Here is a 49,425-nt window from a genome sequence, read left to right on the forward strand (position 1 = left end):
TTAAAAATATGCACTGATTAACAGCAAAGCTGATTTGAAACAATAATTGATAATGTGATCTTTCCCATAATATGAATATTAATATTAAGGGGGATGGAGTATGGACAAACTCTTGGAGCGGTTTTTTGAATATACTGCTTTTGATACGCAATCAAAACTGAATGCAAAAACAGTACCTAGCAGCAGTGGCCAGCTAAAATTTGCCCGTGCGTTAGCTAAAGAACTTAGTGAATTAGGTTTTGAGAAGGTAACGCTCACTGACCAAGGTTGCTTGATGGCCGCTTTGCCATCCAATGTTGACTGGGATGTACCTTCTATTGGCTTTATTTCTCATCTCGATACAGCGCCTGATTATTCAGGTAAAAATGTTTGCCCGCAAATATTAGAAAATTACCGAGGTGGTGATATCGCTTTAGGTATTGGTGATGAAGTCCTGTCACCAGTCATGTTCCCCATTTTGCATGAAATGATTGGAAAAACACTGATCATGACTGATGGGAAAACCCTGTTAGGGGCGGATGATAAAGCCGGTATTGCAGAAATAATTACCGCATTAGTTCGTTTAAAAGAGAATCAAATTCCCCATGGGAAAATTTGCCTCGCATTTACGCCGGATGAAGAGATAGGGCGTGGTGCTCGGCATATCGATTTTAAAGAATTTGATGCACTTTGGGCATATACCGTTGATGGTGGTGGTGTCGGAGAGTTGGAGTATGAAAACTTTAATGCTGCCAATGTCTCGATTAAAATTGTTGGGAACAATACACATCCAGGAAAAGCCAAGGGGATTATGGTTAATGCGTTGGCTTTAGCTAGCCGTATTCATGGAATGCTACCCGAAAATGAAACGCCTGAAAATACAGATGGATATGAAGGTTTTTATCACTTAACATCCATTAAAGGTACTGTCGAAAAAGCAGAAATGAATTATATTCTGCGTGATTTTGACCTTAATGGTTTCGAAGCAAGAAAGAAAAATATTATTCGTATCGCAGAGAAGGTGGGTGAGGGGTTACACCCGAGTTGTTATATCGAGCTGACGCTAGACGATACTTATTACAATATGCATAAAGAAGTGATGAAGTTCCCCCATGTAGTTGAATTGGCAAAACAAGCGATGATTGATTGTGGTATTGAGCCTATTGTACAGCCTATTCGTGGTGGAACTGATGGCGCTCAACTTTCTTACCGTGGTTTACCTTGCCCAAATATTTTTACGGGTGGATATAACTTCCACAGTAAGCATGAATTTATTACCTATGAAGGAATGGAGCAGGCTGTTAGTGTCATCATGCGAATTGCAGAGCTCACTGCGATCCATGCACAAAAAAATCAGTAATGACTAATTTAACAAGTAGATAAAAATAAAAATGCCCCACTCAAAAAAATTGTTTGGGGCATTGATTTATCAGGCTAATGAACAATTAAAAATTTAATCGTCAAAATACCAATAGCCGTTATTAATTAGAGCGGTGATTAATGCAATGAAATTCACATCATCAATAGCTTCACCTAAAGTTTCACTATTCACTGAGTCAAAACGACATAAGCTATCTGCGGCTTCATAGCATTTGGTTTCTAAGCATTCACCATTGACAAAGAACTGATCGCCAACACGTAATGCTCTTAATCCATTGAGTTTATGCAATGTTTCTTGCTGGGATTTCAGCAAGTCATAAATCTCATTTTGCTCATAAGGTGGTTCAGGTGGTGCTATATCTAATTCATGGCGCGATTGAGAAATATATTCGCCTAACCATTTGCGGAATACATCAGGATCATTAATTAATGACTCCATCATTTCACGCAGTTTTATTTGCTCACCTTGCAATATTTCTGCTGGGTTATCTCTAAATGAAAGGTCAGGGTCGCTGTAGCGGTAACTGCCTAAATCATTTGAAATCAAATGGTCAGCAAAGCTACTGATAAGCTCGCGGGCATTTGGTGCGCGAAAACCGACTGAATAGTTAAGGGAAGGTTCAATCGCATAGCCTTCATGAGGGAATCCCGGTGGAATATAAAGAATATCGCCGGGTTCCATCTCTTCATCGATGATGGCATCGAAAGGATGGACTTGTAAAAGATCAGGATGAGGGCAATGTTGTTTCATCGGGATTTTTTCCCCAACACGCCAATGACGACGACCTTCACCTTGGATAATAAAGACATCATATTGATCAAGATGCGGTCCTACACCACCACCGGGAACGGAATAGGAGATCATCAAATCATCCATGCGCCAGTCGGAGAGCACTCTAAATGGCTTCATCAGCGCTGAACTTGGGTGATGCCAGTGGTCGACAGCTTGAACGAGGATAGACCAGTTTTCTTCGCCTAAGTGCTCATAACTTTCAAATGGACCATGACCTACTTGCCATAGGCCTTCTTTGTGGCTGACTAAACGGCTATCAACCTCATCTTCCATCGCAAGTCCCGCAAGTTCATCGGGAGAGATAGGATCAATAAAATTTGTAAAGCCCTGTTTAATGAGCAGAGGTCGTTTCTGCCAATGACTGTCCAGAAAGCTTTGCCAGTCGAGATTCAGTTTATAATCCATCTTATTGTCCCTAGTAAGAAAACACTTCTTAAATAGTATACCGGAAATAGGCCTTGGTGTAGGGTTTAAATGGCTTGCGTGTCACAGATTAGCTATCTTCAATCACTGCTTGGTGCTTAAATGTCACCATAACGCGAGCCCCGCCGAGTGGGCTATCGTTAATGCAGATTTCGCCATCATATTGGTCGATAATATCAACGGCAATTGATAGCCCTAAGCCTTGTCCGGGTCTTAAGGTATCTGCGCGTTGTCCACGGACGAAAATAACGCTACGTTTACTTTCGGGTACACCAGGGCCATCATCATCAACAATGAGTGTTAAACTATCTTGCCCTACGTGAGCGGTGACTTCGACAAACTCAAGGCAGTATTTACAAGCATTTTCCATCACATTTCCCATGACTTCCATAAAGTCATTCGGTTGACCTAGCCATGTGATTTCAGGAGAGATATCAACGGTGATTGAGACACCTTTATGCTGATAAACTTTATGTAGCGCACTCGATAAGCTATCAATAACAGAGGGCACTGATGAAATTTCGCGGAGCATCAAATTTTCATCCCCTTGCGTTGATGCTCGGTGCAAGTAATAGCCTACCTGCTGAGAAATTCGTCCGATTTGTTCAAGCATGATAGGTTCAGCTTGCTCAATATTCATTTGTTTGCCTGAGCGTAATAATCTGAGCGTAGATTGCAAAACCGCTAACGGTGTTTTCAAGCTATGAGTTAAGTCAGACAAAGTTGTACGGTATTTACTGTAGCGTTTACGCTCATTAGTGAGCAGAATATTAAGATTACGTACCAACCCCCTAAGTTCGGAGGGGGGATTTTCATCTAATGTGTCGCGTTCACCATTTTCAAGGCTACTTAATTGGGAAACTAACGATTTTATGGGGCGTAAACTCCAATATGCTGCCAGCCATAATAGTGGGATAACCAAAATAAGATTAGCCAGTAGCACATAGCCAAACCATTCCCAGACTAAACCCGTTTTTTGTAAATCTTGAGGAAGCGTATCGACCACAACGATAGTTAAAGGTGGAAGATTTTCACTTTTACTGTATTGATTAACAGAAACGGAGTGAGTGAGAGGTTCATCGTCATTACTCATATCATCGAGCTTGTTATTGTATTCAGGATTATCATCAAGGAGTTGACGAGTCTCTCTGATGTCAGTGTCTATCTCATATAATCCTTCTTTTTTAAGCCAATCAGCGCGAATTAATTGCTCAACATTGGGAACATCACGCTGTCGCCAAAGTGCTTTTCCATGGTTATCATAAATGATCACCAACGTGGGATTGTTTAAGGTAAAGTTAGGTGGAACACGAATATCAATTTTGTTATTTTGCCACTGCGCTAGGCTGTAAATTAAATTACTTTGGCTGCGCAGTAGCGTATAGGTTGTTTTATCGAAGCTAATAAGATACCCAAGTATAGCGACAATGCCATACGATAAGGTAAGAGCTAGGATCACCGCAGACGTCGCACATAAAAAACGCGCACGTAGCGAGAGCGGTTTAAACTTAGATTTACGCGGCCACATATTAGCCATTCACATCGAAGCGATAGCCTTGACCACGAACAGTGACAATGACATCATCACTATGAAATTGTTGAATTTTTTTACGCGGTCGCCCCATTAAAACATCAATAGTATGACTTTCTCTTAATTCAGCATCTGGGTAAAGTTGGCGCATTAAAGAATCTTTACTGACGACTTTGCCGTTATTACGTAACAGTGTTTCGATAATGGTATATTCAAAGGCGGTAAGCTTGATTGCTTCACCATGAACAGTGAATTCTTTGCGTGATAAATCGATAATAAAATCGCCAAGCTCAAGGATTTGTGAGGCGAGACCGCTGTTTCTACGCATTAATGCCTGCATCCGTGCGACGAGCTCTTCTAACTGAAAGGGTTTAGTTACGTAATCGTCAGCACCACTATTTAAAACTTGAACTTTCTCTTGCCAACTTTCACGGGCAGTCAACACTAAAATAGGAATATTGACATGTAGATTACGCCAGCGTTTTATCATTGATAAACCATCTTCATCAGGTAAACCAAGATCGACAACAGCAATATCAGGGCAGCTTTCATTGAGAAAGTAATCTGCTTCTTTTGCGTCTTCAGCAGAATCAACTTGATGACCGAGTTCTTTAAGTTGAACGGTTAGGTGGTGGCGAAGTAAAGCATTGTCTTCGACGATAAGAATACGCATCTGAAAACCTCATATTGAGAAGAAACAGCAAGCCGATAGGCTATATTAGCACTTGAAACGCTATGGTAAAAAGAGAAGCGTACAGCGGCAAGTGATTAAGTAAACATAAACCAAACAAATCGTAAAAATCATTAAGATAACAGCTTCATATTAGCCAGTTAAGTGATTAATCAATGTGATATTAAGATGGTTTAAACGATTTTGATTATATATAAACTCAATAAACGAGGAGTAAAGAATCGATAATAAATATTTATGGTGTAAAAAAGGCGACTATTAAGCCGCCTTAATCATGCAGAGAACTTATAATTATTTTAATTCATCAATAAAAGAGACGGCGTAACCGATGTAGTTAGCCGGCGTCATTTCTTTTAGACGCGTTTTTTCATGTTCAGGTAGTTCTAAATTATCGATAAACTGCTTCATGCCTTCGGCAGTAATACGTTTCCCACGAGTCAGTTCTTTAAGTTTTTCATACGGTTTTTCAATACCATAACGGCGCATTACGGTTTGAATTGGTTCTGCGAGAACTTCCCAATTTTTATCTAATTCATCCAGCAAGTGCTGTTCATTAACTTCGAGTTTATTCAACCCTTTCATGGTGGATTGATAAGCAATTAAAGCATAACCAAGGCCAACACCTAAGTTACGTAGAACTGTTGAGTCAGTGAGGTCACGCTGCCAGCGAGAAACGGGTAATTTACTGGCTAAATGGCCCAGCACGGCATTTGACAAACCTAAGTTGCCTTCAGAGTTTTCAAAGTCAATTGGGTTGACTTTATGTGGCATGGTTGAAGAACCAATTTCGCCCGCAATGGTTTTTTGTTTGAAATGGTTTAGAGCAACATAACCCCAAATATCACGGTCAAAATCCAGCACGATAGTATTAAAGCGCGCAACACAGTCAAACAGCTCTGCGATGTAATCATGCGGTTCTATTTGAGTGGTGAATGGGTTCCATTTAACGCCGAGGGAAGTAACAAATGTTTCACTAAACTCATGCCAATTAACTTCAGGGTAAGCCACCATGTGGGCATTATAATTACCAACGGCACCATTAATTTTACCTAAAATTTCCACTTGTTCTAGCTGGCGGTATTGGCGCTCTAAGCGATAAGCGACGTTTGCAAATTCTTTACCAATAGTGGACGGTGTTGCAGGCTGGCCATGAGTACGAGAGAGTAAAGGTAGATCACGGTATTCGTGTGCCATCGTTTTGATTTTATCGATAATTTGGCGCCACTGTGGTAGCAAAACATTTTCGCGTGCGGTCTTCAGCATTAATGCATGGGACAGATTATTGATATCTTCAGAAGTACATGCGAAGTGAATAAATTCAGAGACAGCATGCAGAGCAGGAATGCTTGCGACTTTTTCTTTTAAGAAATACTCAACAGCTTTAACATCATGGTTAGTTATGCGCTCAATTTCTTTAATGCGCATAGCGTCTTTTTCGCAGAAGTTCACAACTATTTCATCTAGGTAAGCGTTTGCGTCAGCATCAAATGGTGGAACTTCTTTGATTTGGGCTGTTGCTGCCAGTTTTTGCAGCCAGCGAACTTCAACTTGTACGCGAAATTTCAGTAAGCCAAACTCGCTAAAAATAGTGCGTAAAGCGCTGACTTTATCACCGTAACGGCCGTCAATCGGGGATACAGCGGTCAGTGAGGATAATTCCATTGGTTGCAACTCCAAATTTAAAGGTGAGACAAAATATCTTTCGCCTGATTAGACAGACGGCTTCGGGAAAACATTAATTGTATTCGACTACCGCCTACTTGCTGCCAAAGTACCGCACAACGGATACCGGCGAGCAGCGTAGCCCTAACTTTCGCTTGAACAAGGGTATTTTTTAGAATATCAGGGGAGCCGGTGACTTGAATTCGAGGACCAGCAGGGCTCACGACATCAACATAAATACCTGCTAAGGCATTAAACACACCGTCAGACATAGGTTCGAAATAGCTTGCTTGGCGTTCAAATTGTGCAATACGTTGACCTAATTGATCCATCGCATTTTGATCTTTATTCAAACGGCGCTCAAGGGCCATAATACTAAGCATATAGCGGGTCATTTCAGCGGATAATCCGCTATTACCGCCAGTTAACATGCCAAGCATTGCACTGAGACCGGTTTTTAAGTTCGCAGGGTCATTGCCGAAAACATCCAATGTAGAGGATGGATTCATATTGGTGACACTATTGACCATAGTTGCTAAGTCTTGCTCGCTACAAATACCTTCATGAGCCAGTTTTTGCACTATGCCACTAGCTTGGCAGATACCGGCCAAGGCGAGGGTAATGTCATAATAATTTTTAGCCACATCTACTCCTGAATACGGGCTTCAATAATTCCGCCGCCGAGGCAAACGTCATCGATATAAAATACCGCAGATTGTCCTGGGGTAACAGCAGCAATGGGATAATCAAAACGGACTTCAATTCTATCTTCACTTAATGGCGTGACAGTACAGGGGATATCTGCTTGGCGATAACGTGTTTTGACAACGCAGCGTAGTGACTGTGCCAGTGTTTTTCTATCAACCCAATGAAGTTGTTGTGCGATTAAGCCAACGGACATTAGGCGCGGGTGCTCATGGCCTTGCGCGACGATAAGAACGTTGTTTTCAACGTCTTTATCAACGACATACCAAGGATCCTCAGACCCTTCTTTTGTTCCGCCGATCCCTAAACCTTTACGTTGACCTAAAGTGTGATACATCAACCCTTCATGTTGGCCAATGGTTTCACCATCTACGGTTATAATTGGGCCTGGTTGAGCAGGTAAATAGCGGCCTAAGAAATCACGAAATTTACGTTCGCCAATAAAGCAAATACCCGTTGAGTCTTTTTTCTTTGCCGTAATTAAACCAATTTCTTCTGCAATACGGCGAACTTCTGGTTTCTCGAGCTCACCAACAGGGAAGAGGCTTTTGGATACTTGTTCATGACTCAGTGTATAAAGAAAATAGCTTTGGTCTTTATTGCCATCTAGACCGCGTAGAAGCTGGCTTTTTCCATTAACATCACGGCGTCGGACATAGTGGCCGGTGGCAATATAGTCTGCACCGAGATCTTCGGCTGCAAACTCTAAGAATGCTTTGAATTTAATTTCTTTGTTGCATAAGATATCAGGGTTTGGTGTGCGACCTGCTTTATATTCGGATAAAAAATGTTCGAAAACATTATCCCAATACTCAGCCGCGAAATTAATGGTATGAAGTTCGATACCTAACTTATCACAAACAGATTGTGCATCGGCAAGATCAGTCGCAGCAGAGCAATATTCCGCATCGTCATCTTCTTCCCAGTTCTTCATAAACAGACCAACAACCTGATAGCCTTGCTGCTTGAGCAGGTAAGCAGAAACGGATGAATCAACACCACCGGACATACCGACGATGACTTTTTTTAGGCTGTTAACTGACACGGTACTGTTATCTGACATGGAAATAGTCTCAATGCGGAAAAATCAAGCCCCATACTTTAGCATGTTGTACCCTTGTTACACCAGCGCTAGAGGGAATATTCTTGGCCTAGTTTTGCTCTATTTTCCCTGTCAACCATGTACTTCTGCGATAAACAGGGATAAAAGAAAGTTTAATGATCAAAAATGTGCCCATATGTGGAAAGCATATCCAGAGGATAGGTGATATTTTCTTGAAAACAAAGAATGCTTTGGGCAACAAGTGGGGAGCGTAAATTATTGCTCTCAAGAATATCTTGGGCGCTTACCCAGTGACAACATGTGATATCACTGTCTTGAGGCGATGTTTCACAAGGCGCAGGGAGCTCGAGTGAAAATAAAAATCGGATAAACGGCGTGTTATCGGGGGCTATCCATTGATGTATTTTGAGCAGTTTTTGAGGAGTAGCGTGGATCCCTGTTTCTTCAAAAAGTTCACGCTCTGCCGCTTGTAATAAACTTTCATTTGCCTCTAAATGCCCAGCTGGCTGGTTCCAAGTCGGTTTTCCGTTAACCCACTCTTCAACGACTAAAAATTTTTCTTGAGTATGCACTATTGTTGCGACGGTAATATTGGGTCTAAACAAAGCTTACCTCCATCCATTCACCAAGCGCTAAACTTCCTAAATTAAACTCACCTACTTGATATCGAACCAACCTTAGCGTAGGAAAACCGATATTGGCAGTCATTCGGCGAACTTGTCGATTTTTTCCTTCATATAACGTAATTTTAAGCCAACTAGTGGGTTTGTTTTTACGTTCTCTTATAGGAGGAGTTCTAGGCCACAACCAACTAGGCTCTGTGACTAATTCAATACCCGCTGGCAGAGTAGGTCCATCATTTAATGTTAATCCCTGACGAAATTTTAAAAGCGCTGCCTCATCAGGAATACCTTCCACTTGAGCATAGTATACTTTTCCCGTTTGTTTTTGTGGTTGAGTTAAACGGGCTTGTAATTTTCCATCGTTAGTTAAGATGAGCAGACCTTCGCTATCTCTATCCAATCGACCAGCAGCATAGACATCACTGATTGGAATATAATTTTTAAGCGTGTCACGACCTTGTTCGTCGGTAAATTGAGGGAGTACATCGTAAGGCTTATTAAATAAAATGATTTTGCTTTGCATTGGTGGTTTGCGAGTTGATCGTATCTTTGAGTGTGATGTAGCTAATCCAGCTTTGTGCTGAGGAGCGGCTAATTTAGTGTTTGGCTTTGCCATAATGACCTAGTGATTTAGCTAACAAGTAACTTGTTATTTATTAAAATTTATTTTATGCCCCCTAGTTTAGGTGATTTAAGGATTAAAACCTAGGGGGTGCAATAATAACAGCTCAGCAAAATAGCGTTATTATTGCAATAAATTTATGCTATTTCTAATTGGTTATCTAATTGATCAATAAATAGTTGAAAGGCTTGAAAACTGTTCTCAATAAGTTTTGCGGAGTATTGGTGTTCGTCATAACTGAAATCAAGTGTATCTATAAGATCGTACTCACTGCCCATCGCATGGCCCGATTCATGACTTAAATGCAAGTCACCACAAAATTTAAGATTAAAATTAGAACCTTGGACTAATTCTTTTAAAAATGAAAACATCACATTTCCGGTCGCTTCCATGACCTCAATTATGACGAGACGAAATTTAGCGGGCTGATTTGACAACATGGCTACCAAATCGTAAGTCAACTTTCGACTAGGGGCTAACTGTTCAGACCAAAGAAATTCAAGTGTATCACTGAGTGGCAGTACATGATTTAAGCCTAACTCACGTAAGTCATGGATAAACCATGGCCAGTGGTTTGCGTCTTCATGGGCATGAGTATTAACGGCATCTTCTAAAACACCATTGGGTTCAATAAAAGGAAGGGTAAATTTATTTAAATCGCCAAAACCCATAATAAAGAAAGACATATTAGGTAAAAAACAGAGTTTCTTATCGACAGATGATAGAGATGAATTCTCTTGAGAAAAAAAAGGATGCTGAGAAAAATTATATTTATGCTCATTAATTAAGGACGATATACTATTCATTAAATAACCTATAATAGAGTTAAGATTTAAACTCTAAGCGTAATATATAATTTATCGCGAATAATTATCAAAATAAAATAGAAGAGAGATATTTAATGTTAAAGTTTATAAGAGATATTATTTATCATAATATTTTTCATTAAAAAATTATTTTTAATAAAAACTACAGATGTGAATTTTAATTAAAAACATTAAAATCATTTAAAACAAAAAAATCATTTTTTCATTTAAAAATAAGCACATAAATGAGTGTTGATATATTAATTTTGTGAGCAAAACGTATTTTTAATGCCTCATGCTCTGTTAGTATGAAAGTTATACAATTATGAGATGCTTGTATTATAAATCATCAATATTATTACAAGGGAAGACCTCATTTTATCATTTATTAAGCAAGTATTGAAAATAATATTCATAGAATTAATTGTTTGATTTAAAAGTGATTGTACTTTTATTGTGTCGAAACTTATGGCGCGAATAGAGACGTTAAATGCGATCCCCATTGAAGCTTAGGCGAGTAATCATTGGCGTTCGACTCAGATTGAAGTAATATTGACAGGTCTCTTACAAAAAATTAACAAGCAAAATACGCAAGTGAAAGGAGAGGTTAATGGAAAGCAAAGTAGTAGTTCCGGCAGAAGGCGCTAAAATCACCATTGATGCTAAAGGCAAACTAAACGTTCCGAACAACCCGATTATTCCTTATATTGAAGGTGACGGCATTGGTGTCGATGTAACACCTGCAATGCTAAAGGTGGTTGATGCCGCAGTTAAGAAAGCTTATAACGGCGAACGCAAAATTTCTTGGATGGAAATCTACACTGGCGAAAAATCTACGCAGTTGTATGGTAAAGATGTTTGGTTACCGCAAGAAACTCTCGATTTAATCCGTGATTACCGTGTTTCAATCAAAGGTCCTTTGACCACTCCCGTTGGTGGTGGAATTCGTTCTCTGAACGTTGCACTTCGTCAGCAACTTGACCTCTACATCTGCTTACGCCCTGTACGCTACTACACAGGTACACCAAGCCCAGTTAAACAACCTGAACTCACAGACATGATTATCTTCCGTGAAAACTCTGAAGATATTTATGCCGGTATTGAGTGGAAAGCAGGTTCTGCTGAAGCGGATAAAGTGATTAAATTCCTTCAAGATGAAATGGGTGTAACAAAAATCCGTTTCCCACAAGATTGTGGTATTGGTATCAAGCCTTGTTCAGAAGAAGGGACAAAACGTCTAGTTCGTGCGGCAATTGAATACGCAATTGATAATGACCGTGATTCAGTGACTTTAGTTCATAAAGGTAACATTATGAAATTCACTGAAGGCGCATTTAAAGATTGGGGCTATCAATTAGCACAAGAAGAGTTTGGTGGCGAATTAATTGATGGCGGCCCTTGGGTTAAAATCAAAAACCCTAAAACGGGTAAAGATATCATTGTTAAAGATGTTATCGCTGATGCATTCCTACAGCAAATCCTTTTACGCCCAGCGGAATACGATGTTATTGCATGTATGAATCTAAACGGCGACTACATCTCTGATGCGTTGGCTGCACAAGTTGGTGGTATCGGTATTGCACCGGGAGCTAACATTGGTTCTGAGTGTGCTCTATTTGAAGCCACGCATGGTACTGCACCAAAATATGCAGGTCAGGACAAAGTGAATCCAGGTTCAATTATCCTATCCGCAGAAATGATGTTACGTCACATGGGTTGGGTTGAAGCAGCTGACTTAATTGTTAAAGGTATGGAAGGCGCAATCGCGGCTAAAACTGTAACTTACGATTTTGAACGCCAGCTAGAAGGCGCTAAACTACTGAAATGTAGCGAATTCGGCGATGCAATGATTAAGCACATGTAATTAGTTGCATTGTGATATTAAAAACGGGAGCCTAAAAACTCCCGCTTTATTTTGTCTAGAAAAATTCTTCTGCAAAACTCCTGCAAAACTCTTCTGCAAAACGGGCTACAAAATAAGCGTTATTTTATCGCTAAAACCTGCCAATTCTTCCCTCGATCATCATGATATTTATCGGTCATCGCTTGGCTCTTATGGCCTAATAAAGTTTTAGTATCGATACCTTGCACTCTATATAACCTTTCAGATAAAGAGCGCTGTTCATGAAAACTTGGCGGGGTTCCATCTTCCCACTTCAAATCGGTCTGATCCCTAATTCGCTGAAATAACGTTGTGATTGCATTGCTTGAAACTTGTCCGCCACGCTTTGCTTGTGATGTTGTGTGGTGATAATGAAGTATATAAGGGCTAACTATTAGATCTCTGCATCGAGCAATAACATCTCTTAATGAATATCCCAATTTTTCACAATACAATGAAAGAGGAATGGCAATCTTAGAGCCTGTTTTTTCCTGAATAATGTGTAAGTGATCATCCCAGATATCATCAAACCGCATTTTCGCAATATCACCCAAACGCTGACCAGTTATGACCGCTAGTAGCATCGCATTTTGTAAATAGCGTTGGGTTTTTTCAGCTTCATCAAAGATCACAAGCCATTCATCAAAATCTAGTCGTTGACGTTTAATTCGGTTCATTGGTAATTTTGTTGCTTGTGCAGGGTTATAACCGGGAGGGACTTCACCGGCATGCTGAGCCTCTTTGAATACATCAACTAAAACCATTCTAACTACTTGAGCCATTCGAGTTTGACCGCGCTCTTTATATTCTTCTAATAATGAGGCGATATCTCTAACGTCAATTTCTGATAGAACTTGATTGCCGCAGGCTTGCCGGAATGCTTCTACTGGTGCTATTTTTTGCTTATATGTATTAAGCTTTATTTCACCATATTCGATCCGCTCTTTTTGTATTTTTAAGAACTGATCTAGCCATGTATGGACGGTGATTCCTTTTTTTAATTTACGACTAATTTCATCTTTAGCTTTTATTAATTGATTCATTTTGGCTTCAGCAAGGCGAGAATTTGCTTCTATTGCAATTTCTTTTGCTGCGCTTTCATCTGTGCCTAATCCATGGAATTTACCAGTTATAGGGTGCTTATAACGCCAGTACACCTTTTTTGTTCTGGCGTCAATGTAGCAAGATAAGCCCGGTATGTTGACATTGTATTTACGTGGACGAGCCATCCTCTAATATCCTCAATAATCGCGGGTCGTCATTGTGCTTGATTGTTGGCTTGGTATTCATACCAATAAATCTTGCATTTGTGTCGACTCGCCAACAGCGACCAGCCTTGAATGGCTGGGGTGATATCATGCCGTTTTTTGCGTAACGTATTAGCGTTTGATAACTTGGCACTGGAGCTTCAAATTCTTCTTCAGCCCAAGTTTTCAATGTTTTTGTACGTGTCACAGTAAATACCTCCACACATCTGCCGCATACAGATTTAAAATTAAATATCGTCGTTAACTGGTTTGATTAAGTGCTGGTGGATAATAGACACATACTTAGCTTGATGAATTGCATCATCTAAAGAGTTATGAAGTACACCCACGAAAGGGAGTGTAGTTTTTGGGTCAATGCCGGTATTGCGCCCTAGTTCAACAATGGTTCTCACGCAGCGATTATTCCAATGCTCCCAGAATGGCTCTAATTTTGTAGCGTTGTAAGCATTACGCAAAATAACATTGTCAAAATCAACGCCATTACCCCACACTTGAACATCATCAGTTAGGTTTTTTCGGGAGAATGCGCACAAATTAGAAAGGGCTAATGACAAATCAGTGCCCTCAGCAACAATTGCGGCTCTGGCTTCACTACTTTTTCGCATCCACCAAAGAACCGTGTCAGCATCGATGTGAAGGCCTGCACGTTCGCAACTTCTTAAATCGATAACTTGGTAAAATGTAGGGCCAATCTCACCCGTTAAAGGTTCAAAAGCCACCGCACCAATAGAAACAATAGCGGCATTGCCTTTATTGCTCATAGTTTCTAAATCTACCATTAAGTGTTTATATTTCATTGTTAGTCCTTATTTATTTAAGCGATATACCGGGATGCTATTTGCCCTGCTTTTTTCTTCATTAATATGCGTAAAGCCATGAATCCTGATCCACTTCTCGCCTTTTGATTCCATGTAACCAATGGGATTTAGGTTATTTATGTGATCCAATTCCTTCTGCATTTCAGAACATTTATCAGCTAACTTAACTACCAAACCAATCAAGGTTAAGTTTTCCTGCTCCCTTGCATCAAGTAACTTATGCCATTCAGCATCGTCAGCGCAGAAGGCTTCAATTAATTTAGTGCTATCTTCGTTTGCTTGAGATATTTTCTCAACATGCTCACACAGATCAATTAACTGGTCACTCCATACAGAGCATTTTGCAATTTGATATCTACGGGTTAATAACGCATCGGCCTTCAATTCTTTGGCTAATTCAAGTATTTTATTATTCATAATCACACTCGCTTAAACTCAATAACCCACACCCACGGATTAGCAGCCCAGTTATCTTCTCCGTATATATCCATCCATATTTGAGCGAACCAGGAACGAGAGAAGTCGGGAAATCCAAATCGCTTAGAAATTACGTCAATAGAATGATGCCCCCGTGGTGCTCCCTCATAAATCGCGTCTTGTTTACTTATGTCCTGCAAGCGCTCGACTCGAACATCAGTAATTTCTAGTGTGATACGTGAAGCCCAGCGAGGCATTTGTGATGATGACTTCCAGCCCTGTCTCAGATTGTCATCAGCATCAAAATACTCTGGCACCGCAGTAGCATCCGCTTTGTATACGCAATTTTCAGTTATCTGAAATGGCTCAGGCGCTTCATAAAACCGGTTGGCGTTCTCATAATCTAATAATGGGCCCTGCCATGTTTCACGAACCCAAAGGCGATCACCAATTTTACCAAACGGGCAATGTAATCTAATAGAGTTTCCACGCATGGACAGGGTGTTATTAGACCAGCAGGCTCTACCTTCATCCCTTGAGTGTATGCTTGATGTTACCCAACCATGAAAGATATGATTGCTTGTCGCGCCTTTAACTACGCTACGAGTTTGAGTTTTACGGCCATCAAGGATGGCGCGTACCATTTCAGTATTAAAAATAATTCCGCGCTCTTTCATACTTAATCCCTTAATGATTCGTAAGTTAATTTCATTTCTTGATAAAGCTTTTTACCTTCACCAGCGTCGTATAGCTCTTTCCATTTGTCCCAGTTGTCAATAACAAAAGACCACTGCATTGACCGTGCTCTCATTATCCATAGTCGTTCTTTAAATTCAGGTACGGCGTTAACCAATCGAATACAGCGGCCTAAATCAGCAGGATCTAAAGGATAATGATTCGGTGCATCAAACCGTTTTGAAAGCACCGCAGCCATATATTTAGAGCTTGCGCCGACATCATCACTAGCAAGCCATGCAGTAAGCCCTATACCTTCAGAAGCTTTAACAAGCGGCTTTTTGAATTCATCACAAACCAATGTTGCAGCCTTAATAATGGCATTCATATAACGAGGTTCAGCAGGTATACCGGGTATTTGTTTTTCTATTTCAGTAGAAATAGCGGAAATTAAATTAATTTGGCTAAGTTGCATATTTAATACTCCACACTATTTATTATTTAAATGACAAAAAGGTATCAATAGCTTTAATTGCTACTTTATTATTTTTATATTTATTAATTCCCCACTGAATAGCGAAGCAAGCCCACAAATAATGATGAGAATAGTCTTTGCATATCAAATCCCAAGTTTCCTCAAAGGGAGAATAATCAAAGCCACCATTTGAAATATTTTGTATTGCCTCAATCATTGACCACTCTTCATCACTGTTTCTAAGTAGATCGTTTAATTCGCTTTTGTGATGCTCGTATTCGAGTTGATACTGTTTAATTTCTTCTGGTGTTGAGCCATCATCAGATGCCAATTCGTTTTCTTTAACCCAATCATTAAAAATCCCTTTAAGGCACTTTTCAGTTTCTTCCTGTGAATATTCTTTAGCTATATCTCTGCCGCCACCCGCGCCATGTTGCAATTTTTCAGCCCAATATCCAGCATTAATGCTATCTCCTCTAAAGAAATCGAACATATCGTGTAATCGACTAAAAACCCACGTACCCATATCACCAGAAAAAACCAAATAACCGGGGTATGTAACTAAGTCGAAATAATAGACGCTTGTTTTAGGTTGTTTAAATCTAACGTGTCTGTACAAGCCATCTTCATGAATAATAATCATCTCATGATTTTTGGTTTCATTTTGAAAATGTCTTTCTGCATTATCATGGCTAGACATAGTTAATACCCCACACAAAATTTAGATAATAAAAGTCCGTCTCTTAATAAAGAGAATTAAATTCCTTGGTATTGGCTAAATAGTTATTCTGTTTTTTCTTTGTATTTTAATAATTCAATTAATAACTCGATGGTGTCAATCATATAAAACATAAAAACAGAATTTACATGTCGATGACGGAAAGCTCTATCACCATCACAGTCAACATCGCTAATTGGTTTTATTCCCTTAAATTCGAAGTTATCACTTAATTTAAAGACAATATCTAGAGTGGCTAATTCCATTAGGCTGACACGAAAGCCATTTGATAAACTCTCACTTAACTCACGTTGGACATAGTGCAGTTCAGCGTCGTATTTAACAGATTCTAATTTTTTCTCAACCTTACGTTGCAGCAAGTAGAAGTTGCAAGGGTATAATCGCCCACCAAAACAGTCAGCTGATGGTTCACTATTGATATAGTTTATTAGGCGTGTTGTTATTCCATTTTTTGCATCGTCAATGTGAATTGTTTCTGTTTTTACCGATCCGCAAGCCTTAATTAAACAATTAACAAGCGCTTGATGCTCTGGTTTTCGAGTGCTTGATACGATAAGAAAGCCTTTTTCAACATGATAAAGCGCAGTGATAATTTTAGTTTTAGTTAGAGCAACTTTAAGCATTTCTTCTATTGCAATATACTTTATTTCAGTCTCAAGGAAATCATCAGTACCTTGCTCTTTTAGTTTTTCAATACGTCTATTAACTTCAAACGCAATAGCTGCCTTAGGTAGTATCTTTTCATCAATGCGAAAAGTAATAATATAACCACCTTCAATTGGTGTAACTAATTCGCCTGTGATTTTGTTAGGAATAAAACCATAGCTAACTGAATGTGATTCTAAAATATCAACAAAAGGTAATTCTTTTAAATGTTCTTCTAAAACTTCAGCGCTGGGTAATTCTGCTTTAAAAATAACACAGCTAGTAATTGGAAAACGTTTCATCTGTTAATCTCCACATAATTATTAACTCCACACGATAAATAAGACCACTGACAATATATAAAGACATATTACCTAGTATGGGCTGACATAAAGTCAGTGGCCTTATGTATTATGAAAAAGGGCGGCATAACACCGCCAAGAACATCAACAATCAACTAGCAGTGGCATTATTATTTTCAGCTTGGATCCGGTTGTATATTTCTTCACGATGAACCTGAACATCTTTAGGGGCATCAATACCAATCCGCACCTGGTTACCTTTAATGCCCAGAACAGTGACTTTAATATCATCACCGATATTCAGAGATTCACCTTCACGACGAGTTAAAATTAGCATTCCTATACTCCATTACTCCACATGTTAATAAGATGCCTGAACTAACTTAGCCACATCAGGCTGCTGTGGTATTCTTGGAAGCCCTACACAACCAAGAGAATCTTTTATATGTGCAATTCAACTAAGGGCATTGTTGTTCATCATGAATACCGAATAGGGTTTATCGTTATACAGAACTCAGATGGTGAATATACTGTCGCTGAATTACAAGGCGGATATGATGTAGAAAAAGGCCATATTATCCGCGGCAACTTAGACATAGAAGGCGATGAAACTTTTTATAATGAAACTACTGGCGAAAGTATTTCAGTAATAGTTCAAGGCACTGGTATGTCAGAGCAGCGATCTATTCACATGATCCAAAACACTCGTGGATGATTTGCCTAAAAGAGGCATAGCTTTTTAGCATCATTTCGTGGTGTTCTTGCGAAATAAATCTACCTTTAGCGGAAAGCACAATTGCCAGCCCAGCGAATTGCTTTCCTCTATTGGCTGAGTCTTCAAAATGTTCAACTCTAGCTAGTAATGCTTGCTTAATTTCTTGGCACTTGCATTCATTGCACATACCTAATACCCCACACAGTTAAATTCAATTAGTGCCGGGAATTAACCACGCCCGGCTCGTGGATGGTATCATTGAAGTCTCTTACCTCTTCAGGATACGCATAACAATATGTCTAATATAAACAACCCATTTAGGGGCATGGAAATCAATTACTGGTATAAGGCGCTCATCATCATCGGTGCGGCTATTTTTATCTTGAATGGCACGGGGATTTTGGATAGATACCCCACCATCCCGATCGCTTTTATTTCCGCTGGCGTCTTTTTTATTGGCATTGGAGAGTGGATTAATCACCCACCTCAAATTCAATTCCATGGGAGCCGCCTCTACACTAAGGTCAATATCAGAAAAAATTCCACGCTCGGTCGTTTTATCGATGTTATTGGCTTGATTCTTGTCATTGTAGGCATCTATAAGTTTTTTTAACGTTGCCTGGCACTCATCACAAGGGCAAATGCGAACAACTTCTTCACCAGGTACTATCATTGGATATTTGTTCGCATCATCCTTAACCACGCCGACACCCCACACATTTAAAATCAGTATCTGTTTTGTTGATGAGTTAATATTAGTCCGACTTATATTTTAAGTCAACACTCTTACTAATAAATATTGGATAAATAATATTTCGCGAGGAAGTTTAGGGGAAGGTCGGTGGAGGATTGACTTGAATTCCGTTAACGCAAATCAGTTTAGGCCTTGAGCCTTTGAGTGGACGAGTTGCTTTTTCCTGTCTGAATCCACCTTAGTATTTTTAGCTCCAGCGAGTCAATATAAGCTCTCGCGTCTGCATCTATCCAGTCAGGATTTGAGTCTAGCAGTATGGCCTTAATAAGTATTTTTTTTTCTTCCGGTGCTGAGTTGAGGGATGAAATAATTAGCTGCTCCTCTGCCTCCTTAGTAGCAGACGGTAAGACCTGCAGGGGGAGGGAGTATTTTGCTATCTTATTGATTTCACTTTGCAAGGACGGGCTGAAGTCAGAAACCAAACAGCCAAATCTATCTGCGAACTTTATCGCAACCTCCACGTTTAAGGGGATGCGCCCATTCAGATATTGACTAACCGCACTTTGGTTGGCAAACCCTAGATCATCAGCCAATACAGCCTGAGTTAGACCCTTTTGAGCTTGGAATAAAGCCTTGAGTCTAGCAGCATCAAATTTTTGTTCATCTGTTAATGGTTTTGCTGGCATATCTTCGCGTCTTCAGAATTATAGGGTAGCTTTTAATAGTCTATTACAAGTACTAATAATCAAAAAACAGTAAGGCTATTGCTTTCATTTAGTAGTCGGACTAATATTTAGCGCTGTGAAGGTTCCATTTAGGGTGATTACATGAAAAAAAGTAACAACATAAAGCTAATTAGAAAAGAACTTGGGTTGTCCCAGTCTGAGTTAGCCTCATTGCTTGAGGTATCCCAAAGCAATATAAGCCACTACGAAAGAGGTAGTCAAAGAGTTCCTCAGGATATCGCTAGCAGGGTAATTAATCTTGCAGGTGAAAGAGGGGTACCCATTACATTCGATGACATTTACACCTCAAGATAAGGCATTTTATCAATTTAATGGCAAGTGTTAACCACAGCAAAATTATAGGAGATGTGGGATGAAACAAAATTGGCAAGCAGATAAACAACCAGCATGGCTGGTGGCTGCAATTAGAAAAACAATCTCGTCATTACCGGGTGGTTATGACGAAGCGCCAGAATGGCTAGGTAAAAAAGAGACTGACAATCCATCAGGTGTAACAACTCAATCCCTTTTTAATCGTTTACGCACTGAAGGAGATCAGCTATTCCCTATGGGGTGGGCAATGGTACTCCAGCAAGCCAGCGGTAATCATTTTATCGCGAATGCAGTCGCTAAAGCGTCTGGTGGTGTTTTTATTCCGCAACCTGATATTGGCGATATTGATAATGATGATATCAACATCCGATTAATGGAGGCTTTATCTGCGATTGGTGAATATTGCGAGTGCATCAAGGAATCTATCGCCGATGGCGAAGTAGATGATGCGGAGCGCGAGAAAATCGAAGAAAGGTTGTATCAGGCAAGCGCGAGGCTACAAGAGCATGCTTCGTTGGTTTATCGCGTGTTTTGTCGGGCAGAAAAGGTGACGCCCCAGATATTGCGGTCCGAGGCGTCGGTTGCTAACAACATTTGTGTGGAGTAATTAGCATGAGCAGTCTAGCAGGTAATCATAATGCAGTGCAACTTCGTTGTGTATGCAGTAGCTCTCACCCGCACTTTCAATATGAATTAATGGTACAGGGTCGCTGGACTCCCGTAAACCGCAGGTATGTTGATTGGGCTGTGGGGAACGCTAAGTTTCTACTGGAGTACGAAGCTAAGGAGAGGGGCTATGTCCAATGAAAAGCATAAGAACCTCAATCGGCGCTTTAAAGATAGGCGCGGTCGCATCGTCAAAGTCATTGAGTGGGATAGGCAAAAGCAGCGAGTTATTTTCATGCTCGATAATTATGAGCATCCGTGCTTTGTGCCCCTCATTGAGTTTAAAAAACATTATACAGAAGTTAAGTAGGTAGCAGCATGAGCGTAAAACTATCAAGTTATGTCTGGGATGGCTGTGCGAGTGCAGGTTTGAAGATAACCTCAGTTGCTATCATGGCACGTCTCGCTGACTTCTCGAATGATGAAGGTATTTGCTGGCCATCAGTACCCACTATTGCCCGTCAAATTGGCGCAGGTGAAAGTACGGTGCGTACAGCAATCAAAAACTTAGAGAAAGCAGGTTGGTTATCAAGTGAGAAACGCCGTAAAGGTAACCGCAACACGAGCAATATCTATCAATTAAATGTTGGCAAATTAGCTTCAGCGGCGATGGCTGCAATTTCTCAACCGCCAGATTCTGACGCATCAAATTCTGACCCCTCAAAATCTGTTGCCTCAAAATCTGTCCCGTCAGAATCGAGCAAAAATAACCGTTTTGACCCGCCAGAATCTGGGGGCGATCCGTCAGTAACTTCAAAACAAGATCCATCAATAACTAACTCTTCGTCGCAGAATTCTAACGAATCCAGCGACCAGTCGAAAATTGATTTTTTAAACCGTTATCCAGAAGCCGTGATTTTCAGCACTAACTTCCAGAAGTGGGGCTCAGCCAATGACCTAAAATGCGCAGAGTGGTTGTTTGGCCTCAAGTGCGAAGTTTTCAAAGAGCTTGGCTTGAAAGACCCCAAGGAGCCTAACTTCACTGAATGGGCAAATGATGTTCGCTTGATGAGCGAGATTGACGGTCACTCCCACAAAGAGATTTGCCAGTTCTACAAACGCATTAGTCAAGACGAATTCTGGAAAAAGAATGTTCAGTGCCCGAAAACACTACGCGCCCAGTGGGATGATTTAACCCTGCGTCTTGCTGGCGAGCAAAAAATCAAAGTGGATACCGTTGAACGTGATGAAGCGTTCACAAGAATTATCGGCTCTCGCTCACAACCCAAAAATCGCATTGAAGAAATTGCCGCTGAGCTAGCAGGTAAAACGGGCGTTCGCCGCATGACTGATTTTGTAGGTCGTAAAGCGTGGGCAGGAATTTGGATGCAAGCAGTAGAACAAGCAGCGAAAGAGGTGACAGCGTGATGCGTAGTGAATCTAAAGAAGTATACGAAACTAATGTATTCGGTTTGGTCGCTATGTTGCATCAACTGCGCCGCTGGTGGGTTATTCGTGGACTACGTGCCGATTGGAACTTTGATCGCGGTTGTTTAAATATTTGCAAAAAACATAACAATTTAAATTACTTATCAGTGCATTTTGATGTTTATCGCCGATACCAACGCATCCGATTATTTGCGAAGCCCCACCAGCAGCGAGGTGCTATCTGATGAATAAATACGTTCAAGCTCTAAACACCCTTAAAACTCGGCCTGCGCATTACCTAAAAGAGGTTGGTGATCAGTGGCAATCACCAGAAGATATCTATTGGGGTATTAATTCGCTATATGGCCCGTTTAATTTAGATCTATTCACCGATGGACAAAATAGCAAATGTCCTCATTTCTACACCGCTGAAGATAATGCGCTCACTCAAGACTGGTCGGAAAAGTTAAAAGAAATTGGCGGTGTTGCCTTTGGTAATCCACCTTATTCCCGATCGTCATACCACGAAAAACAGGCAATCACTGGTGTTCGTCACATCATGTCTCATGCTTCAGCGATGCGTGAAAAGGGTGGACGTTATGTTTTCCTTTTGAAAGCGGCAACTAGTGAGGTGTGGTGGCCAGAAAATGCAGATCACATCTGTTTTATCCGTGGTCGCATTGGTTTTGATGTTCCGAAGTGGTTTATCCCTGCTGATGAAAAACAAAAACCAACCGGCGCATTCTTTGCCGGGGCAATCGTTGTATTCGATAAAACATGGACCGGTAAAGCCTTTGATTACATCAATCGCGAAGAATTAGAGCAGCGCGGTAAAGCATTCATTGAGCAAGCTAAGTGGTTAGCGAAGAAGATGGAGGTAGCAGCGTGAAACCTTTACATATCCGAATTGTTGAGGATTTTAAAGCTGGGCATGAGCTATCAACGAAGCTAATTAAAGATTCTTATGCGTCATCAGATAACCATGCCAGCAGCACGATTAAATTTTTATCTCAGTGCCGTGCAATTAAAAACTCGGGTCGTAAGGATGGAAAAACAACGATTTACATTATTCAGCGCGGTGCTTATGAGCGAGTAATGAAGAAAGATAAGGCTGCAAGTAAATTCAGAAAGAAAACGAATAAATATTTACGTTGTGATGTTAAAGAGCTTACTAAAACACATAACCCATTGGTATTGAAATTTGATGCACTGTTAGCAGGGGTAAGAGCGTGAAAAATAAAATGCCAGAAATCCAGCCTTGCAAGTGTGGCAGTGAAGATGTACATCTTCAAACCCTTGAATATCGAACTTGGTTTTATGTTTATTGCCATAGTTGTGGGGTGAAAGCTCCTGCAGTAAATGACAAGCCATCAGCGGTAGCAATTTGGAATCAGGTGGTGACAAATGGCTAGCAATAAATGCATGTTCTGTGGTGGTAAGGCAACACTTCTATGTGATTTCCTTTTGGGATTTGATGCTGAAGAAGATGAAAATGGAAACATAATCACACTAAGAAAAAATCACACCTGTGATGCCCCTATGTGTCGTGAGTGTGCAACATGGCAAAGTAATATCTTTTTCTCTGGTCCCGCTGGATTTATGGATACCGTGGATTATTGTCCGATTTGCCAACCGCTATACGCGAAAGGCTTTATGGTTCGACGTCATAAAGGTGGCTTGCGTGAGGCGAGCTTCACTATTGAGCAAGCTGAAGTCATCCGTAAAGCGCACTGGGGTAAATATTTAAATGCTAATGGTCGGGAGTTCTCGATCGTTTCTGGTGGAGGCCAAATATGCCTAGATCTTTAAGTCTCGTATTGCCATTTCCTCCAAGTGTTAATGCTTGCTGGCGGAATATTAATGGTAAAACGTTACTCAGCACAAAAGGGCGAGCGTTTCGGGCGAATGCACTAGCGGCTGTTTATGAGCAGTTACGGAAAAGACCAAAAGCAATCACTGAGCATGTATCAGTCATTGTGAGAATGTACCCGCCAACAAAGCGCAGAATGGATATTGATAATTATTTGAAAGCCCCCTTCGATGCATTAACACATGCTGGTGTTTGGAAAGATGATGTACAGGTTAGGCACGTTGATATCACTTGGTGTGAAGTCGTAAAGGGTGGTCGGTTTGAAATTGAGATACGGGTACTCAATGTAGATGTGGAGAAAATATCATGAGTTACCAATGGATATTAAGTTCAATCATTATTCCTGAAGTTAAGGCTGTGATGTTTAGACCAGGAGCAAGCCTTAACATGTTTAATGACAGAATGCTGATCACAACATTACCCGATGAATTAAAACATCAACCATCGGGCCTTATCTCTCTTTCTGACCAATACCTCAGCGACCAATATAATGATGTCCGGTTATCAAAGCCTGTATTAAATTTAACCATTGACCCCGAGCCACCAGCTAGTTTCATGCTAAAGCCAAAACTTAAGCGCTGGGAAAGTACGAAATACCTACAGTGGGTGAAGAAGCAACCATGTTGCGTATGTGGCGCTACAGCGGATGATGCGCATCACATCATTGGTCACGGTCAAGGCGGCATTGGTACTAAATCCCATGATTTGTTCACTATTCCTCTATGTAGAATTCATCATCGAAATCTACATGACGATCAAAAGGGATGGGAACGTGAGCACGGAAGCCAAATTATTTTGTTATTTAAATTTCTAGACCGTTCAGCGGCGCTAGGTGTTTTCGGTTAATGCAGGGTGCGGCCTGCTAAAGAGGTATTAAGTGATTTATCCATTAACAACAGGTAAAAGCGAAGAGCATTTTAAATTACGTACATTGGAAAGCGTGTGGATCCGTGGGCGTTTAACTATGTGGGGCAGATGGGCGGCATTTAGTAAAAACTCAAGTGCTGCAGGTATGTTTAATCAATTATTAGAAGAACCGACAATCACCAAAAAAGCCTTAAAAGATGCAATGAAGAGAATGCGCACATCTGGGCTATCTAAAGAAACATTATTAATATTTTTGGAAGAGTTCAAGGATAAAAAAACATTAAGTAGCATGTGGTTCTGTTCGGATGTGGAAGGCGGCAAAATGGATAAGGTCATTTGTGAGGTTATGAATGCTGATGCTGGCTTATTGGATGTTCTCAAGCAGCATTACGTTTATAAGAAATCCAAGTATGAAATTGCATTAGAGCTTTGTGAGAAAGATGGGCGTTACTGTTTACGTACATATCAGGACAGAGTCAAGGCATGGCTAAACGTTGCTGAATTTATGCTATATCGTCCAATGCGTGACGAATTCGACTGTAAGTATCATTACAGTGAATAAAGCTTGACTATTTTGCCGATAAAGTTATAGTTTTTGTATATGCTGCGCGAAGCTTTACACGCAAGGCAGGATACGAATTTTTAAGACCTCGCAATGCGGGGTTTTTTGTTATAAATACATACAAAACTTTACAACACAACAAAAACTACTAACTTTATATAACAGCAAACAATTGTCAGGTTAGTTGAAAATTATAAAGGAGTTTTTTATGTGGCTTATTGGTGCATTACAAACTGTAATGGCGGCATTAGTATTGATACTTCTATTTGTGGCTATTCCATACTGGATTAAATAATCAATAACTACTAACTTGCACAACTAAATTCATTGACTATATTTATATAGCGAACCACATCAGTTGTGAATCATTATCCCGGTCAAGCCCGTCAGTAATGGCGGGTTTTTTTGCTTTCTGGTTATTAACCGCGCTAATTCACAGCCGACATGCTATAGTGCTTAGGTCACTATACCCCATTGCTATAAACAGCAAATCTTGCACCTGCGAGCTTTTATCTAAACAATAGATGCGGTATCCAAAGGAAAGCCTTATGGATCAGAACGCGCTATACCACCGAATTCTATCAATTGCAGAAGGTATGTTAACTATCGCTGTATTGACTTTGACGACCTTCGCATTAGTTTACTGGTTTAAATAATACCTACCCGCCATTAACTCAACTGGAAGAGTATTTAGTCTTAGCGAAACTAAGAGTCGGGGTTCGATGCCTCGATGGCGGTCCAGCTAGCTCAAGCAACAAAATATTCCAAAATTATTCTAAGGGCTGCGCGTTGCGTGGCCTTTTTCGTATATAGCCACCGCAAATCACTATCAACATGTTTAATTACTGCAATGACGTTGCTGGTGGCTGCCTATTAACTAAATGTCGGGCACTCCGTTGGGGGTGGATATGCGTATGCCACATAGAGATCCAAATAACTATAGCTGGTTCCGCGAGATGCTTATCTTATTGATGACCATGCTCGGTGTGGCTGCCAGCTATGCATATAAGGTTTTAAATGGAGAGAAGTTCAGCTGGCGGACTTTTATCTTACAAGCAATTGTTGCGGTATTTGCTGGTGCAATTGTGTTTCTTGCATCTAGTTACTATCAATGGGTTCCTGAAATAGCTGGTGGAGCTGCTGGCTTCGCTGGTTGGTCTGGTGCTGAACTCATTAAAACAATTGAAAAGCGTTTTTTAAGGAAGGTATCAGGTGAGTAAATTTAAATTCAGTAATCGCAGTGAAGAAAATCTACGAGGCGTTCATCCTGATTTGGTGAAAGTGACACGTAGAGCAATTGAGCTAACTGGCATTGACTTCATGGTCATTGAAGGCAAGAGAACTGAAGCACGGCAACGCCAATTAGTAAAAAATGGCGCTAGCCAGACGATGAATAGCCGGCATTTAACAGGCCACGCGGTGGATTGCGCGCCATTGGTCAATCGTGAAATACCATGGAATGATTGGTCTAAGTTTAAATTAGTTGCTGATGCCATGCTGCAAGCGGGTAAAGAGTTTGGTATCGATGTCGAATGGGGTGGTAATTGGAAAAGCTTTAAAGATGGCCCTCATTTCCAGCTGTCACATAAGTCATATTCGGCATGAATACGCTAACCAAAGTATTAGCGAGTGCTTGCTTGATCCTTGTTGCTTGGCTTGGTTGGGTAATACATGATTACGGCAACTTAAAGGATAATTACATTTCACTGAAAAAAGATAATGTTCAATTGGAAAGTGATAACGCCAAACAATCCGAAGTTATAGTCAAACAATCATTTGAATTCAACCGCTTCAATCAAATATCCACCACTGCCTATCGTTATGGAATTACCACTGATGCAAATTCAGAAAATAGAGTTATCGAGTATCGAAAAATACTCCAAAAAGAGCCTACCTGTGATTTGTATATCCCTGATGATATTGCTAACCGGCTGTACAACTACGCGAAAGGTTTACGTACCAGCGCAATGTACACCGATACCGGAAATTCTAACTCAACCCATGATAGTCCCATTACCTCCGACAAGATAACGTATTGCCAAGCGGCACTCTGGATTGATCCGTTGATATCAACGATTGATGGCGGTAATGCACGGTTTAAGGCTATACGAAAAATAGAGGCTGAACGACATGAAAGTTCCAGTACAACAAACTCCCCTAAGAGAGATTGACATCGAAATAGCCAAAGAAGCATATAAGGCATATGCACGTAAATATGGTAACAGTCAGTCATTCGAGCAAATTATCAAAAGAAGTGGATTTTGCTGGGCTGAAATAACATATCACTTATATGAGCAAATTCAGTATTTAGAAAGCAATACGGGAAATTAAAATCAATAGATAAAAAAATCCCCCCACTTTTGAGGGGAAGGATATCAACCAGGGAAAACCAATCTAATACGAGCTTAACACCGCAGGGAGCTTTAGTTAATCTTAACTCATTGCTTTATATTTAATTGCCGTTAACTCGCCTCTTGAGGTAAATATCTGGACTTTAATTTTTCCGGAAAGTAAAAAAAGAGCACTTATCGTTCATACATCTCAAAAAATAATACCCTCATTATTAAAGAGACTTTTTACAGGCAAAAAAATAGCCCACAGAGAATTGGGCTAAAAAACAGCGTTGATGATTAATATGATATCCATACAAAGCTTAGCGGGTAATTTTAAATATGCAAATGGAACTAATGATAATGAGAGGCGCAAGGGAGTTGTGACGTAGAGGGTAAAAAAAAAGCCCCTGTAGGCAGAGGCAAGGAGTTCAACGATATTAATTTTTTGTTTACGAATAACCCAAATGTCATATGGGTACGTAAATAATATCAGTAAAAATCAATCAATCTATTAATAAATTGTTACTAAATACGGAATAGATAATCGATATACGCGTGAAGCGATAAATAGGATAAAAAAATAGACCCGCGTGTCTAATGAGGGTCTGAAATATGGGCTACGGTATATCTTATTATTATGCCCCAATAAAACGGGTGTACTGCATGAGTTCACTGACAGTACGCTATTACCAACGAATAGCCATCTTATATTTGTAAAGGTTCATAGCCATCAGCTAATCACTGGTGGCTTTTTCATTTGTGGAGACAGTCATGTCAGATAAAAAAGAAATAGCCACTCTATCTATAAAGATGTCAGTCGATAGCACTGACTTAGATAAGTTGGAAGCACAGCTAAAGCGCATTGAAGGGCTGATGGTTAGTACAGGACTGAAGCAATCAACAAGCGTTGGATTTAGTGCTGATAAGTTTTTTGTTACAAATGGTCAGGTATTTATTGATGAGGCATTCATTGACAAAGCGGCGATTGAAAAGATAGCAATACAATCACCCACCACAACAATAAGAACTGGCGTTTGTTATGACGATAAGAAACAGTCTACCCACGCTCAGCTTGACCCCGATAGCATTAAATCAAAAGACTTTGACGCAAAGGTAGCCCACCGAATTTGTGGTATATCAATCATGCATGATGGCTCAATCTTGTTTGGTTCAGAGGGATATATGGGTCGTGAAAGCTCCGATGCTGCAATCGCATTGAAATCATCAGCTGCTATCACTCGATTAGAAAAGACAATATCTCATGAAGAGTCAGAATTCGAAAAGCTTAATCGGATGGTTGAGGATAAGTTTAGCCAACTGCAGTCTTCAATTACAGCCATGCAATGTACGCAAGCTGCTAGTGAGCAAGCAATAGATGATGCAATGCAACAAGCAGCAAAAGAGGGCGCAAGAAAGGGAGTGAAGCAAGTACTATCTAAAATAACCGCAAAAGTTAATGATCAATAGAGAGGTATTTATGGGGAGTGAAGGCTTTGATAGTCCGAATCGATTTAGAGCTCAGCTTGATAAACAGCTAAAAGATGAAAGGAAAGATGTCAATGGATATCAACCAGTCCGCAGTTGTAAAGGCGAGCCAATTCCACCACCAAAGAAATCATAAATTCATTAGATTGATTAATTTTATGAATAATTCAAAAGGTACTCCCGAGGGGGTACCCCTACCACGAGGCGGCGACCACGCGAAAAATGAGAAATTTTTGTGTTTTTATCGGCTGTCAGCACTGACGTAACTTGCTGTATTTCTTGTGGTTTATCTCATTCTGGTGTTGAATTTGCTTGTTTTTTGTTCATCACTGGTGTGTTTTTTCACTTATTTAAAACGATATTTGGATTTCATTTATTTGAGATTTTCAATCTCACCACCTGTTAACCTTGTAAATAATGAAAAAATATTTATGGATAATGAACTGAAAAATCTCAAACTAAATGTCAGTCAATTGGCTGCGATTTCTGATGTTCATCGGCAAACAGTGGCTGCAAGGTTAAAAAATGTCACTCCCGTCGGAGGGAATGGCTCAAATTTAAAATTGTACTCATTGACATCAATATTATCGGAATTGATGAAATTACCTCCTCCTGTTTCTAGTGAAGAAATGCTGCCGCAAGATCGAAAGGCCTGGTATCAGTCTGAGCGTGAGCGCCTTAAGTTTGAGCAGGAAACAGGGGAATTAATTCTTGCGTCCGATGTTGCTCGTGAGTTCGCCTCTCTTGCAAAAGCTGTTGTACAAACACTGGAAACCCTGCCAGATATTTTGGAGAGAGACTGCGCGTTAGCGCCTTCAGCCGTTTCTCGGGTTCAAAGTATTATCGATGACTTACGCGATCAAGTTGCGGAAAGAGTCATTAATGAAGAGGAGGTGGATAGCGGGGAGGAGTAATGATAAAGCAGATTACTGCCGCTGCGATAAAGAAAGATGTAGGTGGACTTTTGCGAGCCCCTCGCCGAATACCTGTTGCAGATGCCGTAGCAAAATATATGCGAGTGCCGGTCGGCGCTGGCAACTCCGTTCCTTGGGATCCGCTCGTTGCGCCCTACATTGTTGAACCTATGAATTGCTTAGCGTCAAGAGAATTCGACGCCGTTGTATTTGTGGGACCGGCTAGAACAGGTAAAACTATTGGTTTGATTGATGGATGGGTTGTGTACAACATTATTTGCGATCCTTCCGACATGCTTATTGTTCAAATGACGCGGGATAAAGCACAAGAACACTCCAAAAAACGACTTGCAAGAACTTTTCGGGCAAGCGCTGAGGTGGCTAAGCGACTGAGCCCACGAAAAAACGATAACAACGTACTGGATAAGTATTTTTTATCAGGTAGTTTTCTGAAAATGGGCTGGCCATCCATTAATGTCATGTCATCGTCAGATTTTAAATTTGTTGCATTGACTGATTATGACCGTTTTCCAGAGGATATTGATGGCGAAGGGGACGGTTATTCTCTCGCATCAAAACGAACAACAACCTTTATGTCTGCCGGCATGACGCTGGTTGAAAGCTCGCCGGGTCGCGACATTACGGACATTAAGTGGAAAAGAACCTCAGAACATGAAGCCCCGCCAACAACGGGCACAATGGCACTTTATAATCGAGGTGACCGTCGTCGCTGGTATTGGCCCTGCCCTCACTGCAATGAGTATTTTCAGCCAACAAAAGAAAACATGACAGGGTTCAGAAGCCACGTAGATCCTGTTATCGCCAGTGAGGCGGCAAGATTACAGTGTCCTCATTGCTTAGGCTTGATAGAGCCATCGCAAAAAAGGGAGTTAAACAGCAAAGGTATTTGGTTAATTGAAGGTCAGAAAATTGATAAACAAGGCAATATTTCTGGTGAGCCTCGGCGATCACGTATTGCCTCATTTTGGATGGAAGGGCCAGCAGCCGCTTATCAAACTTGGTCTCAATTGGTTTATAAGTTACTTGTAGGTGAGTTGGATTATGAAAAAACAGGTAGCGAAGAAACCCTAAAAGCAGCCATTAATACCGACTGGGGGTTGCCTTACCTACCAAAAATAGCACAAGAACAGCGCAGTGGTGATGAGCTTAAGGATCGTGCGGAATGTTGGGATTACGGTTCAGTGCCTAAAGATGTTCGATTTCTTGTGGCTACCATTGACGTTCAAGGGGGTAAAAAGCGCCGCTTTGTCGTTCAGGTTACTGGGTACGGGGCTAAAGGTGAACGCTGGATAGTCGACCGCTTTGACATCACTCGATCATTTCGTTCAAACGAAGAGGGCGAAGCCGAAAAAATTAACCCTTCCTCCTATGCAGAAGATTGGGATGTGCTTATTTCTGATGTACTTGATAAAACCTATCCACTTCAAGATCATGAAAATAGCGAAATGGGCATTCACTCCATGGCGGTGGATACCGGTGGAGAAGAAGGGGTAACGGATAACGCTTATAAATTTTGGCGCAAATGCAAAAAAGAGGGATTAGCGCGCCGTGTGTATTTATTTAAAGGGGACGGTAAAGCAAAAAGTAAACTGATTACCAAATCCTACCCAGATAATACTGACCGTTCAGACCGACGGGCAAAAGCGCGTGGTGATGTTCCTATCTATTTACTGCAAACCAATGAATTAAAAGATCGCATTTCCGCTCACCTTGGGCGTGAAACGATAGGGCCGAATTACATTCACTTCCCTGACTGGCTTGATGATTCTTTTTACGATGAGTTAACGTATGAAGAGCGTGACAGCAGCGGGAAATGGTCTAAACCGGGCAAAGGGGCTAACGAAGCGTTTGACTTAACGGTTTATGCGCATGCATTGGTTATTTTACTCGGGTACGAAAAAATAAAATGGGAGACCCCACCGAAGTGGGCTCAGTTACCGGACATTAATGATGTTCAGTCATCGCGTCCTGTCACTAATCGACCTTCTCCTGCATCTAAACCAATTCAAACTCAAACAGAAACACAAGAAACCAAGCCTAGCGCAATTTCGGCATGGACTCCTGTGTCTTCAACCTCTGGGGGATGGGTATGACCCGTGAACAAATTAAAGAAATGATGGATGCTTATCTAAAAGCAGAAATGGAAATACTGCAGGGGAAAAGCATCACGTTTAACGGCCAATCAATGACAATGGAAAACCTCAGCGAAATTCGTAAGGGGCGAGAATATTGGGAGCGGCGATATTCACAGAGTAGCACCTCAAGCCGTAAATCACCCGGTTATAAATTGGCGAGGTTCTAATGAATTTTCTGGATAAAGCGATATCGGTTATTGCGCCAACTTGGGGTAGCAGCCGCTTGAAATCGCGATTACAAATTCAAGCCTATGAAGCGGCTATCCCAACCCGACTTCATAAGGCAAGGCGTGAAAATCGAAATGCCAATCAGTTGACCCAAATTGGAGGGCAATCGTTGCGTGAGCAAGCGCGGTGGCTGGACAACAATCATGACCTGGTGATTGGTATTCTCGACAAGATGGAAGAGCGTATTGTCGGAGGGAAAGGGATTATTGTTGAGCCTCAACCGCTTTCATTAACCGGTGAAATTCATGCCGATCTGGCGAAACAAATAAGAGTCGCATGGTCAGAATGGTCAATAAAACCCGAAGTCACAGGCCAATATACCCGCCCGATGCTTGAGCGGCTTTTGGTGCGAACATGGTTACGGGATGGTGAGGTCTTTGCTCAACTGGTCAAAGGAAACCAAAAGGGGCTAGATAAGCAAGCTAACATTCCCTTTTGGCTTGAGGCGCTAGAGCCGGATTTTGTGCCTATTCATCTTGGTGATACCGGAAAGGGGATCCGACAAGGTATTCAGCTCAATAATTGGGGGCGACCCCAGTCTTATTTTGTTTACAAAAGCTTGTTAACAACAGGTCAGCAAATGGGAGATCTTAAGTCCATTCAAGCTGAAAACATGCTTCACCTTAAATATGTTCGCCGACTGCATCAATTACGGGGCAATAGTCTATTTTCCGGTATTTTAATGCGCCTGAGCTCATTGAAAGACTATGAAGATGCTGAGCTGACAGCGGCAAGAATTGCGGCTTCATTAGGGATGTACATCAAAAAAGGTGATGCAACGGCATACGATGACGATGAAGTAAAGAAAGATCGCAACATCATGATAGAGCCGGGCATTATTTATGATGACCTCCTACCCGGCGAAGAAGTCGGCATGATCAAATCAGACCGGCCCAATCAAAACCTTGAAAATTTCCGAAATGGGCAGTTGCGCGCGGTTGCAGCTGGTAGTCGCGGGAGTTATTCCAGTATTGCCCGAGATTACAACGGCACATACAGCTCACAGCGACAAGAGTTAGTGGAATCTTTTGAGGGTTATTACATCCTACAGGACACCTTTTGTGGGTCTGTCAGCCGTCCCGTTTATCGTCAGTGGTTGCAAATGGCAATTGCTTCAGGGGTTATTAGCGTTCCTCTTGATACCGATATGGACTCCCTTTTTAATGCGACTTACAGCGGCCCTGTTATGCCGTGGATTGATCCGCTCAAAGAATCCAATGCATGGAAAGCGCAAATACGGGGTGGTGCAGCCTCCGAAAGTGATTGGGTGCGCGCAAGAGGTGGTAATCCAGCGGAAGTTAAGCGCCGCCGTAAAGCGGAAATTGATGAAAATGAACGACTGGGGCTGCAATTTGACACTGACCCAGCCAATGACAAAGGTAACGATAATGCAGATGAAAAGAATGCATCTCATGCTGCCAAAAAACAGCACGACGATGACGACGATGACGAGTAAACCGTTAATGTCAGCGCCGGAGAAAAACTGGTTTCAAATGAAAGCGACCAGTGAAACCTCAGCAGACATTTATATTTATGACGAAATTGGCATGTGGGGGATCAGCGCCCGGCGATTTACCGAAGATTTAATTTCCCTTGGCAATATCAATCACATCAACCTTCATATCCATTCACCCGGAGGTGAGGTCTTTGAAGGCATCGCGATTTATAACCAACTTAAAAATCACAATGCCCACATTACCGTTTTTATTGATGGGCTAGCGGCGTCAATGGCCTCTGTCATTGCGATGGTGGGTAATGAAGTCATTATGCCGACCAATGCAATGTTGATGATCCATAAGCCTTGGGGAGTCTCTGCGGGTGATGCCAGTGATATGCGTGATTATGCTGACCTGCTTGATAAAGTGGAAAACGTCCTGATCCCTGCGTATATGGCGAAAACAGGGAAAACCCGAGAAGAACTCGAAGCCATGCTCGGTGAAGAAACATGGTTAACGGCTGAGGAGTGCGTGGAGCACGGCTTTGCTGACACAGTGATTGAGCCAATTAAAGCGATGGCCAGTCTTTCATCTAAACGCATTGAGGAATTTAAATCCATGCCAAGTACATTAAAAAATAATTTAAAAAACAGCCTAACAAGCCCACGCAATACGACTGCACCGATTGCAGATCCTGCGCCACAACCTCAACCCGCGAATTCACCGCAACCTGATACGGCAGGTATTCAAGCACAAGCACGACAAGCCGAGCAATCTCGCATGAATGGCATTAAAAATTTATTTGCCATGTTCGGTGGGAAGCATAGCGACTTAATGGTTGAGTGCATTACGGATATTAATTGCACTATTGAACAGGCAAAAGATAAAGTCCTAGACTTGGTCGCTAAAGATACAACCCCAACTAACACCGCGAATTATGGCGCACATATTTATGCAAACAACGGGAACATTATCGGTGATAGTGTTCGTGCGTCCTTAATGAGCCGCGCAGGCCATGAAGAATTACAGGGTGACAATCAATTCAATAACATGACACTGCGTGAGCTTGCCCGCATGTCACTGACTGAGCGAGGTGTGGGTGTCGCCAATTACAACCCAATGCAAATGATCGCAATGGCATTTACGCACACCACTTCTGATTTTGGTAACATCCTCTTGGATGTCGCCAATAAATCCATTTTGCTGGGCTGGACGGAAGCGGAAGAGACGTTTGATCTATGGACCAAAAAAGGGCAGCTGAGCGATTTCAAAACAGCAACCCGCGTAGGTATGGGTGGCTTTAACTCACTTCGTCAGGTGAGAGAAGGCGCTGAATACAAATACGTCACGACAGGGGATAAAAAAGAGACGATTGCACTGGCAACCTATGGTGAGTTGTTCAGCATTTCTCGCCAAGCCATCATTAATGATGACATGTCCATGTTAACGGATGTGCCGATGAAACTCGGCCGTGCGGCGAAAGCAACGATTGGTGACTTGGTTTATGTTGTCCTGACCGATAACAAAAAAATGCAGTCTGATGGTAAAGCATTATTTGGTTCAGATCGTGGTAACACCCTGAAAGGCGGTATGGACGTTGATACGATCGGACTGGGTAGAACGGCAATGCGCAAGCAAAAAGAAGGGGAGAGAGCGTTAAATATTCGTCCTGCCTTTATGATCGTGCCGACAGCGCTAGAAATAGCAGCAATCCAAGTTGTGGGTTCTGGCAGTGTTAAAGGTGCGGATGTTAACTCAAATATCATCAACCCCATCCGCAATATTGCTGAGATTATCACTGAGCCACGTTTAGATAACAAAAGTGATACCACTTGGTACATGGCATCTGCAAAAGGTACGGATACGATTGAAGTGGCTTACCTTAATGGCGTTGATATTCCGTATATTGACCAACAGGAAGGTTTCACCGCTGACGGCGTAACCACCAAAGTCCGTATCGATGCCGGTGTTGCACCAATAGATTATCGTGGGTTGGTACGCGTCGAAGCCTAATTTGTTTTCTTAATATTTATCTCTCGCCCTAATGGGCTTTTTTTATACCTAAAATCTGGCTTTTCGGAGCCAGAAGGAGAAGTTATGGCTAAGAATTACCAACAACAGGGTTTAACTGTTGAGATTAAAAACACCGGCACCGCAGTGATCCTTAGTGGCGCTTTAGTGATGGTTGGCGTGTTGGCTTGTATTGCAGCCACAAATATTGAAGTGGGTGAAACCGGTGATGGGTTCGCCGAGGGTGTTTTCTTATTGCCTAAAAAGGCAGGCTTGGCTTTAACGGCAGGGCAGACGGTAACCGCTGATAAAGGCATTGTGGCAGACAAGGGCGGTGTCGCTGTCGGGGTAACATGGGAAGCGGCTGAAGCCAGTGCAGAACTTGTACCGGTTAAGTTGAATATATTCCCGACAGTTGCTGCTGCAGGCGGTTAATTTATGAGTGCGTTTGAACGGTTAGCCGATCGCATGGACGCACTCACCGCAACACGCATGGGAAAGTCCATCACAATTAACGGTGTTGACTACATTGGGGTGGAATCTCATTTCTTGCCCGAATTTGGACCTGTTACAGGGGATGGACTTTCCTATGTCATTTTTTCTGATGCGTATAAGCCCGAAAAAGATGACAGCGTGATTGCTGGTGGCTTTCATTATAAAGCGACTCGCCGCCAAAGATTTAATGGCAAGTGGATGATTTTTTTAGAGGCTGATGACGATGAAGGGGAAGGATGAAGCGATTCGAAATCTCAGCATGATTGTTGATAAGGTCACTCCTGTAGCAACCGCGCAGGCGATTAATCGAATTGCGGCAAGAGCCATTAGTCGTAGTGTTAAGCAAGTTTCTAAAGAAGTTAACATTCAGCAGAAGATCATCCGCAAACGTGTAAGGCTCAAAAAGGCCAGTGCGAAGCAGGGAACGCCAAAAGCGCGGGTTACGGTAAACCGAGGTAACTTGCCGGCGATTGTACTCGGCACGGCGCGTGTTCAATTGTCCCGAAGTCGAGGAATTGAGCGTCGACACGGCAGTGTTTTAAAAGTGGGTAAATTCACATTTAAAGGCGCGTTTATTCAACAGCTAAAAAATGGCAAGTGGCACGTCATGCAACGGTTAAGCTTAAGTCGCTACCCAATTGATGTTGTCAAAATACCCGTTTCTAAACCGCTAACGGAAGCCTTTGAAGAACACGCCATTAAAGTCCGTGAAGAGGACATGAGCAAAGAAATGCGAGATGCCTTGAATAACCAACTTCGGCTTTATTTTAAGGGGGGATAGTGATTAAGCATACCAAGATCCGCACATTGATTATTGATGGAATTAAAGCGCATATTCCGAATATCAATCTATACGATGGCAGACCGGTGAATTTTGATGAGTCAGAGCTTCCCGTTATTGCCGTTTATTTAACAGAGCCTCACCCAGACTCAAATTACCTTGATAGCAACCAATGGATGGCCATTCTTCATGTTGAGCTTTTTTTAAAAGCGGCAAAAACCGATTCTGATTTAGATAAATGGGTAGAAGAAAAGCTGTACCCAGCAATCGAAAGCATAAGCAATTTAGGTGACGTATTAACCGATATGACACCGAAAGGGTTTGATTATGATCGCGACGATGAAATGGCGCTATGGGCATCCGTTGATTTGACCTATCAAATTGAATACGAAATGTAAGGAATTTAATTATGCCAACAGTACCAAATCCATTAGCCCCGACTAAAGGGGCGGGAACAACACTCTGGATTTATACCGGAGCGGAAGAAACTATTACCGATCCATTAAGTGATACAGGGTTTACCCGTTTAGCGAAGGTCAAAGAGCTACAGCCCGGTGAAATTACTGCAGCCAGTGAAGATGATAGCTATCTTGATGATCCTAACGGTGACTGGGAAAACACATCGCAGGGTGAAAAATCATCAGGTGAAGCCAATATCACACTTGCATGGAAGCCGGGCGAAGAAGGCCAAAAAGATCTTGTAAAATGGTTTGATAGCGGGGACACCCGTTTTTATAAAATTGCCTACCCGAATGGAACTGTTGATTTGTTTAAGGGGTGGGTAAGCGGGCTAGGAAAAACCATTCCAATCAAAGAAACCATCACCCGTACAGTAAAAATTCAAAACACAGGACGCCCAACGCTAGCGGAAGAAATTGAGCCGAAGCCAGCAGGTAAATCAGTGCCCGCACCAAAAGACTAATAAATTAGTTCAATCAATAAGATAGCCACAGTTGTTGTGGCTTTTTTTATGCCTACAGAAAAAGGTAATACTATGTTTTTAAAGAAAAAAGAAGTGAGTTTCGGCGATGAACAAATTGTTTTGCATGAGCTATCGGCACTGCAACGCGCAGATTACTTTGATTTTTTAGCTAAGCAAGAAAAGAGCATGGAAGGGCTAGAAGGCGTTGAGCTTGGTGCTAAATCGATGCGCGCAATGGCAGAAAGCCAAGCTTGGCTGGTTTCTCGTTCACTTTGGCACAATGACCGTGATCGTGATGTTGAAGAAGTTTACGAAGAAGTAGCCCAAACATGGAGCGGCTCATCATTAGATGAAGCGGTACGTGCAATTTCTGAAATTAGCGGCATGACCTCAGCGGAAAATGATGATGACGCTAGTGAGAGCGAGACTGAATCACTGGAAAAGTAGTTCGCCGTGAACGTATTTTTGCATTACGACTTGCGCGTGAATTTGGGCGACCAGACTGGCGTCGAATGCTCAGTGAGATGAGTGCTTCTGAATTTAACGATTGGATAGGTCACTTCGATAAAACCCCCTTCACACCTCAGTTAATTGACATTGAATTTGCGACTCTGCACACCTCAATTTATTCAGCGATGTGTGGCGCTAAAACTGAACTCACTGATTTTATGCTGTTAACGGATATCGAGCCCAGTGAAGAAGATATGTCTGATGAAGTAATTCAATCTATCGGGGAAGGCATACCAGGAGGGCAACGGTATGAGCAAACAAATAGCGGATCTTGAGATAAAAATTGGTGCAGATACCACCGAGTTTTTGGAAAAGGCGGGGCGAGTTGAGCGCCAATTGTCAGAGCAGGAACGCAAAGAGCAGGCATCCAAAAAGCGCCAGCAAGATTTTATGGACAAGCAAGCCGCGAAAGCGGAAGCGGCGCTGCAGCGTTCACGGACGCAACTTAAACAGTTTGAAAAAGAATCTATTTCAGCGGAGCAGAAGGCGTCCAGTGATCGCCAGCGAGCGATGAAAGAAATGGACGCCATTCATGCGAAGATTAAAGCCTTGCATGAGGCTGAACTAAAAAAATCAACCAATTCAAGCGGTCAAGAGTTTCGAGCGGAACAGTATTACGTCCAATTAGATGTGGTTGAAAAGTACGGCAAGGGCTTGGAAAACCTGAATGATATTCGCCGGCGCATGAATCGGGATATGCAGCAAGGGTTACTTAACGCCAAAGATTATCAAGCTTTATCATCACAAGCGGTTGGTACGGCAAAATCGATGGAGCGCGCGGAAATCTCCGCAACCCAAGCTAAACAACGTTTTATTAATAAGCTCAAAGAACAAGTTACTCAGCAAAATCTTTCACGTACTGAAATGTTGCGCATCAAGGCCGCTCAACTAGGCGTTTCGAGCTCAGCCGATATTTATATTCGTAAACTCGAAAAGCAAAATAGTGTCATGAAGGGGGTCGTTTTAACGTCTGGACAGTATCGACAAGCGATGCGCCAGCTACCTATGCAAATGACGGATGTAGTGACTTCACTAGCATCGGGTATGCCGCTATGGCTGGTGGCTATTCAGCAAGGGGGCCAAATTAAAGACTCCTTCGGGGGCTTTGGTAATTCCCTAAAAGCGATCGCATCCTTAATTACCCCTTGGAAAGTTGCCATGGTGGGTGGTGCAGGGGTATTGGCCGCATTTGGTATTGCAGCCTACCAAGGTTCGAAAGAACTGACTGAATACAATAAGCAACTTATCTTAACCGGTAACTATGCGGCAAAAACCAAGGGGCAACTCAACGAGCTCGCTAGGTCATTATCAGGCGATGGCATCACGCAGTATAAAATGGCTGATGCGCTTGCACAGGTAGTAGGTTCCGGTTCTTTCACTGGCTCACAAGTGGATATGGTTGCTAATGTCGCTGCAAAAATGGAAAAGGCCACCGGTCAATCTATCGATGAAACCATTAAGCAATTTCAGCGACTTAAAGACCAGCCTGTCCAAGCCGTCATGGAATTAGATAAATCCATGCATTTCCTGACAGCGACTCAGCTAGAGCAGATCACTACGCTTGAGGAGCAAGGAAGAAAAACCGAGGCGACAAAGTTAGCTTGGGAACTTTATTCCACAGCTATAAATGAACGCACCAAGCAAATGAGTGAAAACATAGGCTCGCTGGAAAGTGCTTGGAGATGGGCTGGGGATGAGGCGAAAAAAGCATGGGATAAAATGTTAGATCTTGGCAGGGAAGCACCAGTTGAAGATGAAATAAAACGCCTTGAAAAATATATTGCTAATTTTGACGATACTATCTACACATTTGGAATGGATGAAAGGAAGGAGAAACTAGCCTTATTAAAGGAAACTAAATTTCAAAACGACATAAAATCCGCTAGAGATAAAGCGGAAAGTAATGAAGAGGAGCGGAAAAAGAAAATTTTCAATGCAGATCAGAAACTGAAAAGAGACTACGAGGGAGCAGAGGATAAACACCAAAGAAGATTAGCAGAAATTAAAAATTCAGGCGCAACACCATCAGTTATTGATGACTCAATCAAAAAGGAGGAAATAAGATATAAAAAGGAATTAGCCAGAGAAACACCGAAAACCCCAAAAGGTAAAGCATACAAACCAGACTTAGGAACAAGACAAGATGAATCTGCGCAAGCAGAATTAACCTCACTTCAAGCACAATTAAAACTTCTTCAACAGCATTCATCTGCAACTGATTTTATCAGTCAGCAGCGTAAAAACTTGCAGTTAGAGCAGGCTAAATTCGATGTTCTGGAGGAGGCGAGTAAATCACGTAAGTTATCGCTTGATGAGCAATCTTTATTAAAAAATAAAGAAAGCATACTTGTAAACAAAAAGATGCTGGCAGATTTGGGCGATCAAATTTCCAAGCAAGAGCATCTTAATAAATTACAAGATCAGGCTGATAAATACGCCAAGCAGCAAGAGGCGCGGCAAAAAGCGATTACTGATTCACTGGGTAAGTCATCGCTTGAACTTCAGCGGGCGTTAGAAGTTGAGCAATTACGCTCAACTTATGGCGGGACTCCTCAGTGGGATACGGTTAGATCAGCAAAGCAAGCAACTTTTGATAAGGAAGATACTGCAAAAACAGACTGGGCTGCAGGCGCAAGCACGGCATGGGGGAATTATCGTGATGCAGCATTGGATGCCAATGCACAGATCCAAAGCGTCACTTCGGCAACGTTAAATGGCTTTAGTTCACAGCTAGCAGAAACACTAACTAGTGGTGAGGCTAACTTCAAGGATTTTGCAAAATCCATCTTAAAAATGTTAGCCGAAATAGCCATTAAAATGGCTATTGTTAAAGGATTTGAGGCTTTCGGGTTTGGCGGTGGTGCGGTTACGGCAAATGCTAATGGTGGAGTTTATAACTCGCCGGGGCTCAGTGCATATAGCGGGCAGATTGTATCAAAACCGACACTGTTTCCATTTGCTCGCGGAGCAGGCTTGATGGGGGAAGCTGGTCCTGAAGCTATCCTTCCTTTGCGTCGTGGCGCTAATGGTAAGTTGGGCGTAGTCGCAGCCAATGCAAATCAGAATGCTGGTGGCTTTCATCAAACAAACCATGTGACTATTCAAAATGATGGTTCAAATGGTGAGATAGGACCCCAAGCACTCAAAGCGTTCTATGAAATAGGCAAAAAAGGTGCCGAAGACTATATGAGAAAACAGCGCCGCGATGGCGGTTCATTCGCATAAATAACACAATAATCAAGCCAAGCCTCCTTTACGGGGGCTTTTTTATATCAAAAAAAATAGCCCCGGTGCTGGGGCTTGAAGGGATGGTTCTTAGGAATATATCTGAGGGTGATAACTAAGCGATGTAATAACCATACCCCTCTCAATGTGATGTTACGAAAGTAAAGTTAAAAGAAAGTTAAATTTATTCAGTTTCTGTAATAAGCAGCATGCATTTCACCCTGCGCACCACATGCACACACATCTAAAAACATCGAACCGTTATTTAGGAATGAGCCTTTGAGGAGATCAGTTATAGCTGATACTGCTTCGATGGGCTGATCTCCTATGTGGCAAGGGTTCATTACTAAGTAAGGACAGTATCATGACTAAATTAACAGTCATCAACAATGCTATATCTGAACAACCAACCATGACCAGTTTGGAAATGGTTGACTACATCAACGCCGATCGAAAGGCAAAAGCAGAAATGAAAGGCCTTAAGTTTCCATGTCGCGAATACAGAAAGTTAAGGCATGACCATTTCATGGTTAAAGTCCCCAAGGTATTGGGTGGAAATCAATCTCCTAAATTTTTGGGAGATTACACCGATTCAAAAGGCCGTTCATATTCATGCTATCGCTTCCCAAAACGTGAAGCTTGCCTGATGGCCATGAGTTATAGCTATGAACTTCAAGCGCAGGTTTTTGATCATATGACGGAGCTAGAGTCTGAATCAGGTTTTTGTTTTACTGTTCAACAGCTACAACACATGTTAGCGGTAGCAAGAAAAGCTTCTGATGAAGATTCTAGTGATGCAGGTCGTCGATTGCGTAAGCGACAAGATGATTTAATTATTCTAAACCGCGCTGAAAAGCTAATAGGTGACATTAGCCAAATGGCGCTAGGGTTAGTCGGCGGCGGTAAGTTTCTCTCCCATGACAAATAAACCTAATTACGCCGGCTCAAAACTGAGCCAATTGATTTTACAGGTGAATAGGTCGCTCAGCGGTCTTTTTTATGGGTGGAATAATGGAAATATTTAATTGGCCAATTAAACCGGGGATGAAAACAGACTTCTCCCCTCGCACTAAATCTGTTCAGTTTGGTGATGGCTATGAACAACGTAAACCTGACGGATTAAACTCACACCTTGAAAAATATAATGTTAGCTTATCATTGCGACCTGAAAAAGCTAAACAGGCTCTAGCGTTTTTAAAGCGCCATGGGGGGGTGAGATCATTTCTATTTCAGCCTGCCAAAAGTGAGCCTGCAGTTGTGGTTGTTTGTAAAAAATGGTCATCAGATAGCGGGAATATTAGAACTGGAATAAGTGCAGAATTTGAAGAAGTAGCTTGCTAATTCAAGATCGCTTTCTCTTTTATCTCAATCCGCTAATATAATAGTAACTATTTCCGTACGAGGTTGTTATGTTTATATTAAGGCTCCTAATCTTGGTCTTTCTTGTTTTTTACAGTTTTTCTATGGGGCAGATACCAGCACATAGTTTAAATAGTTTTGGTAGAGTCGTGTCATTATCATTTTTTATTGCGGCCCCTTTGCTGTACGTTTTACCTGCAATCGAGGCTAAAATTAAAAGCCATTCAAGATTTAATCAAATTCTAGTAGTAAATATTTTACTAGGCTGGACGTTAATTGGCTGGGTTGTTGCTTATGTGTGGGCTTTAGGCGGTAAAGACGAAAACAGTAAAAGTATAATGGCTAATGTAAACTTAGGTGTGGGTAGAAAAAAAACAAAGCAATGTCCTTATTGTGCGGAGGATATATTGGAGGCGGCAATAAAGTGTAAGCATTGCGGGAGTGATATTCCGCCCAAAGATTGATTAATCTCTTAAAACTATAATAACCACCTTCGGGTGGTTTTTTAATGGGTAAAATAAATGCAAAACATCCCACCCGAATTACTCATCGCAACTGCAAAGCTTGAAGCAGATGCGGAAATTATACTTTATGAAATAGATCTGACCAATATTGGTGGGGTTAAGTATCGATTTTATAATGGTACCAATGAATTATTGAAACCGGTTATTTGGCAAGGTCAAGAATATGAGCCTTATCCTATTATGGGGGATGGTTTTGAATTTAACGGTAAAGGTCCATCAAGTCGCCCATCCCTCTCGTTATCAAATCTATTTGGTTTGATTTTTGGCATAGCCAGCCGCTTAAACTCAGGTCTAGGCGGCATAGTTACGCGCCGAAAAACAACCTCACGATTCCTCGATGCAATTAATTTTGCGGGTGGCAATGAAAATGCGGATCCGACACAAGAGCAAATAAGCCGTTGGGTCATCGAACAATTAACGTCGATTAATACTGAAACCGCAACGTGGGAACTAGCCGCACCCACAGAAACCGATGGGGCGACGTTTCCAGCTCGAGTGATCCTTTCGGATGTGTGCAACTTTGGTTATCGTTCTGAAGAGTGCGGTTACAAGGGTGTCCCCGTAGCTGATGAGCTCGGAAATCCAACACAAGACCCGAGCAAGGATAAATGCGGCAAGCGCTTATCCGACTGCAAATTAAGGAGTAACACCGCCAGAATTGGCTGTTTCCTTTCTTCATCCCGCCTCAGCCAGTAAGGATCACTATGTTAGAAAATCACATCCTGGTGCATGCAAAAAGCATGGCGCCACAGGAATCGTGCGGCCTTGTCATCATGCAGGGTGAGATAGAAAAATATATTCCCTGCAAAAACAACCATGCCGACCCTGAAAATTATTTCTCTATTTCAGTCGAAGATTACATTCAAGCTAGTCAACTTGGCGAGGTTATCGCTATTGTTCACAGCCACCCAGATGGACAGCCTTATTTAAGTTCAGCGGATAGAGCGCATCAATTAAAAACACATCTTCCATGGTGGCTAGTTTGTGATGAAAAAATTATCAAATTTGACTGTGTACCGCGATTGCTTGGGCGTGAGTTTATTCATGGTGGCACTGATTGTTATGGATTATTTCGGGATGCCTATCATTTAGCCGGCTATCCATTGCCCGAATTTAAGCGTAATGATAACTGGTGGAAGCAAGGAAAAGAGCTCTATTTAGATAATTTGGCTGTAAATAGCTTTAAACAAGTCAAAAGAGATATTCAAGCGGGTGACATTATTCTGTGTTGCTACGCCAGCTCCCGGGCAAATCACGCCGCAATCTACTTGGGCGACCAAACCATTTTGCACCACGTCCCTAATCAACTCAGTAAGCGCGAGGTTTATAACGAAAGATGGCAAAAAATGACGCACTCGATTTGGCGCTACCGCAACTGGCAACCCTCCGCTTTTACGGGGATTTGCAACGATTTGGCAGTCGATTCGATTTAAATATTAAAACCGCCGCAGAAGGCCTTCACGCCTTATTTCTTCAAATTCCCAGCCTTAAACAACAATTCCGTGATGGATGGTACCAAATACGCATTAGCGGCTCCGATGTTAACCCTAATGAGTTACATCAGCGTGTCTATGAGCCATTAATGCCGAACGCGGTTATCCATATCGTTCCTCGTATTGAAGGGGCAAAAACAGGCGGGGCTTTCCAGTTCATTGCGGGCGCTGCCATTTTAGCTGTTGGCTGGTGGAACCCTGCGGGGTGGAGTTTTGGTGCGTCAATGATGTTAGCGGGCGGGGCAATGATGATCGGGGGTGTCGCGCAGATGCTAACGCCAATGCCCAAGCCGCAAAGCATGTCACGCTCGGAAGAAGAGAAAGGGAATACCTATTTCAGTAACTTAGAAAACGCAGTCGCACAAGGCATGGCGGTACCCATTGCCTACGGTGAAATTATGTGTGGGTCAAGGGTGATTTCTCAATCTGTTGAAATCATGGACGACAGTGATGCAAAAGATATTGATGTGGGCAAACATGGTGGCAGCGGGGAGACATAATCATGGGTAAGAATGGTGGAAAGCAGCATACACCGTATGAAGCGCCAAACGATTTAACATCAAGACAAAAATTATCCATTATCGATTTAGTGAGTGAAGGCCCTATAGAGGGACCGGTCGGTGATCTAAAAGGGGTGTATCTCAATAATACCCCGGTCATTGATTCGTCAGGCAACAGTAACGTTAACGGCATGAATGCGCAGTGGGTGTCAGGCACATTAGAGCAACCTGCATTAGAAGGTTTCTCCTCTTCCTCGAGTGAAACACCCGTTAGCATTGAAATTAAAAAAAGCACACCCGTTACTCGCACTATTACTTCCAGAAATATTGATCGCCTTCGCCTAACCTTTGGTACTCAAGCCCTCGTTGAAATCAAAGACAATGGAGATCGTGTTGGTACGGCAGTTGAATTACAAATTCAAATCCAGCGCAATGGAAGTTGGGTAACTGAAAAAAATGTCACTATCCGGGGTAAACGCAGTAACTCCCCGTATTTAATGGCCGTTATTATCGACAACCTGCCGCCACCGCCGTTTAGCCTTAGGATGGTGCGGATTACTGCAGACAGCACGAGCGATAGTTTGCAAAACAACACTATTTGGTCAAGTTACACCGAAATTACGGATATTAATCAAACTTATCCGGGCTCAGCCGTTGCCGGGCTAACGTTTGAAAGCGAGCAATTTGGCAACCAGTACCCCACTCGCAACTATTTGGTGCGGGGTTTAATTGTTCAAGTTCCCGATAACTATAATCCTGAAACTCGCACCTATGCGGGCATTTGGAGCGGGTCATTTAAGCCGGCATACACAAACAATCCCGCTTGGGTTTTGTATAGCTTATTAACGACAAAGCGCTTTGGTTTGGGTAAGCGACTTAAAATTGCGGAAGTTGATAAGTTCGCACTGTATGTTATTGGCCAATATTGTGATCAGCTAGTACCCGATGGATTTGGGGGCAAAGAACCTCGGGCAACCTGTAATGCCTATATTACTGATATTCGCAAAGCGTATGATTACTTCAGCGACCTGTGCTCAATCATGCGCATTATGCCCGTATGGAACGGGATGCAAATGACCTTCATTCAAGATCGCCCAAGCGATGTTGTCTGGCCATATACCAATGCCAATATAGCTAACGGTCGTTTTAATTACAGTTTTAGCCCATTAAAAGCCCGTCACACCGTCATTGAAGTCCGTTTTATCGATCCGCAAAATGGCTGGAAAACCAGTGTTGAGCAAATTTCTGATGATGCATTAGTGGCTCAATTTGGTATTAATGTGCTCAGGGTTGATGCGTTCGGTTGTACGAGTCGAGGGCAAGCAAGGCGTCACGGTTTATGGATATTGCTCACTGAAAAGCTAGAAACACAAACCGTTGAGTTTGATATTGGCGCGGAAGGGTTGCGTCATACGCCGGGCGATATTATTGAAATTATGGATAACGACTGGGTTGGCGGCGAGGATCCGATAGGTGGTAGATTGATTGCTATCGATGCGGCTCAAAAAGTATTAACCCTTGACAGGGAAGTCACAAAACCGAAATCGGGTACCGCATTTATTACGCTAATGAACAGCACTGGACGTTATGAACGTGTAAAAGTGACAGGGTACTTAGCCAATAGCCAAATTAAAGTGGAGTCGGTACCGAAAGGTATCGAACCTAAAACAGTTTGGGGAATAACGAAACCGGATTTAGCGCGCCGTTTGTTCAGGGCGATCACCATTTCCGATAAAGGTGATGGGACGTATGGGGTTATTGCTGTTCAGCACGTCCCAGAAAAAGAGGCTATTGTCGATCAGGGGATAAAGTTCGAACCCTTACCCGACACCCCATTGGGGGGCTATATTCCGCCGATTGAAAATTTATCAGTTGAAGTGAGTCCTGATAGTGACATCTGGCAAGTTGAAGCTAACTGGACAACGACAACCGCCGTTCGTGGCGTTGATTTTATGCTTAAATTAACCCAAGCTGGTCGTATTGTGGGTACCGCAAAAACGGAAGAAAATCGCTATCGGATCGGTAACTTACCTCAGGGTAATTATTTGCTATCCGTAGCGCCACAAAATAAAGATGGACAGAAGGGTGAGCAAGCCTCGGTCTCATTTGACATTAACCCACCGCCACCGCCGTCATACATTGATGTTGAGCCGGGCTTTTTTAGCTTAGGAATTATTCCGCACGTTGCAGGGCAAAATGCGCTGCGTCTGCAGTATGAGTTTTGGTTCTCTGAAAAACGGATCGCCAATATTAACGAAGTTGAGCTATTAGCCGAATACCTCGGCAACGGTACGATGTGGGTTATTCAGGGAAGAAAGCTGAAAGCTGGACAGACATATTATATTTACGTTAGAAGTGTTAACCCAGTGGGCAAATCGCAGTTTGTTGAAGCAAATGGCAAGCCAGAGGATAGAGCTGATGAAATACTCGAAGTTATAGGCGACAAATTCCTCAGCAGCGAAGCTGGTCAAATCATGCAAGAACAAATCGACTTCAACAAAGACCAAGTGTCTGACTTGAAAATTGACAGTGATGATTTCAAGCAAAAAGTTATCAGCATCGATCGCGAATTTGATGCGGTTAACGAAGCGATGATGACGATCACACAATTCTCAACCGAGAACTATTATGAACTCAAGGAAGAGTCAGCCAAAGGCAAAGCATCTATCAAGCAGTTAGAGCAGGTTCAAGCTGACTTCACGGTATCTCAAGCGAAGTATCAGCAAGAAGTTGCCTCAAAGTTTGAACGTACTGCAGCGGATGTTTTGACAGTTCAAGAATCATTAGCCAAATCCAATGAAGCTTTCGCTCAGCAAATCGGGCAAGTTCGTGCCGAGATTGAAAGTACCAATGAAGAAGTCGGTATCATTACAGGACGAGTGACCACGGTTGAAAAAGCCACGGTTGACCTCGAAAAAGCACAAGCAAGCCTTGAACAATCAACAGTCGCTGAGTTTGGTGAAATGCGCGGCTATATTACGCACATCGAACAAGCCTTTTCTGACAATGAAAAAGCCCTTGTCGAGTCAATAGGACAAACACAGGCTCAAGTTAACTTATTACACGATGAGGGGCGTGTTTCTCGGGCGCGTATCATTCGAACAGAGACCGCGTTAGCAACTGAAACAGAAGCGCGAGCAGAAGATAAGGTGCAAATCGATGCACGGTTTGATGATGCTGAAGGGGCTATTGTCACGATTAAAGAAGTTCAAGCCAAGCAAGATGAAGCACTGGCGAAAACGGAAGAGCAGTTACGTGCAGAAATCCAGATGGGTGATGAGGGCATCCAAGGGCAACTGGATGAGCAAGGCCAAAAGTTATCAAGCGTCAGCAGTATTGTTGATGAGCAAAAAACTGCAATTGCTAACCTGAACGAAACCACCACTAACATTACACAAACTCAAGAGAGTCAGTATAAGGATACTCAAGCCAGTATCGGTCAGCTAAAAGAAACCACCGCTAGCACTGACAAGGCACTAACTAAGGAAATAGAGAAAACTGAATCACGCTTTGAAGATAATGAAGCGTTAATCAGTCATCTCCAACAAACGACGGCCACCACGGAAGGTTCACAGGTTGAAGCTATCGGGCAGCTACAAGTCCAGCAAAACGTACAAGGTACTGAAATACTCAAATCACGAGCTGCTATTGTGCGTACTGATAATCTTGTTGCTAATAATCATCTTGCCTATGCTCAATCATTTGAGAAAATATCGACTCAATTTGATGGAATTAGCGCTGATATCACTACGATT

Annotated in this window: 58 protein-coding genes and 2 pseudogenes; 40 read left to right on the forward strand and 20 right to left on the reverse strand. The window is 42.0% G+C overall.

Features of this window, described 5'->3' with window-relative positions:
• Positions 1-100: 100 nt before the first annotated feature.
• Complete coding sequence (gene pepT / locus M998_RS18720) at positions 101-1,339, forward strand: peptidase T (RefSeq protein ID WP_068444600.1); 1,239 nt, start codon at positions 101-103, stop codon at positions 1,337-1,339.
• 93 nt (positions 1,340-1,432) lie between these two features.
• On the opposite strand, the gene M998_RS18725 is transcribed toward pepT, so the two are convergent.
• The 9 genes from M998_RS18725 to M998_RS18765 all read right to left on the reverse strand — a co-directional run bounded on the left by M998_RS18725 (position 1,433) and on the right by M998_RS18765 (position 10,278).
• Positions 1,433-2,557 carry a ribosomal protein uL16 3-hydroxylase gene (locus tag M998_RS18725; protein WP_068910254.1) on the reverse strand — a complete coding sequence of 375 codons (1,125 nt, stop codon included), beginning with the start codon at positions 2,555-2,557 and terminating at the stop codon, positions 1,433-1,435.
• A gap of 88 nt (positions 2,558-2,645) precedes the next feature.
• Positions 2,646-4,112: a two-component system sensor histidine kinase PhoQ gene (gene phoQ, locus M998_RS18730; RefSeq protein ID WP_068910256.1), complete on the reverse strand. Its 1,467-nt coding sequence runs from the start codon at positions 4,110-4,112 to the stop codon at positions 2,646-2,648.
• Positions 4,105-4,779 carry a two-component system response regulator PhoP gene (gene phoP, locus M998_RS18735; protein WP_068910258.1) on the reverse strand — a complete coding sequence of 225 codons (675 nt, stop codon included), beginning with the start codon at positions 4,777-4,779 and terminating at the stop codon, positions 4,105-4,107. Before phoP ends, phoQ begins: the two co-directional genes overlap by 8 nt.
• A gap of 309 nt (positions 4,780-5,088) precedes the next feature.
• Entirely contained in the window at positions 5,089-6,459 is a 1,371-nt protein-coding gene (gene purB, locus M998_RS18740) for an adenylosuccinate lyase (RefSeq protein ID WP_068910260.1), read from the reverse strand.
• Positions 6,460-6,476: 17 nt separating this feature from the next.
• The gene (hflD, locus tag M998_RS18745) at positions 6,477-7,103 is read right to left on the reverse strand and encodes a high frequency lysogenization protein HflD (protein WP_068444581.1); all 627 of its coding nucleotides are present in this window, start codon (positions 7,101-7,103) and stop codon (positions 6,477-6,479) included.
• A gap of 2 nt (positions 7,104-7,105) precedes the next feature.
• Positions 7,106-8,209, reverse strand: a complete 1,104-nt coding sequence (mnmA, locus tag M998_RS18750) for a tRNA 2-thiouridine(34) synthase MnmA (RefSeq protein WP_068446517.1) — start codon at positions 8,207-8,209, stop codon at positions 7,106-7,108.
• 170 nt (positions 8,210-8,379) lie between these two features.
• On the reverse strand, positions 8,380-8,832 hold the full coding sequence (locus M998_RS18755; protein ID WP_068910262.1) for an NUDIX domain-containing protein: 453 nt from the start codon (positions 8,830-8,832) through the stop codon (positions 8,380-8,382).
• The gene (gene rluE, locus M998_RS18760; protein WP_082913049.1) at positions 8,825-9,466 is read right to left on the reverse strand and encodes a 23S rRNA pseudouridine(2457) synthase RluE; all 642 of its coding nucleotides are present in this window, start codon (positions 9,464-9,466) and stop codon (positions 8,825-8,827) included. Before rluE ends, M998_RS18755 begins: the two co-directional genes overlap by 8 nt.
• A 143-nt stretch (positions 9,467-9,609) precedes the next feature.
• Positions 9,610-10,278 carry a hypothetical protein gene (locus M998_RS18765; RefSeq protein ID WP_068910263.1) on the reverse strand — a complete coding sequence of 223 codons (669 nt, stop codon included), beginning with the start codon at positions 10,276-10,278 and terminating at the stop codon, positions 9,610-9,612.
• Positions 10,279-10,888: 610 nt separating this feature from the next.
• On the opposite strand from M998_RS18765, the gene icd reads away from it, so the two are divergent.
• Complete coding sequence (gene icd, locus M998_RS18770) at positions 10,889-12,142, forward strand: NADP-dependent isocitrate dehydrogenase (RefSeq protein WP_068444575.1); 1,254 nt, start codon at positions 10,889-10,891, stop codon at positions 12,140-12,142.
• Positions 12,143-12,261: 119 nt separating this feature from the next.
• Here icd and M998_RS18775 read toward each other — a convergent pair whose 3' ends face one another.
• From M998_RS18775 to csrA, 9 genes are all read right to left on the reverse strand, one after another.
• Entirely contained in the window at positions 12,262-13,389 is a 1,128-nt protein-coding gene (locus M998_RS18775) for a phage integrase Arm DNA-binding domain-containing protein (RefSeq protein ID WP_068910265.1), read from the reverse strand.
• The gene (locus tag M998_RS18780) at positions 13,373-13,630 is read right to left on the reverse strand and encodes an excisionase (RefSeq protein WP_311136301.1); all 258 of its coding nucleotides are present in this window, start codon (positions 13,628-13,630) and stop codon (positions 13,373-13,375) included. Before M998_RS18780 ends, M998_RS18775 begins: the two co-directional genes overlap by 17 nt.
• Before the next feature lie 25 nt (positions 13,631-13,655).
• On the reverse strand, positions 13,656-14,225 hold the full coding sequence (locus tag M998_RS18785; protein WP_068910268.1) for a 3'-5' exonuclease: 570 nt from the start codon (positions 14,223-14,225) through the stop codon (positions 13,656-13,658).
• A gap of 9 nt (positions 14,226-14,234) precedes the next feature.
• Positions 14,235-14,663 carry a hypothetical protein gene (locus tag M998_RS18790; protein WP_068910270.1) on the reverse strand — a complete coding sequence of 143 codons (429 nt, stop codon included), beginning with the start codon at positions 14,661-14,663 and terminating at the stop codon, positions 14,235-14,237.
• Between the two features lie 2 nt (positions 14,664-14,665).
• The gene (locus tag M998_RS18795; protein ID WP_068910272.1) at positions 14,666-15,340 is read right to left on the reverse strand and encodes a hypothetical protein; all 675 of its coding nucleotides are present in this window, start codon (positions 15,338-15,340) and stop codon (positions 14,666-14,668) included.
• 2 nt (positions 15,341-15,342) lie between these two features.
• Complete coding sequence (locus tag M998_RS19460; protein WP_082913050.1) at positions 15,343-15,813, reverse strand: hypothetical protein; 471 nt, start codon at positions 15,811-15,813, stop codon at positions 15,343-15,345.
• A gap of 22 nt (positions 15,814-15,835) precedes the next feature.
• Positions 15,836-16,513 carry a hypothetical protein gene (locus M998_RS18805; RefSeq protein ID WP_068910274.1) on the reverse strand — a complete coding sequence of 226 codons (678 nt, stop codon included), beginning with the start codon at positions 16,511-16,513 and terminating at the stop codon, positions 15,836-15,838.
• 83 nt (positions 16,514-16,596) lie between these two features.
• Positions 16,597-17,499, reverse strand: a complete 903-nt coding sequence (gene rdgC, locus M998_RS18810) for a recombination-associated protein RdgC (RefSeq protein WP_068910276.1) — start codon at positions 17,497-17,499, stop codon at positions 16,597-16,599.
• A 151-nt stretch (positions 17,500-17,650) separates the two neighbouring features.
• Positions 17,651-17,836 carry a carbon storage regulator CsrA gene (gene csrA, locus M998_RS18815; protein ID WP_068910278.1) on the reverse strand — a complete coding sequence of 62 codons (186 nt, stop codon included), beginning with the start codon at positions 17,834-17,836 and terminating at the stop codon, positions 17,651-17,653.
• A gap of 108 nt (positions 17,837-17,944) precedes the next feature.
• On the opposite strand from csrA, the gene M998_RS18820 reads away from it, so the two are divergent.
• Positions 17,945-18,214 (forward strand): hypothetical protein, encoded by a 270-nt coding sequence (locus tag M998_RS18820; protein WP_068910280.1) that lies wholly within the window; start codon positions 17,945-17,947, stop codon positions 18,212-18,214.
• Between the two features lie 268 nt (positions 18,215-18,482).
• Here M998_RS18820 and M998_RS18825 read toward each other — a convergent pair whose 3' ends face one another.
• The gene (locus M998_RS18825) at positions 18,483-18,917 is read right to left on the reverse strand and encodes a hypothetical protein (protein ID WP_068910282.1); all 435 of its coding nucleotides are present in this window, start codon (positions 18,915-18,917) and stop codon (positions 18,483-18,485) included.
• A gap of 176 nt (positions 18,918-19,093) precedes the next feature.
• Entirely contained in the window at positions 19,094-19,594 is a 501-nt protein-coding gene (locus M998_RS18830; protein ID WP_068910284.1) for a helix-turn-helix domain-containing protein, read from the reverse strand.
• 141 nt (positions 19,595-19,735) lie between these two features.
• Here M998_RS18830 and M998_RS18835 point away from each other — a divergent pair, with 141 nt between their 5' ends.
• The 37 genes and pseudogenes from M998_RS18835 to M998_RS19020 all read left to right on the forward strand — a co-directional run.
• Positions 19,736-19,948, forward strand: a complete 213-nt coding sequence (locus tag M998_RS18835) for a helix-turn-helix transcriptional regulator (RefSeq protein WP_068910285.1) — start codon at positions 19,736-19,738, stop codon at positions 19,946-19,948.
• Between the two features lie 58 nt (positions 19,949-20,006).
• The gene (locus M998_RS18840) at positions 20,007-20,573 is read left to right on the forward strand and encodes a YmfL family putative regulatory protein (protein WP_068910287.1); all 567 of its coding nucleotides are present in this window, start codon (positions 20,007-20,009) and stop codon (positions 20,571-20,573) included.
• 189 nt (positions 20,574-20,762) lie between these two features.
• Positions 20,763-20,942, forward strand: coding sequence for a DUF4222 domain-containing protein (locus tag M998_RS18850; protein ID WP_068910291.1), 180 nt, complete (start codon positions 20,763-20,765; stop codon positions 20,940-20,942).
• 8 nt (positions 20,943-20,950) lie between these two features.
• Positions 20,951-22,000 carry a helix-turn-helix domain-containing protein gene (locus tag M998_RS18855; protein ID WP_068910293.1) on the forward strand — a complete coding sequence of 350 codons (1,050 nt, stop codon included), beginning with the start codon at positions 20,951-20,953 and terminating at the stop codon, positions 21,998-22,000.
• Complete coding sequence (locus M998_RS20130) at positions 22,000-22,245, forward strand: hypothetical protein (RefSeq protein WP_068910294.1); 246 nt, start codon at positions 22,000-22,002, stop codon at positions 22,243-22,245. The genes M998_RS18855 and M998_RS20130 overlap by 1 nt, the downstream gene beginning before the upstream one ends.
• Positions 22,245-22,889 (forward strand): phage N-6-adenine-methyltransferase, encoded by a 645-nt coding sequence (locus M998_RS18865; protein ID WP_074379451.1) that lies wholly within the window; start codon positions 22,245-22,247, stop codon positions 22,887-22,889. Before M998_RS20130 ends, M998_RS18865 begins: the two co-directional genes overlap by 1 nt.
• Positions 22,886-23,233: a hypothetical protein gene (locus M998_RS18870; RefSeq protein WP_068910298.1), complete on the forward strand. Its 348-nt coding sequence runs from the start codon at positions 22,886-22,888 to the stop codon at positions 23,231-23,233. Before M998_RS18865 ends, M998_RS18870 begins: the two co-directional genes overlap by 4 nt.
• 8 nt (positions 23,234-23,241) lie before the next feature.
• Entirely contained in the window at positions 23,242-23,412 is a 171-nt protein-coding gene (locus M998_RS20135) for a Lar family restriction alleviation protein (RefSeq protein WP_232007551.1), read from the forward strand.
• Positions 23,405-23,809, forward strand: coding sequence for a hypothetical protein (locus M998_RS18880; protein WP_068910302.1), 405 nt, complete (start codon positions 23,405-23,407; stop codon positions 23,807-23,809). The genes M998_RS20135 and M998_RS18880 overlap by 8 nt, the downstream gene beginning before the upstream one ends.
• Entirely contained in the window at positions 23,794-24,180 is a 387-nt protein-coding gene (locus M998_RS18885; protein WP_068910304.1) for a RusA family crossover junction endodeoxyribonuclease, read from the forward strand. The genes M998_RS18880 and M998_RS18885 overlap by 16 nt, the downstream gene beginning before the upstream one ends.
• A gap of 194 nt (positions 24,181-24,374) precedes the next feature.
• A pseudogene (locus M998_RS19970) lies at positions 24,375-24,716 on the forward strand (DUF968 domain-containing protein); the annotation flags it as partial.
• A gap of 31 nt (positions 24,717-24,747) precedes the next feature.
• The gene (locus tag M998_RS18895) at positions 24,748-25,299 is read left to right on the forward strand and encodes a DUF1133 family protein (RefSeq protein WP_068910308.1); all 552 of its coding nucleotides are present in this window, start codon (positions 24,748-24,750) and stop codon (positions 25,297-25,299) included.
• A gap of 908 nt (positions 25,300-26,207) precedes the next feature.
• The gene (locus tag M998_RS18900) at positions 26,208-26,519 is read left to right on the forward strand and encodes a phage holin family protein (RefSeq protein ID WP_311136302.1); all 312 of its coding nucleotides are present in this window, start codon (positions 26,208-26,210) and stop codon (positions 26,517-26,519) included.
• A complete protein-coding gene (locus M998_RS18905; protein ID WP_068910310.1) occupies positions 26,512-26,904 on the forward strand; it encodes a M15 family metallopeptidase in 393 nt (130 codons plus the stop codon). The genes M998_RS18900 and M998_RS18905 overlap by 8 nt, the downstream gene beginning before the upstream one ends.
• The gene (locus M998_RS18910; RefSeq protein WP_068910312.1) at positions 26,901-27,470 is read left to right on the forward strand and encodes a hypothetical protein; all 570 of its coding nucleotides are present in this window, start codon (positions 26,901-26,903) and stop codon (positions 27,468-27,470) included. The genes M998_RS18905 and M998_RS18910 overlap by 4 nt, the downstream gene beginning before the upstream one ends.
• A gap of 933 nt (positions 27,471-28,403) precedes the next feature.
• On the forward strand, positions 28,404-29,099 hold the full coding sequence (locus M998_RS18915; protein WP_068910314.1) for a hypothetical protein: 696 nt from the start codon (positions 28,404-28,406) through the stop codon (positions 29,097-29,099).
• A complete protein-coding gene (locus M998_RS19595; RefSeq protein WP_156510945.1) occupies positions 29,089-29,253 on the forward strand; it encodes a hypothetical protein in 165 nt (54 codons plus the stop codon). The genes M998_RS18915 and M998_RS19595 overlap by 11 nt, the downstream gene beginning before the upstream one ends.
• 295 nt (positions 29,254-29,548) lie before the next feature.
• Positions 29,549-30,031, forward strand: a complete 483-nt coding sequence (locus M998_RS18925; protein WP_068910317.1) for a DUF1441 family protein — start codon at positions 29,549-29,551, stop codon at positions 30,029-30,031.
• Positions 30,031-32,145, forward strand: coding sequence for a phage terminase large subunit family protein (locus tag M998_RS18930; RefSeq protein ID WP_068910319.1), 2,115 nt, complete (start codon positions 30,031-30,033; stop codon positions 32,143-32,145). Before M998_RS18925 ends, M998_RS18930 begins: the two co-directional genes overlap by 1 nt.
• Complete coding sequence (locus tag M998_RS18935; RefSeq protein ID WP_068910321.1) at positions 32,142-32,354, forward strand: DUF6148 family protein; 213 nt, start codon at positions 32,142-32,144, stop codon at positions 32,352-32,354. The genes M998_RS18930 and M998_RS18935 overlap by 4 nt, the downstream gene beginning before the upstream one ends.
• Positions 32,354-33,871, forward strand: a complete 1,518-nt coding sequence (locus tag M998_RS18940; protein ID WP_068910323.1) for a phage portal protein — start codon at positions 32,354-32,356, stop codon at positions 33,869-33,871. The genes M998_RS18935 and M998_RS18940 overlap by 1 nt, the downstream gene beginning before the upstream one ends.
• Positions 33,810-35,864, forward strand: a complete 2,055-nt coding sequence (locus M998_RS18945) for a ClpP-like prohead protease/major capsid protein fusion protein (protein ID WP_375342657.1) — start codon at positions 33,810-33,812, stop codon at positions 35,862-35,864. The genes M998_RS18940 and M998_RS18945 overlap by 62 nt, the downstream gene beginning before the upstream one ends.
• An 84-nt stretch (positions 35,865-35,948) precedes the next feature.
• Positions 35,949-36,296 carry a DUF2190 family protein gene (locus tag M998_RS18950; protein WP_068910326.1) on the forward strand — a complete coding sequence of 116 codons (348 nt, stop codon included), beginning with the start codon at positions 35,949-35,951 and terminating at the stop codon, positions 36,294-36,296.
• Positions 36,297-36,299: 3 nt separating this feature from the next.
• Positions 36,300-36,596: an ATP-binding protein gene (locus M998_RS18955; protein ID WP_068910327.1), complete on the forward strand. Its 297-nt coding sequence runs from the start codon at positions 36,300-36,302 to the stop codon at positions 36,594-36,596.
• A complete protein-coding gene (locus M998_RS18960; protein ID WP_197713324.1) occupies positions 36,574-37,137 on the forward strand; it encodes a phage tail protein in 564 nt (187 codons plus the stop codon). The genes M998_RS18955 and M998_RS18960 overlap by 23 nt, the downstream gene beginning before the upstream one ends.
• Entirely contained in the window at positions 37,137-37,535 is a 399-nt protein-coding gene (gene gpU, locus M998_RS18965) for a phage tail terminator protein (RefSeq protein WP_082913053.1), read from the forward strand. The genes M998_RS18960 and gpU overlap by 1 nt, the downstream gene beginning before the upstream one ends.
• A gap of 11 nt (positions 37,536-37,546) precedes the next feature.
• Positions 37,547-38,011 (forward strand): annotated as a pseudogene (locus tag M998_RS18970) (phage tail tube protein); the annotation flags it as partial.
• 96 nt (positions 38,012-38,107) lie between these two features.
• Positions 38,108-38,506 carry a phage tail assembly chaperone G gene (gpG, locus tag M998_RS18975; protein ID WP_068910331.1) on the forward strand — a complete coding sequence of 133 codons (399 nt, stop codon included), beginning with the start codon at positions 38,108-38,110 and terminating at the stop codon, positions 38,504-38,506.
• 65 nt (positions 38,507-38,571) lie between these two features.
• Positions 38,572-38,844: a phage tail assembly protein T gene (locus tag M998_RS18980; protein WP_068910333.1), complete on the forward strand. Its 273-nt coding sequence runs from the start codon at positions 38,572-38,574 to the stop codon at positions 38,842-38,844.
• Complete coding sequence (locus M998_RS18985) at positions 38,819-41,794, forward strand: phage tail tape measure protein (protein WP_068910335.1); 2,976 nt, start codon at positions 38,819-38,821, stop codon at positions 41,792-41,794. The genes M998_RS18980 and M998_RS18985 overlap by 26 nt, the downstream gene beginning before the upstream one ends.
• Before the next feature lie 364 nt (positions 41,795-42,158).
• Positions 42,159-42,722, forward strand: coding sequence for a Rha family transcriptional regulator (locus M998_RS18990; protein WP_197713325.1), 564 nt, complete (start codon positions 42,159-42,161; stop codon positions 42,720-42,722).
• 83 nt (positions 42,723-42,805) lie between these two features.
• A complete protein-coding gene (locus M998_RS18995; protein WP_068910336.1) occupies positions 42,806-43,135 on the forward strand; it encodes a phage tail protein in 330 nt (109 codons plus the stop codon).
• A 167-nt stretch (positions 43,136-43,302) separates the two neighbouring features.
• On the forward strand, positions 43,303-43,617 hold the full coding sequence (locus tag M998_RS19000; protein ID WP_169817221.1) for a superinfection immunity protein: 315 nt from the start codon (positions 43,303-43,305) through the stop codon (positions 43,615-43,617).
• A gap of 57 nt (positions 43,618-43,674) precedes the next feature.
• Positions 43,675-44,373 carry a phage minor tail protein L gene (locus M998_RS19005; RefSeq protein WP_068910339.1) on the forward strand — a complete coding sequence of 233 codons (699 nt, stop codon included), beginning with the start codon at positions 43,675-43,677 and terminating at the stop codon, positions 44,371-44,373.
• Positions 44,374-44,375: 2 nt separating this feature from the next.
• Entirely contained in the window at positions 44,376-45,110 is a 735-nt protein-coding gene (locus tag M998_RS19010) for a C40 family peptidase (RefSeq protein ID WP_068910353.1), read from the forward strand.
• Positions 45,014-45,670 carry a tail assembly protein gene (locus M998_RS19015; protein ID WP_068910341.1) on the forward strand — a complete coding sequence of 219 codons (657 nt, stop codon included), beginning with the start codon at positions 45,014-45,016 and terminating at the stop codon, positions 45,668-45,670. The genes M998_RS19010 and M998_RS19015 overlap by 97 nt, the downstream gene beginning before the upstream one ends.
• Before the next feature lie 2 nt (positions 45,671-45,672).
• On the forward strand, positions 45,673-49,425 hold a 3,753-nt coding region (locus tag M998_RS19020; RefSeq protein WP_248846451.1), incomplete at its 3' end, for a TipJ family phage tail tip protein.

This window comes from Providencia heimbachae ATCC 35613, from assembly GCF_001655055.1.
Taxonomy (GTDB): domain Bacteria; phylum Pseudomonadota; class Gammaproteobacteria; order Enterobacterales; family Enterobacteriaceae; genus Providencia; species Providencia heimbachae.

Coding starts and splice junctions, on each gene's coding strand:
- M998_RS18880 (WP_068910302.1), top strand. CDS start 23,405: ATGGCTAGCAATAAATGCATGTTCTGTGGTGGTAAGGCAACACTTCTA.
- M998_RS18960 (WP_197713324.1), top strand. CDS start 36,574: ATGACGATGAAGGGGAAGGATGAAGCGATTCGAAATCTCAGCATGATT.
- M998_RS20130 (WP_068910294.1), top strand. CDS start 22,000: ATGCGTAGTGAATCTAAAGAAGTATACGAAACTAATGTATTCGGTTTG.
- phoP (WP_068910258.1), bottom strand. CDS start 4,779: ATGCGTATTCTTATCGTCGAAGACAATGCTTTACTTCGCCACCACCTA.
- M998_RS18955 (WP_068910327.1), top strand. CDS start 36,300: ATGAGTGCGTTTGAACGGTTAGCCGATCGCATGGACGCACTCACCGCA.
- M998_RS19460 (WP_082913050.1), bottom strand. CDS start 15,813: ATGCAACTTAGCCAAATTAATTTAATTTCCGCTATTTCTACTGAAATA.
- M998_RS18945 (WP_375342657.1), top strand. CDS start 33,810: ATGAAAAGAATGCATCTCATGCTGCCAAAAAACAGCACGACGATGACG.
- M998_RS18725 (WP_068910254.1), bottom strand. CDS start 2,557: ATGGATTATAAACTGAATCTCGACTGGCAAAGCTTTCTGGACAGTCAT.
- M998_RS19015 (WP_068910341.1), top strand. CDS start 45,014: ATGGCAAAAAATGACGCACTCGATTTGGCGCTACCGCAACTGGCAACC.
- M998_RS18995 (WP_068910336.1), top strand. CDS start 42,806: ATGGAAATATTTAATTGGCCAATTAAACCGGGGATGAAAACAGACTTC.
- csrA (WP_068910278.1), bottom strand. CDS start 17,836: ATGCTAATTTTAACTCGTCGTGAAGGTGAATCTCTGAATATCGGTGAT.
- M998_RS18790 (WP_068910270.1), bottom strand. CDS start 14,663: ATGAATAATAAAATACTTGAATTAGCCAAAGAATTGAAGGCCGATGCG.
- M998_RS18900 (WP_311136302.1), top strand. CDS start 26,208: ATGCGTATGCCACATAGAGATCCAAATAACTATAGCTGGTTCCGCGAG.
- rluE (WP_082913049.1), bottom strand. CDS start 9,466: ATGGCAAAGCCAAACACTAAATTAGCCGCTCCTCAGCACAAAGCTGGA.
- M998_RS18925 (WP_068910317.1), top strand. CDS start 29,549: ATGGATAATGAACTGAAAAATCTCAAACTAAATGTCAGTCAATTGGCT.
- M998_RS18820 (WP_068910280.1), top strand. CDS start 17,945: ATGTGCAATTCAACTAAGGGCATTGTTGTTCATCATGAATACCGAATA.
- M998_RS18980 (WP_068910333.1), top strand. CDS start 38,572: ATGCTCAGTGAGATGAGTGCTTCTGAATTTAACGATTGGATAGGTCAC.
- purB (WP_068910260.1), bottom strand. CDS start 6,459: ATGGAATTATCCTCACTGACCGCTGTATCCCCGATTGACGGCCGTTAC.
- M998_RS18935 (WP_068910321.1), top strand. CDS start 32,142: ATGACCCGTGAACAAATTAAAGAAATGATGGATGCTTATCTAAAAGCA.
- M998_RS18850 (WP_068910291.1), top strand. CDS start 20,763: ATGTCCAATGAAAAGCATAAGAACCTCAATCGGCGCTTTAAAGATAGG.
- M998_RS18865 (WP_074379451.1), top strand. CDS start 22,245: ATGAATAAATACGTTCAAGCTCTAAACACCCTTAAAACTCGGCCTGCG.
- M998_RS18855 (WP_068910293.1), top strand. CDS start 20,951: ATGAGCGTAAAACTATCAAGTTATGTCTGGGATGGCTGTGCGAGTGCA.
- M998_RS18930 (WP_068910319.1), top strand. CDS start 30,031: ATGATAAAGCAGATTACTGCCGCTGCGATAAAGAAAGATGTAGGTGGA.
- M998_RS18990 (WP_197713325.1), top strand. CDS start 42,159: ATGACTAAATTAACAGTCATCAACAATGCTATATCTGAACAACCAACC.
- M998_RS18885 (WP_068910304.1), top strand. CDS start 23,794: ATGCCTAGATCTTTAAGTCTCGTATTGCCATTTCCTCCAAGTGTTAAT.
- M998_RS18805 (WP_068910274.1), bottom strand. CDS start 16,513: ATGTCTAGCCATGATAATGCAGAAAGACATTTTCAAAATGAAACCAAA.
- pepT (WP_068444600.1), top strand. CDS start 101: ATGGACAAACTCTTGGAGCGGTTTTTTGAATATACTGCTTTTGATACG.
- M998_RS19005 (WP_068910339.1), top strand. CDS start 43,675: ATGCAAAACATCCCACCCGAATTACTCATCGCAACTGCAAAGCTTGAA.
- M998_RS20135 (WP_232007551.1), top strand. CDS start 23,242: ATGCCAGAAATCCAGCCTTGCAAGTGTGGCAGTGAAGATGTACATCTT.
- phoQ (WP_068910256.1), bottom strand. CDS start 4,112: ATGGCTAATATGTGGCCGCGTAAATCTAAGTTTAAACCGCTCTCGCTA.
- M998_RS18835 (WP_068910285.1), top strand. CDS start 19,736: ATGAAAAAAAGTAACAACATAAAGCTAATTAGAAAAGAACTTGGGTTG.
- M998_RS18950 (WP_068910326.1), top strand. CDS start 35,949: ATGGCTAAGAATTACCAACAACAGGGTTTAACTGTTGAGATTAAAAAC.
- M998_RS18785 (WP_068910268.1), bottom strand. CDS start 14,225: ATGAAATATAAACACTTAATGGTAGATTTAGAAACTATGAGCAATAAA.
- rdgC (WP_068910276.1), bottom strand. CDS start 17,499: ATGAAACGTTTTCCAATTACTAGCTGTGTTATTTTTAAAGCAGAATTA.
- M998_RS18840 (WP_068910287.1), top strand. CDS start 20,007: ATGAAACAAAATTGGCAAGCAGATAAACAACCAGCATGGCTGGTGGCT.
- M998_RS18775 (WP_068910265.1), bottom strand. CDS start 13,389: ATGGCTCGTCCACGTAAATACAATGTCAACATACCGGGCTTATCTTGC.
- icd (WP_068444575.1), top strand. CDS start 10,889: ATGGAAAGCAAAGTAGTAGTTCCGGCAGAAGGCGCTAAAATCACCATT.
- M998_RS18830 (WP_068910284.1), bottom strand. CDS start 19,594: ATGCCAGCAAAACCATTAACAGATGAACAAAAATTTGATGCTGCTAGA.
- M998_RS18985 (WP_068910335.1), top strand. CDS start 38,819: ATGAGCAAACAAATAGCGGATCTTGAGATAAAAATTGGTGCAGATACC.
- M998_RS18910 (WP_068910312.1), top strand. CDS start 26,901: ATGAATACGCTAACCAAAGTATTAGCGAGTGCTTGCTTGATCCTTGTT.
- gpG (WP_068910331.1), top strand. CDS start 38,108: ATGCCTACAGAAAAAGGTAATACTATGTTTTTAAAGAAAAAAGAAGTG.
- M998_RS18915 (WP_068910314.1), top strand. CDS start 28,404: ATGTCAGATAAAAAAGAAATAGCCACTCTATCTATAAAGATGTCAGTC.
- M998_RS18940 (WP_068910323.1), top strand. CDS start 32,354: ATGAATTTTCTGGATAAAGCGATATCGGTTATTGCGCCAACTTGGGGT.
- M998_RS19595 (WP_156510945.1), top strand. CDS start 29,089: ATGATCAATAGAGAGGTATTTATGGGGAGTGAAGGCTTTGATAGTCCG.
- M998_RS18765 (WP_068910263.1), bottom strand. CDS start 10,278: ATGAATAGTATATCGTCCTTAATTAATGAGCATAAATATAATTTTTCT.
- M998_RS18795 (WP_068910272.1), bottom strand. CDS start 15,340: ATGAAAGAGCGCGGAATTATTTTTAATACTGAAATGGTACGCGCCATC.